The following is a 57,671-nucleotide window of genomic DNA, read 5'->3' as shown; positions in this document are numbered from 1 at the left end:
TCTATTTACTTGGGAAAGGGAAACAGAAATAGATACGCTTATGACGCCCCGCGACTCTATTTTATACTATAAGTCTTTTCTCAATACCGGAATGATGTCTATGGAGCCACAAACTGGAAATGTAAAAGCTTGGGTTGGGGGTATTAATTTACGTCATTTTAAATACGAGCACGTTAAACAAGCCAGAAGGCAAGTGGGTTCTACGTTTAAACCTTTTGTTTATGCTACAGCTATAGATCAATTACATTTATCGCCTTGTTATAAATTGCCCAATAGCATACATACTATTCCGGCAGGTAAACATGGTGTTACAAAAGATTGGTCACCAAAAAACAGCAACAATAAATATGGTGGCATGGTAACGCTAAAAGAAGCCTTGGCCAATTCCTTAAATACCATTAGCGCAAGACTTATAGATAAAACCGGACCAGAACCGGTTATAGATTTATTAGACAAATTGGGTATAGATACCAAAAATATAGATCCGGTGGCGGCAATAGCTTTGGGTTCTGTAGATATAAGCGTATTTGAAATGGTTTCGGCATACAGTACTTTTGCCAATAAAGGAGTTTATGTAAAACCCGTTATTGTTAATAGGATAGAAGATAAAAACGGTACTATTTTATACCAACACACCCCAGAAAGTAGAGATGTAATGAGCGAAGAGGCGGCTTATGTAACCATCAATCTTATGCAAGGAGTTACACAAGGTGGTTCTGGTATGCGTTTAAGAACAACTTGGTCTCCAGAATACTACAAAGATGTAGTAACCGGGCATCCGTATAAATTTCAAAATCCAATAGCCGGAAAAACAGGAACTACACAAAATCAAAGCGATGGTTGGTTTATGGGCATTGTACCAAATTTAACCACCGGCGTTTGGGTTGGGGGCGAAGAACGTTCTGTGCATTTTCCGGGAATTCGTTACGGACAAGGAGCTACAATGGCCTTGCCCATTTGGGGAACTTATATGAAAAAGCTCTACGCAGACGACAGTTTAAAAGTTTCTAAAGGAGAATTTGAAAAACCCGAAGATTTAAGCATTCCCATAGATTGCAATGATGTAGAAGAGGGCGAACAAGATCCATTAGAAGAAGAAAATAACAAAGCCTTAGAAGAATTAGATTTTTAAATCTAAAAATATTTTAGAAAATAACCTCTCGTTTTGGTAAGCAACTAGCTTACTGCGAGAGGTTTTTTAATTGCTGTACTCTTAAAAATTTTGTATTTTTCGGTAAAATTTAAAGAGATGATAAAAAAAACAGTCAATAACGTACAAGAAGCCTTAGATGGGGTAGAAGACGGCATGACTTTTATGTTGGGAGGCTTTGGGCTTTGCGGAATTCCGGAAAACAGCATCGCGGAACTGGTAAACCGTAATATTCAAGGCATAACCTGTATTTCTAACAATGCCGGAGTAGATGATTTTGGTCTGGGCTTATTGTTAAAGAAAAAGCAAATAAATAAAATGATTTCTTCTTATGTAGGAGAAAATGCCGAGTTTGAACGCCAAATGCTCTCCGAAGAATTAGAAGTAGAACTTACCCCACAAGGTACGCTGGCTGCAAAATGTCAAGCAGCACAACAAGGCTATCCGGCAATGTTTACCCCTGCAGGATATGGTACAGAAGTAGCGTTAAATAAAGAAACCAGAATGTTTGACGGTAAAATGTATGTTTTGGAAGAAGCCTATAAAGCAGATTTCGCCTTTATAAAAGCCTGGAAAGGCGACGAAGCCGGAAACCTTATTTTTAAAGGAACGGCCAGAAATTTTAATCCTAATATGTGTGGTGCGGCAAAAATTACTGTGGTAGAAGTAGAAGAATTAGTGCCGGCAGGAGAATTAGATCCAAACCAAATACATATTCCCGGCATTTTTGTACAGCGCATTTTTGAAGGTAAAAACTACGAGAAGCGCATAGAGCAAAGAACGGTGAGAGAAAAATAAGCTAGAAAAAGTAAGATAAATCGGGTTAGTCAATTGGTTTCAAAAAAGAAAGTTTGCAATTTATTTAACCAAACATCTTACGGCATTTCAGAGCAAAGTATTATTCAATACAATAAAAAACAAGATCAATAAATTATGTTAGATAAAAAAGGAATTGCACAACGTATAGCCAAAGAAGTAAAAGACGGCTATTATGTAAACCTCGGGATAGGCATTCCTACCCTTGTGGCCAACTTTGTGCGCGACGATATAGATGTAGAATTTCAAAGTGAAAACGGAATTCTGGGAATGGGACCTTTTCCGGTAGAAGGCCAAGAAGATGCAGACCTTATTAATGCAGGAAAACAAACCATTACCGCTTTGCCGGGTGCAAGTTTCTTTGACTCTGCTATGAGTTTCGGAATGATTCGTGGCCAACACGTAGATCTTACCATACTTGGCGCTATGGAAGTAGCTCAGAACGGCGATATTGCCAACTGGAAAATTCCCGGAAAAATGGTAAAAGGAATGGGCGGCGCAATGGATTTGGTTGCATCTGCAGAAAATATTATCGTAGCGATGATGCATACCAACAAAGCCGGAAAATCAAAATTATTAAAAAAATGTTCCTTGCCGCTAACCGGCGTAGGTTGCGTCACCACAGTTGTTACCAATTTAGCTGTTATAGAAGTAACAGACGAGGGTTTTAAACTTTTAGAACGCGCGCCGGGCGTAAGTGTAGAAGAAATAAAAGAAGCCACCGAAGGTAAATTAATCGTAGAAGGAGACATCCCTGAGATGCAACTGTAAATGATTTGGGCGTATCCCAATTTTTGAAAAAAAAATTGGGACCGCGCTATCCGTTATATCTTTTTTGCGCAAAAACAATTCCCTGTAAAGGCGCAAAAAAGGATACCACTACTATCGCTTACGCAAAAATTGGGCAGCATTATAAAAAGTAAGAAGTTAAAATTGTCAATTTGTTATGGTGCAACAAAGCCTAAATATTAGAGCCTATTCTCCTCAAGATAAACCAAAATTGCTTGTTTTACTACAACTTAATACTCCAAAATACTTTTCTAAAGAAGAAGAAAAAGATTTTACCTATTATTTAGATCAAGAGCGCGAAGCTTATTTTGTGGTAGAGATAAATAAAAAAATTGTTGGCTGCGGCGGGATAAATAAAGAGAATGATAAAAGTATTTTAAGTTGGGCTTTTTTTCATCCAGATTACCAGCGTCAGGGTTTGGGTTCGCAATTAGTTGAATATAGAATACAACATTTATTACAAGATAAGCAAATTTCTAAAATTTTTGTTCGTACCTCGCAACACACATTTAAGTTTTACGAGAAGAATGGCTTTAAAACATTTTTCGTAAAAAAAGATTATTGGGCAAAAGGCTTTGATTTATACGAAATGGAATATCGAAAAAGCTAAACAGTCACTCATACTTTTTTAAGTTGCTGGGCGACTGAATTAAAATAAGTGCAGCTTTCTTTAAACTGCCGGCCATTCTCATATTTTTATAAATATCTACCCATACATGAAATACCAACTTTACAGGATTGTAATGTTTGGGTTGTTCTAAAATTCCGTAAACGGCTTGTTCATCTTCAGGTTGAAAAGTACCAAACATCCTATCCCAAATAATAAAAGTAGAACCATAATTTTTATCTAAGTAATGCTCGTTTTTTCCGTGGTGAACTCTATGGTGAGAAGGAGTGGTAAAGATGAAGCTTATCCACTCAGGAAGCTTTCTAATATATTCGGTATGAATCCAGAACTGATATAAAACTGCAATTTGATGACAAATAAAAAAGATAACAGGATGAAAGCCCAAAAAGCTAATAGGCAAAAAGAAAACTACTTTAATTTGTTGGGTCCACGAAAGACGAAAAGAGGTAGATAAATTATATTTTTCAGAATTATGGTGGGTTACGTGCGTTGCCCAAAAAATACTGGTTTCGTGCCCAAAGCGATGCGCCCAATACCTAAAAAAATCCAACACAACAAAACAAAGAATGGAAGTTGCCCAATTTACAGGAATACTCCACGGCACAAGGTTATATAGCCATATTACCGAACCAAATAAGAGGGTTTTGATAAATAAATTTTGCACTACGGATACTAAACCAATAGTCAACGAGGCAAAAAAGTCTTTTTTCTCGTACAATTGTTTTTTTTGTTTCCAACTGAAATAACATTCGAGTAAGGCTAAACCAATTAAAACTGGTGCGGCGTAAAAAATCAAATCTGGCGCATTAGACATTACATGATCAAGTGTTATTTTTTCTTTCATAAACTATAATCCTTTTGGTATTGCATTAATTAATTCTTGTGTATATATTTTTTCTGGTGCTGCATAAACTCTATCGGCGTCGCCTTGCTCTACAATTACTCCATCTTTCATTACCAAAAGGTTGTCTGCCATATATTTTACGACCGCCAAATCGTGGGAGATAAATATATAAGTAAAGCCAAAATCTTTTTTTAACTCATTTAACAAGTTTAAAACTTGCGCTTGTACAGAAATATCTAAAGCAGAAACAGACTCGTCACAAACAATTAATTTTGGTTGCACGGCAATGGTTCTGGCAATACCAATACGCTGGCGTTGGCCACCACTAAATTCATGCGGATATCGATTAAAATGTTCGGGTTCTAAATCTACGCGCTCTAATAAAGCGATGGTTTTTTCTTTGCGTTCTTTATTGTTTTTGTATAATTTATGTACTTGCATAGGTTCCATTATGGCTTGCCCAACAGGAATACGCGGATTTAAAGAAGAAAACGGATCTTGAAATATCAACTGAATCTCTTTCCGTAAAGCGCGTAAATTTTTAGCGTCTAATTTGGTTATATCCTTGCCACGATAAAAAACTTGTCCGGCTGTGGCAGAATCTAATTGTAAAATTACATTGCATAAAGTAGATTTTCCGCAACCAGACTCGCCTACCAAACCCAAAGTTTCGCCTTCATAAATTTTAAAACTTACGTTATTTACCGCTTTTACAATGCGGTCTTTTCTAAACCAGCCACTTTTGGTAATAAATTGTTTTTCTAAATTATTTACTTCTAAAATTGGTGAATTTTCATACAAATGCTCGAGACGTTTTTTACGCTCTAGATCTGTTTCTGTAGTAAATTGAGTGCTTTTTTCAAGAAAATCTTTTACGGTGGGTAATTTCTTTAAGCGTTTATTGGTGGTAGGTTTGGAGGCTAATAAAGCTTTGGTATAGATTTCTTGCGGATTGGTAAATAATTCTTTTGCACTATTTTCTTCAATTATCTTGCCTTGGTACATTACTGCTACGCGGTCTGCTATTTCAGATACCAACGCCAAATCGTGTGAGATAAATAAAACACTCATCTTGGTTTCTTCTTGTAATTTTTTAAGCAAGATTAAAATTTCTTTTTGTACGGTAACATCCAAAGCGGTTGTGGGCTCGTCTGCAATAAGAATTTTTGGTTTGCAGGCAATTGCCATCGCAATCATTACCCGCTGTTTTTGTCCGCCACTTATTTGATGCGGATATGCATTAAAAATAGCTTCCGGCTGTGGTAAACGCACTTTTTCAAATAAAGCAAGGCATTCTTCTTTTGCTTTTTTGGTGCTTTTCATGCGGTGTTGCAATAAGATTTCTTGCACTTGTTTGCCGCAAGTCATAGATGGGTTAAGCGAACTCATGGGTTCTTGAAAAATCATGGAAATTTCGTTTCCTCTAATTTTCCGTAAAGCAGCATTGTTTTTTTTAAGTAAGTCCTGCCCGTTATAAACAACTTTTCCGTTATCTATAATTGCAGTCGTGGGTAGCAAACCCAAAACAGCCAAGCTGCTTAAAGATTTTCCGGAGCCAGACTCGCCCACGATGCCTAAAATTTCGTTGGGGAAAATTTTAAATGATACATTATGTAAAGCCGTAACAAGCTTTTGCTCTGTTGCAAAGCTTATTTGTAAATTTTCTACTTGTAGTAAGGCAGTTTTTTCTTTCATATAAAGTTCAAGATAGCATTTTTTAATTACTTGCTAAACGTTAAAGTTTTTAACAAATAGTGCATTTCATCGAAAATATTTTGTTTTTAACCGATATAATTTGTTATTTAGTAGTCGCTTAGGGAAGTACGTTAAAAAACAACCCGATTAACGGATAAAAAACACGTTTATTTTTAAGTTAAATTAATAAAAATAATTTTAAAGAAATTAACAGGTAAACCTTCCGTAAAGCTTATAAATACTGCAATGTCTTAGCCGTGTGTGGTATTTAATAAAAAGGTCATACTAACCTTAACAAACTAGCATTATGAAAAATCATTCCATTCTAATTAGTATTACTTGTGTCTTCTTTTTAATTCCTATAATTAACCAAGCGCAAAGCGGTCCGCAAGAACCAACTAAATTACAGGTATTCGAGCAAGAAGAATTTTGGATTAACGACGGAGAAGCCTTTTTAAAAGATTATTTAAATTTATCTTCTGCCAATAGTTTTGAGAAAATTGTAAAACAAACCGATCATTTAGGTTATATACACGAAAAATACCAGCAATATTATAATGGTATAAAAGTAGAATTTGGTAGTAGCGTTTTGCATTCTAAAAATGGCAGGTTAGCATCTATTTCTAACAATGTATTTCCTATTAATAATCTAAAAACAGATTTAGGTCTTTCTAAAGAAGATGCGTTAGAAAGCGCTATAAATTTTGTAAAAGCAGAAGAATATTTATGGGAAAACGAAAAAGAAGCACTAGCTGGCAATTACGTAAAACCAGAAGGAGAGCTCGTAGTTTTTCCTAAGATAGAAAACCTTTCTGAACGCGACCACATTGCTTATAAATTTGATATTTATGCCAGTAAGCCGCTTTACCGCGCAGATATTTATGTAGATGCCGTTACCGGCGAAGTGATTTTAGAAAATGTGCGTATTCATCATGCAAATGAAGCTATGGTGCACGGCAACAGTTTATACAACGGCGATGTTAACATAAAAGCAACCAACCACCACGGTGGTTACCAACTTTCGCAAATGTTTAACGGTAACGGAATTCAGACTTTTGATATGGAAAACTGTTCTAATTACAGCAATGCGGTTGAGGTAATAAGCAACTCACCTATTTTTGTAAACAATCCAATTGCTGTACAAGCGCATTGGGGAGCAGAACAAGCCTATAATTATTTTTACCAAGAACACAGCAGAGATTCTTATGATAATAAAGGCGGGATTATAAAATCTTATGTTAGCTACAAACATAATTTTGTAAATGCATTTTGGGATGGTAGTAGAATGACCTACGGCGATGGCGATGGTAAATCTTACGGGCCGTTAGTGGCTTTAGATATTGTAGCACACGAAATTTCGCACGGTATAACAGAGCATACAGCAGGATTGATATACAGCTATGAAGCCGGCGCTTTAAATGAGTCTTTTTCAGATATTTTTGGAGAAGCTATAGAGCAATTTGCTACCGGAAATAACAACTGGTTAATTGGCGATCAAATAAGTATTGGTGCCAACACCACTGCTTTGCGTTCTATGCGCGATCCTAATTTGTACGGTCAAGCAGATACTTATAAAGGTGCAAATTGGTATGCAAATACAACAGATAACGGCGGCGTGCATTATAACTCCGGTGTACAAAACTTTTGGTTTTACTTATTAACAGAAGGTGGCAATGGTACAAACGATTATGGCAATAGCTACGAAATAAACGGAATAGGAATAGATAAAGCTGCCAAAATTGCTTACAGAAACCTAAGCGTTTACCTTACAGCCAATGCTACTTACCACGATGCAAGAAGTGGCGCTATACAAGCAGCAAGAGACCTTTATGGAAAAAATAGCCCAGAAGAAATTGCAGTAACAAACGCTTGGAACGCGGTTGGAGTAGGCGAGGCTTATGTTAAACCAGCCGTAATGCAAAACACGCAATTACTATCGCAAGCAAATACTTCTAACTTGCTTGATTAATAAAAACCTTGTTGGTTATTAGAAATTAGTTTATTCCGTGTATTCTAGTTTTAAAATATTTACTCTTTTATCGTAAATATTTCTTTTGCGGTTAAAAGTTCTTCTTGTCGTAACCGTAAGATAACCTGAGCAATGGCAACAACATCTTTTTCGCAATAGGTAATGATGCGTTGGGTATCTTTTTCTTTATAAAAAACATCTTTTACTTGCGAGCCGACTATATCGTCTTTTGGCGAAGGAATGTTGAGAACCGCAGTTAATAACTTTAAGGAAGTATAATGTTTATAATCGCCAAACTTCCATAATTCTAAAGTGTCTAAATGCGCAACCTCCCAAGGTTTTTTACCAAATAAATCTAATTTTTTGGGTAAGGAAATACCGTTTATTAACATGCGCCTAGCTATAAAAGGAAAATCAAATTCTTTGCCGTTATGCGCGCACAAAAAATGCTTGTTTTGATAAAAATGGGTATCAACTAGATTTTTAAAATCGTTTAAAAGTGCAGTTTCTTTACCCGAAAAAGTTTTAAGTCTAAAGCTTCTAACATTATTCTGGTAACTAAAATATCCTACAGATATACAGACAATTTTACCAAATTCTGCCCAAATTCCTGCACGGTCGTAAAAAGTAGACACTTCTTGGTCTTCTTTGCGCATATACGCGGTTTTTTGTTCGTACAACGCTTGCATTTCTGGGCTGAGTTCGTTAAAATCCGCGTAAAGCGGAACGGTTTCTATATCTAAGAAAAGAATATTTTCTAAAGGAATTTTTTTGAGCATAAGATAAAGATTGGTTCTAGAAAAATACAACAATTATCTTAAAATTAAAATAGTATTAAAAAAGCTGGTTTATTTTTTAGAGCTGTCTTCTCGTGGTGTATCTTCTTTGGTTTCTTGTTTTTCTTCTTCAGAAATAATACCAATGCGTTTTGCGCGTTGTTCCCAGTTTTTGCGTGCTAAGTGTTGCATGTCTTCAATACTGTCACTTTCGTCCATAATTTCCAGGCCTAGAAGGGTTTCAATAATATCTTCCATGGTTATAATGCCAACCGTATTTCCAAACTCATCAGATACAACAGCCAAATGCGCTCTTTTTTCTACAAAAAACTCAAATAATTTGGGTATTGGTGTATGGCTGTAAGTGATGAGCACTTCGCGTCTTAAACTGGATAAAAGCGAGTCGCCTTTTTCTTGAATCATATTTTCTAAAACTTCATCTTTTAAAACAAAACCGGTAATATTATTTGGTTTTGTTTTATAAATAGGAATTCTGGAAAATTTAAGGTTTTGGTGATTGTCTACAAATTCTTTTATGCTTTCTTGTTCGTCTGCTATCATTGCCACAGAAAATGGCGTCATAACATCTTTTGCCAAAACAGATTTAAAGACCAACAGGTTTTTTATAAAAGTGGTTTCGTTTTCTTTAAAAACGCCTTCTTTTTCCGCTTCGTCTGTAATGGCCATAAATTCTTCTCTGCTCATTGTATTGGCGTGGGCAGAACTACCAATAACTCTAGTGGTTAAAAGCAACAACCACATAATACCGGTATATTTTAAAGGAAAGATAATAACGCGTAATGCTTTTGCGGTAAAATTTCCTAAATGCTTCCAATAACTGGCGCCAATAGTTTTCGGAATTATTTCGGAAAGAATTAAAATTAAAATCGTCATAATTGCCGATACAATTCCAACAAAATTAATTCCTAATATACTATAGTCATAGCCACTTTCTGCCGCCAATATTCCTGCTTGATTACCTACCAAAATGGCGCCTACGGTATGCGCAACGGTATTTAAGGTAAGTATAGCCGTAAGCGGGACGTCTATATCTTTTTTAAATTCTGTTAAAGTATTAGCGTATGCTTTGCCCTCGTTTTGTTTTATCTTTATAAAAGTGGGCGTAAAACTCAGTAAAGCAGCTTCTAGTATAGAACACAAAAAAGAGGCTAAAATTGATATTAACGCATAAACAATTAATAAGGTCATAAGCTTTTTGAAAATTTATGACAAAATATAAATTAATTAGCGATGCTTGAACTAATTTATCATAAATTTAAAGTTATCACTATCAATTCTAGCCAATTTTCTTATTCTTAACACAGCTTTTTCTCCCATTTTTGAGCCATAGCCAACTGCTTAACTCCTTCTAAACGATAATCGTCTTCTGTAGAGAAAAAGTCTAAAACGTTGGTTTGTTTTCCGTTGTTTAAAATCAATTCTACATTCTTGATGCCTTGCTCTTTTGTTCTTAACTCGCGCAGGTTTACTTGTGCATTTTCTAAAGAAAGCTGTTCCACTTCAAAGTTTTCCGGATTTAGGTAACCAAATAAAAGTTGTTTTTTACCGCGGTCTAAAGCCATAAAAAGCTTGGTGTTTATTTCTAATTCATCTAAGTTAAAATTTATAGCTTTTGCTTTTTCCTGAATACGGGTTTCCCAGGTAGATTTTCTTTTTTTACGCAAAATTATGGTGTAAAATATTGGGGTTATAAATAAAAGCAAGAAAATAAATCCCATTATTACTGCTGATGTTTCCATGGTTTTTATGCTCCTATAAGCGGAGTCTTTTTTTATAGTTTTACTGAAATTTTTAAAAGAATTTGGATATAGAAATCCACGCCTGTGGCTTTAAATAAACCACAGGTGTTTTTTAATAAAAAAATTCAGCTTATAAAAAAGTATGGAAAGGAAATAAGTTGATCTTTAAATTATACCTAAAATCAAAGGTTTTTCTCGCTAAGTTAAGCTGCGGCAAAGTGGTGGAAGCGTGTGTAACTTCCGTAAAGGAGAACTTTCCGGAACCTGTCTTAAAATCAGGTAAATTTTCGTCTTCTGCACCGGCAAAATACTCTTCCGATAAAAGTCCTGCAGCAAAAATACCTGCTTTGTTAAGACTTTCTTGCTTAGCGTGTTTTTTTAAACCTGTATAATTGTACGCTTGCACCGCACTCCAAGGAGCGTTGAGCAGGAATACAAGCACTAAGCCAATTAATTTGCCGGTATGTAAAAAAGACTTCATAGGTTTATGCAATTAACCAAATTTATGCCAAATTGTTCTATTGTAGAAGTTTGGCAGCATCTTTGGCAAAATAAGTTGCCATAAAATCTGCCCCCGCTCTTTTTATGGCAGTAATTTGTTCTAACATCACGGCATTTTCGTCCAACCAACCTTTTTCCCCGGCAGCTTTAATCATAGCATATTCGCCACTTACTTGGTAAACCGAAATGGGCGCATTTACCGCATTTTTTAAATCGCGCACAATGTCTAAATAACACAAACCGGGTTTAACCATAACAATATCTGCGCCTTCTTCAATATCCATCTGCGCTTCTCTAATAGCTTCTGAGCGGTTTGCCGGATCCATCTGATAGGTTTTTTTGTCTTTCGGGATATCTTTGGCATCTACCGGAGCAGAATCTAAAGCATCGCGAAACGGCCCATAAAACGCCGAAGCATACTTGGCGCTATAACTCATAATACCGGTGTTTTCAAAACCTTCTTGCTCTAAAGCTTGTCGCATTATAAGTATTCTGCCATCCATCATATCGCTTGGTGCAACAAAATTGGCGCCGGCTTGCGCGTGAGAAACTGCCATTTTGGCCAAAGCCTCTACAGAAGCGTCGTTTACAATTCTGCCATTTTCTACAATGCCGTCGTGCCCGTATTTTGAGTAAGGGTCTAAAGCCACATCTGTCATCACCAACATTTCCGGAACCGCGTTTTTTACTGTTTTTATAGCGCGTTGCATCAAGCCATCGGGATTAACAGCTTCTTTTCCTGCATTGTCTTTTAGGTTTTCTTCAACCTTTACAAACAATAAAACCGATCCTATACCAAGTTGCCAGATTTCTTTTACTTCTTTGCTAAGCAAGTCTAAACTATACCTAAAATAGCCGGGCATAGAAGCAATTTCCTCTTTTTTATTTTCTCCTTCTACCACAAAAAGTGGCGCCTGAAAATCTTTTGGGGTTACACTGGTTTCCTGCACCAAACTTCTAATGCTTTGCGTGCTTCGTAAACGTCTGTTTCTGTTTAATGGGAACATAATTTTTTTATTTTAATAGCTTATTAAAAGTAAAATTTAAAGTTACTCTACCCAATTTATGGGTTTTTTTAATACTTTAAGAAGTTTCGCTTCCGCGGAATTTTTTGGCGGCCGGTGGTCGTAATGAAATTGCACGTGGGGTGGTAAACTCATAAAGATACTTTCTATACGACCTTTTGTTTTTAACCCAAACAGAGTTCCTTTATCGTGAATTAAATTAAACTCTACATAGCGGCCACGTCTTATTTCTTGCCAGTCACGTTGTTCTTTGGTGTAATCTAAATTTTTACGCTTTTCTACAATTGGTGTATAGGCTTCTAAAAAGCTATCGCCAATTTGGGTTACAAAGGCATACCATTCTTCCATCGTTCTTTCTGGCGAAGCTTTTAAATGATCAAAAAATAAACCGCCTACTCCACGAGCTTCGTCCCGATGGGCGTTCCAAAAGTATTCGTCGCATTGTTTTTTGTATTGCGGGTATAAATCTTTGCCGTGCGCATCGCAAGCTCGTTTGCAAACTTGGTGAAAGTGCTTGGCATCTTCTTCAAACAAATAATAAGGCGTTAAATCTTGTCCGCCGCCAAACCATTGATCTATAACTTCGCCTTTCTGGTCATACATTTCAAAATAGCGCCAATTGGCATGAACTGTAGGAACCATAGGGTTTTTAGGGTGAATAACCAGACTTAATCCGCAGGCAAAAAATTGTACATCGCCAACATTAAAATATTTTTGCATAGCCGGATCCAAATCGCCGTGAACGGCAGAAACATTTACGCCGCCTTTTTCAAAAACGTCGCCGTTTTCTATAACGCGTGTTTTACCGCCTCCGCCGCCTTCTCTTTCCCAAGGATCTTCTTTAAAAGTTGCTTTTCCGTCAATACTCGCTAACTCTGTTGTAATCGTGTCTTGTAAATCTTTTATGTACTGGTAAAACTTATCTTTCATTTTCATAATCTTCAATATATACGAGTTGTAAAGAATCTTTAGTAATGTCTTTTACATTTTCTACTTTTTGTGCTTGCCGTATTAATTCCGTAAAGCATTTAATAATTTCCTCATCTGTCTCTAACATATAATGCTTTTTAAAAACTTTTCTACCAACAAAGTTGTTGTGCAAATCCATTGTTTTTGGCAGCGGTTTATTGGGCATTAATTTTTCGTGCAAATTGGTAATAGTTTCTGCCCAAGCTACCGATTTTTCTACAGAATTATTTTGCGCAAAACATTTTTTAGCGATTAAAAAATTCCATAAAGCATGTCTAAACGCATTGGTTACATTGTCTTTATGATGTGCTTTACCATACAAACGGTTAGCAATTTGTATGGTTTTGCGGGTTGCTTTATAAGTTGGGAAAAGGTATTGCGGTTTACCCAGAAAAATTTTGGTCAGCATAAAAAGTTGCCGTGCATTTAGCTTTCTTATTTTTCCGAGTAATGGCATTTACTCCGGTTGCCATTCTTTTACAGCATCTACAAAAGCTTGCGCATTTTCTACCGGAATATTGGGTAAAATACCGTGACCTAAATTGGCAATATATTTATCTTTCCCGAAGCCGTTAATCATTTCGTTAACCATTTTTTTAATTTCCCTTGGAGGGGAAAACAAACGCGACGGATCAAAATTACCTTGCAAGGTGATGTTGCCGCCACTTAATTTGCGCGCATTTTGAGGAGAACACGTCCAGTCTACCCCCAAAGCAGCAGCGCCAGATTTACCCATTGTGTCTAAAGCAAACCAACAACCTTTGCCAAAAGCAATAACAGGAATTTGGTCTTTGAGCGCATCTATAATTTGTTGAATATACTGCCAAGAAAATTCTTGATAATCTACGGGAGAAAGCATTCCGCCCCAGGAGTCAAAAACTTGTACGGCATCTACGCCGGCATTTACTTTTTCTTTAAGGTAGACAATTGTGGTATCTGTTATTTTTTGCAACAAAGCGTGTGCGGCTTCCGGCTCTTGAAAGCAGAATTGTTTTGCTTTGTCAAAATTTTTAGAACCTTGACCTTGTACGGCATAGCACATAATTGTCCACGGCGAACCGGCAAAACCAATTAATGGAACTTCATTATTTAAGGCTTTTTTGGTCATTTTAATAGCGTCCATCACATAACCCAATTCTTCTTTTACATCAGGAACTACTACATTTTCTACCGCTTTTGCACTTCTTATAGGATTTGGAAGCCAAGGGCCAACCCCGGGTTTCATTTCTACTTTAATTTGCATAGCTTGCGGTACTACCAAAATATCGCTAAACAAGATGGCGGCATCTGTACCAACTTGCTCTATGGGCATTACGGTAATTTCTGTGGCTAACTCCGGCGTACGACAACGGGTAAAGAAATCGTATTTCTCTTTTAGTTTCATAAAATCAGGTAGATACCTTCCTGCTTGTCGCATCATCCAAACCGGCGGACGTTCTACGGCTTCTCCTTTTAAAGCTCTTAAAAATAAATCGTTTTTTATCATTATATTTCCAATAATTTGCGTCTAATGTTATCTACAAAGATACGGAAAGTTAACAGGTTTCTAGCGGTTTCTATAAGATTTAATAGTCGTTTAGACTAATAGAAGCGATAAGATTTCAGTTTAAAAAACACGCTTATCCTGCAAGGTTTTTCCAACCTCGTAGGTATTTTGAAAACATTTGGTTTTTTGGAAAATTATATTTTTTTCAGCTCTGAATAATAAACCTACAGGGTTTAGAAACCCTGCAGGTTGAAGGGGGTAGATATATATTATTTTTACAGTTCTTTTTCTTTCCACCTTTCCGGAAAAAAATGTTTTACCACACTTACAATAACACTTTCTATAGTTGGTTTGCCGGCAATTATCAAGTTATCACTATATTTTTTTGCCGCCGAAGCAGTTGTTGTGCCTATACAAAAAAGAACAGTTTCCGGCTTGGGTGAATTTTCTTGGTAAAAACTCTCTACACCACTCGGACTAAAAAACAAGATGCCTTCAAAAACTTGCTTAAATTTCTTTGGGTTTAAGCTGGTTTTGTAAGCTTCTACTTCCGTAAAGGTAATTTTATTTTTATTTAAACCACTTGGAATAGTCTCTCTGCGTTTGCTGCTACAAGGAAACACAAAATGTTTATGGGCATATTTTTCTTTTATTTCTTGAACCAAATCTGCCGCATAATTGGTATAGGTTTCTACTTTTATATTATTTTTTTTTAAAAGTGAAGCGGTTTTTTCGCCAACTACAAAAGCGTTTTCTATTGTTGTTTTGTTGCGAATGGCTCTAAAGGTATTCTGACTGGTAATAATAGCATTCTCTATATTTTGAGGAAGATTTGGAGCCAGCTTGGGTTGTATTTTAATAGCCGAATAGCTTACCAAACCAACACCTGCTTGCAAGAGTAAAGATTCTTGCGACGGCTGTAGTTTTTTGGTGCTAAGAATGCTGGGGTGCGGCATACATCGAGAAATTAACTGTCTAGTTCTGCTTTGATGCTTGCCATTATTTTATTTCCGCCCTTTTTTAAGATTTCTTTGGCCAAATAACTGCCTGCAAAAGAAACTTCGTTGGGTTGTATAGTAGCTTTTTCTTCTAATTTTTTCTTTCCGTCTAAACTGAAAAGCGCTCCGTGAAACTCTATTTCGTAGCTGTTTTTATATTTTGCCAATGCTCCAATTGGCGCTGTACACCCGCCTTCTAACGTGCGCAGAAAATCACGTTCTATTTGTACACAGGTAGCAGTTTTTTTATCGTTTAGTTTGGCTACTGCTTTTTTTGCGTGCTCGTTATGCTCGTTAACAACAACTAACATAGCACCTTGAGCCGGAGCAGGAACCATCCAGTCTAGAGTAATATAAGACTCTGGTTTTATGTGAATTCTTTCTAAACCGGCAGCTGCAAATATTGCTCCGTGCCAGTTGTTGTCTTGCAGTTTTTGTAAACGCGTATTTACGTTACCGCGTAAGTTTACTACTTCGTGATACGGATATTCGTGCAGCCATTGGGCTTTTCTGCGTAAGCTTCCGGTAGCAATAATGCCATTTTTGGTTTCGAAATCTAAACCTTTATGCACCAGAATATCGGTGTGGTTTGCTCTTGGTAAAACAGCTCCTTGAACAATTCCTTTGGGCAATGCGGTTGGCACATCTTTCATAGAATGTACGGCAATATCTACCTTATCTTTTACCATTGCAACATCTAAGGTTTTGGTAAAAATGCCGGTAATGCCCATTTCGTAAAGGGGTTGGTCTAAATTTAAATCGCCGGTAGATTTTACCGGCTTTAATTCTGTTTTGTACCCTAAGGCTTCTAGTTTATCTTTAACATTATTTGCTTGCCATAAAGCTAGTTCGCTGTCGCGTGTGCCTATACGAATTGTTTTACTCATTTAATTGGAGATATCTTCTAATTGAAAAACCTTTTGAATAAGCGCCAAACTCTCATCTGTAGTGTCTGCGTCTTCGCGTAGGTGATTAGCAAACTGGTTCATTATTTTTTGAATAATGCGGTTGGTAACAATTTCTGCTTGATCGTTATTAAAATTGCTTATTTTTTTACGCTGAAAATCTATTTCAGCATCTTTCATAGTGCGTAATTTGCTTTTTAAGGCTTTGATGGTTGGTGCAAATTTTCTGGTCTCTAACCACGCATTAAAATCGCCTTTTACTTCTGCTATTATTTCTTCTGCTTGCGGAATGAAAGCTTTGCGTTTTTCTAAAGTTTTGTCGGTCATTTTAGACAAATGATCTAAGTGTATTAAATTTACATTATCCAATTCGGCTACTTCTGCAGATACATTTTTAGGAATGGAAAGGTCTAAAATTAATAAGTCTTTTTTAGGATAAAGCAACTCTTTAGAAATTGTTGGGTTTTTGGCTCCGGTTGCTACAATTAAAATATCTGTATTTCTAATTTCTGCTTGCAACTCAGCGTAATCTTTTACCACCAAATCAAACTTACCAGCAACTTTTTCTGCCTTGTCTTTTGTTCTATTTATAAGTGTAATTCTTTTATTCTGGGTGTGTTTTACCAAATTTTCGCAAGTGTTACGCCCTATTTTTCCCGTACCAAATAACAAGATACGTTTGTCAGAAATATTATCTATCTCGTTTAAAATATAATGTACAGATGCAAACGAAACCGATGTAACCCCAGAAGATATTTCTGTCTCGTTTTTAATGCGTTTACTAGCTTGTATAACCGCGTTAATTAAGCGTTCTAAAAATGGATTGGTGGCTTTTAAGTTTTTTGATAAAGTAAAAGCATATTTTAACTGACTTATAATTTCGAAATCACCTAAAATCTGACTGTCCAAACCTGTTCCTACTTTAAAAACATGGTTAATGGCTTGTTGATTTTTAAAAACATAAGCCACTTTTTCAAATTCTTCTACCGTGCCGCGTGTGTGCTGACAAAGTAATTTTATAAGCTGAAAAGGGTGTTGGGCAAACCCGTAAATTTCTGTACGGTTGCAAGTAGAAGTAACTAAAATACCTTCTATGCCATCTGCCTTAGCTTCTACTATTAACGCCTTTTTTTGTTCTTCATCTAAACTAAAATGGCCTCTTGTTTCGGCATCTGCTTTATGGTAGTTTAAACCAATTGCATAAAAAGAAGGATGTTTGGATATATTGTAACTCTTCATAGAAGCGGTTATCGTCATAAATATTCTGCACAAAAGTAATAGCTATATTTTTATAAAAGTAACGACAAAAGTTCTTTTATTGTCGTTGTAAGTTATTTTGGCTTTAATAAACCGATTTTTCGGGTATTTACCTTACTTTTGTAAGCTTAACAGGTCTTTTGCTGTTCGTACTTTAGAACCGTTCTAAATAAAAGATCAAGATTTTTAGCTATGATAAATCAAAAAAATAACGCCCGAAGTTCTTTTCAAGTTATTGAGATTGAAGAAGGTTTTAAATTTTTTACCTACCAAAATGAAACAGCAGAAGTGCAAAAGAATGTGCGCGATGTACACCGCAATTTCATTCAGTTTCAGTTTTGTGTAAAAGGAAAAGTTAAACTTAATTTTAACCAGGGTCGTTACGGCTTAGATTTAGGAGAAGAAAAAGCATTACTTTTATACAATCCAACGCAAAAGCTGCCTTTTGATGTAGAAATAGCGCCAAAATCTTGGTTGGTAACGGCATTAATTTCCATAGAAAAATTTCACTCTTTATTTTCGGAAGAAGCTAATTATATAGATTTCCTTACGGAAGATAATCGCGGAAAAAAATACTATCAGGAGTTAGATATTAGTCCGTCGTTAGCAGTTGTGCTAAGTCAGATTTTAAATTTTAACCTGCATCCTTCCGTAAAGAAAATTTACTTAAAAGGGAAATTATATGAACTAGTAGCACTTTATTTTAACAGACCGGAAGAAGTAGATACAGAACAATGTCCGTTTTTGGAAGACGAAAATAACGTAAAACGCATTAGGCAAGCAAAAGAAATTATTATTAACCGAATGGCAGAACCGCCAACTTTAACAGAGCTTGCAAAAGAAATTGGCTTGAGTTTAAAAAAGTTAAAAGAAGGTTTTAAAGAAATTTATGGCGATACGGTTTTTGGATTTTTACTGGATTATAAACTAGACTATGCCAGAAAATTGCTGGAGACCGGTGATTATAATGTAAACGAAGTAGGCTTAAAAGTAGGTTACAGTACGGCGAGTCATTTTATTGCTGCTTTTAGAAAGAAATTTGGGACTACGCCAAAGAAATATGTTATGTCTCTTTCTACTTCAAATAATTGAGAATGATAATAAAAGCTAACGCTATAAATAAAGATTTTTATAAGGCTTATTAAAATTTTGTAAAACGTTATTTTCAATTTGAGCCAAGCTTTAATTAACTATAAAAAAATGTAAAAGTTGGGTTTAAAATATAATTTCGGTAAACAGATGTTAAATTTAGTTATTCATTACAACCTTCATTTTTTGGAAGATTAAATTTGCTCATTATTTATAGCAATCGTATAGAATAGTTGTATTTTTGAAAAAAAAGTTTGTATGAGTAAAGGTGTGCTTCTTGTAAATTTGGGTTCGCCAGATAGTACTAATCCTAAAGATGTAAAAAAGTACTTAGATCAATTTTTAATGGATGAGCGTGTGATAGATGTTCCTTATTTATTGCGAGCATTTATCGTTAAAGGAATTGTCTTGAACACCAGACCTAAAAAATCTGCTGCAGCTTACGAAAAAATTTGGTGGGACGAGGGCTCGCCTTTAATTGTGCTGTCTGAGCGTTTGCAAGAAAAAATAGACTCTCATACCGGGGTGCCTATTGCTTTAGCTATGCGTTATGGTAAACCATCTATGAAATCTGGCTTGCAAGAATTGGCAGATAAAGGCGTAGACGATGTTTTGCTGTTACCGCTTTACCCACAATTTGCAATGGCAACTACAGAAACCATTTTGGTTTTGGCAGAACAACTGCAAAAAGAGTTTTTTCCGCAAATAAAACTAACTACCGTTCCGCCGTTTTACAATCATCCCGATTATCTTACTGTTTTGGCGCGAAGTATTGCAGAAACAATAGACGATTTAGATTTTGAACACCTTTTGTTTAGCTACCACGGCGTGCCGGAAAGACACATTAAAAAAAGCGATATTACCAACTCGCATTGTAAAATAGACGGCAGTTGTTGCCAAACGCCATCTCCAGCGCATCAATTTTGTTATCGTCACCAATGTTTTGAAACCACGCGCTTGGTAGCAGAAATGTTAGAATTGCCTGAAGAAAAATACAGTGTTTCCTTTCAGTCGCGTTTAGGATTTGACCCGTGGTTAAAACCTTATACAGACAGAACCATAGAAAAATTTGGCCTTAACGGAATGAAAAAAATGGCAATAGTTACACCAGCTTTCGTTTCGGATTGTTTAGAGACTTTGGAAGAAATTGCGATGGAAGGAAAAGAGATTTTTGAAGAAGTTGGAGGCGAAGAATTTACTGTAATTCCGTGTCTTAACGACCGCGAAGATTGGGTAAAAACCTTGAGCAGATGGATAGACGAATGGGCAAACAAGCTGGAAACCAAAAAAGAAAATGCCTAAGGTAAATGCCGAAGATTTAGGAAATCGGCCTATTGCAAATTTACTGGTAAAACAATCTGTACCCGCGGCAATTGGCATTTTAGTCATGTCGCTCAACATTCTGGTAGATACCATTTTTGTAGGTAACTGGATTGGCCCCACGGCCATTGCAGCTATAAACGTGGTTTTGCCGGTTTCGTTTTTTATTGCGGCTTTGGGACTGGCAATTGGTATTGGCGGTTCTTCTATTATTTCGCGCGCTTTGGGTGCTAATAATCACGAAAAAGCGCTAAAAACTTTTGGCAATCAAATTACGCTTACGCTTTTATTGTGTTGCGTTTTGGTAGCCGTGGGCTTAAGTTTTACCAATAGTATTATTCCTGCGTTTGGCGGACAAGGAGAAATCTTTGCACCGGCAAAAATCTATTACCGCATTGTACTTTATGGTGTGCCTATTTTGGCACTTACCATGATGGGCAACAGCGTTATACGTGCAGAAGGTAAACCAAAATTTTCTATGGTTGCCATGCTTATACCATCTGTAGGAAATCTTTTGGCAGATTGTGTGCTAATCAATCTTTTAGATATGGGAATGGCCGGCGCCGCTTGGGCAACAACCGGCTCTTATGTAGTTAGTTTTCTTTATATTTTTTGGTTTTTTACCTCTAAACATTCCGAGTTAAAGATTAATTTGAAACATTTTGGGTTTGATTTGCCTATTTTAAAAGAGATTGGCGCTTTAGGTTTTGTAACCCTGGCAAGACAAGCAATAGTGAGCGTAACTTACTTGTTAATGAACAATATTTTATTTGATTTGGGCGGAGCAAACTCGGTAACGGTTTATGCCATAATTGCCCGGATGCTAATGTTTGCGCTTTTTCCTATTTTAGGAATTACCCAAGGTTTTTTACCCATAGCAGGATTTAATTACGGCGCAAATAATGCGCAACGGGTGCGTAAGAGTATTAATTTGGCTATAGGAAGTGCCAGCGTTTTAGCATTATTAGTTTTTGGCATTATAATGATTTTTGCCGAAAATATAGCCGCAATTTTTACAACAGACGCACAAATCTTGGCAGAAACACCATCTTCTATGCGTTGGGTTTTTGCAGCTTTACCCGTTATTGCTTTACAGTTAATTGGCTCTGCTTATTTTCAAGCTATAGGCAAAGCTATTCCGGCTTTGCTGCTTACTTTAACGCGGCAAGGTTTCTTTTTTATTCCGCTAATTTTGATTTTACCCAACTATTTTGGCGAATTGGGTGTATGGATTTCTTTTCCGTTGGCAGATATAATTTCTACCATTGTTACCGGGTTTTTCTTAAATCGCGAAATACGACTACACCTTAAACCAGAACCAGTCTAGCATAAAGTAGTTTATACCTATCTTACAAATTCCTGTTAACGAGTATATTCCGTAAAGTAAATTTTTTGTTGGTTATTATGTATGTCTACCTTTTTTTCTTATAAAATTCCCATTTCTTTCTAAAGTTTAGGCGTATTTTTAGCTTATGAAAATTTTAATAATTGAAGACGAAAAAGATTTACAAAATACCTTGGCGGAACATTTCCGTAAAGAAAAATTTGTAATAGAAGTTGCCGATACCTACGAGCAAGCCCACGAAAAAATTGGGGTTTACGATTACGATTGCATTTTGTTAGATATTATGTTGCCGGGTGGCAGCGGTTTAGAACTTTTAAAATACCTTAAAAGTTTGGGAAAATCAGATAATGTAATTGTTATATCGGCAAAAAATTCTTTAGAAGATAAACTGGAAGGTTTGTCTTTGGGCGCAGACGATTATTTGACCAAGCCATTTCATATTGCAGAACTCAACGCCCGGGTTAAAGCGGTTTTACGCCGCAATACTTTTGATGGAAAAAATACCATTAACCTAAATAATACAAGCTTAAATATAGACGACAGAATTTTGTTGGTAAACGAAAAAGAAATACACCTTAACCGAAAGGAGTTTGATATTTTGAGTTATTTTATGGCCAATCAAAAACGTTTAGTGACAAAAAGTACGCTGGCAGAACACGTTTGGGGCGACCATATTGACCAAGCAGACAATTTTGATTTTATTTATTATCAAATAAAAAATTTGCGGAAAAAATTATCTAAAGCCAAGGCTCAAATTTCTATAGAAGCCCACTATGGGGTTGGTTATAAACTCTTACCAGAATGAAACTACACAACCAGTCTCTTATCTACTTAACCTTTGCCTTTTTTGTAATTATTGGGGTATGGTCTTTTGTATTTTATATAGATTTAAAAGACGAGATTAGAGATAGTATAGACGATGGTTTAGATAATAACAGATTGCTATTGTTGCAGCAAATAGAGAAAGACAGCAGCCTGTTGCAACAAGAAGATTTTGGCGGCAATAATTTTTCCGTAAAGCAAATTTCGCGTAAAAACGCGTTGGCGCAGAAAGATGTGTTAAAAGACACGATGATGTACCGTCTTAATGAAGACGATTTAGAACCGGTGCGTATTTTGCATACTAGTTTTGGTCATCAAGGAAAGTACTATCACCTTAAAATTATTTCTTCGTTGGTAGAAGAAGACGATTTGATAGAAGATGCTTTTTATAATATTTTGTTGCTTTTTATTGTATTGGTGCTAAGTACCTTTATTATCAACAATTTTGTCTTAAAACGTTTATGGAATCCGTTTTACGATTTATTAGGGCAAATAAGTAGGTACAAATTAGATAAAGATGCCCACGCTATAAAAAGTAAAACCAATACCAAAGAGTTTTTGGCTTTACAAAAAGCGGCCAATAAACTCTTGTTACATTCTAAAGAAACCTACCGGGCGCAAAAAGAATTTACAGAAAATGCTGCCCACGAGCTGCAAACCCCTTTGGCAATTATGGCCAATAAATTAGAACTTTTGCTAGAGTCTGAAAATCTAAACGCCGCACAAAGCAAACAGATAGCAGAAATTTTGCAAACTTTAAATAGGCTTAATCATTTAAATAAGGCTTTATTGCTTTTGGCCAAAATAGAAAATAAGCAATATAACCAAGAAGAAGCTATAACTATTAACAAAGTAATAGATAAGGTTTTAAACGATTTTGAAGATTTTATAAGCTATAAAAACTTGGCGGTAAAACGTGACTATGAGCAAGATATTACTTGGCATTTAGACAAACATTTGGCCTATGTATTGTGTAGTAATTTAATTAAGAATGCCTTGTTTCATAGCTCAGAAAATGCAGAAATTTGCATACAAAGCAAGCAAGACAAACTTTCTATTTGCAACACTGGCAGCGCCAAAGCTTTAGATGCATCTGTAATTTTTAATCGTTTTACCAAAGGAGCCAATCAACCAAAAAGTACCGGAATTGGTCTGGCAGTGGCAAAAGCCATTTGCGATTATTATACGTTGCAATTAACCTATACATATCTACCCGAAAAAAATTGGCATTGTTTTGAAATTTCTCGAGCACAAGTGTAAGTAGCTTTGATTTGCGATTTATAGATTTTTCAACTTTTTTTTCCGCGAAAGCGAAAATTCCCAATTCTTTCCTGATTCTGCCCGTAGCTTTGGAGTGTAATTTAAAAAACAAAAGTTATGAAACGATTAGGAATAAGCTTTTTATTAGTATTTTTTGTAGGAACACTTTACGGAACAGCGCAAGATTTAAATCCCAAAGAAGTGCCATCTGTAGTAGTAAACACCTTTAAAAAAGAATTTCCAAAAGCAAGTGACGTAGAATGGGAATTAACCACCAACGACGTGTATGAAGTAGAATTTGAAATAGGCTATTTTACAGAGTACGAAGCTTGGTTTGATGCCAACGGAAAAATGATAAAGTATACCGAAGAGCTTTCTAAAAGCGACTTACCAAAAATTGTAAAAGAGTATGTAAAAACAAACCACGCATCTTACCATATAGACGATGCCGAAAAAATTGTAGAAGGCAATACCACCCATTTTAAGATAGAAATTGAAGACGGCCCAAACGAGCAACATTTACTTTTTGACGAAAAAGGAAAAATTAAAAAATAACAATCACCTTAAACCCTAAACACTATGAAAACCAAAATTTTTGTATTAAGCCTACTGTTTATAGCCTTTACGGCTTGCAGTGACGACGACCAAAACGCGACAGAAAATTCTGTAGAGCTTAGCCAAGAGCAAATTCCCGGGGCTATTACTACCTATGTAGAGACCAATTTTGCCACGCATAGCATAGAGCAAGTTTTTAAAGAAAGCAACGCCAATCAAATAGAATATGCGGTGTTTTTAAGCCAAAATGTGCAATTAGAGTTTAACGAAGCTTTAGAAATCACGCAAATAGACGCGCAATCTGCTTTGCCAAATGCTGTAATTCCGCAAAGTATTTTAGATTATGTGGCGGCAAATTATCCTAACCAAGTAATTACAGATTGGGAGTTAGAGGCAACGCATCAAGAAGTAGAATTAGATAATGGCTTGGAGTTAGAGTTTGATTTAGACGGTAATTTTCTTGGCATAGATCAAGACCAAGATGATATGGAAGACGAGAATGAAGAAGTTTTGGCAGACGCCGAAATACCTTCAGAAATTTTAGATTTTATCAACACGCATTTTGCTTCTTCTACAATAATTAAAGCCGTAAAAGAAACCGAAGACAATCAAATTACTTATGAGATTTACCTTTCGGGGAATGTACAATTGGAATTTAACCAAGCTTTAGAAATTACGCAGATAGACGCGCTTACCGCTTTACCAAATTCTGTACTTCCACAAAGCATTTTAGATTATGTGGCTGCAAACTATCCTGATCAAGCTATTATTGGCTGGGAGTTAGAAGCTAATTACCAAGAAATAGAATTGGCCAACGGTTTAGAATTAGAATTCGATTTAAACGGTAATTTTATAGGTGTAGATGAAGATGAAGACGAGAGCGAAGACGAGAATGAAGAAGTTTTAGAAGAAAACGAAATACCTTCTGAAATTTTAGATTTTATCAACACGCATTTTGCTTCTTCTACATTAATTAAAGCCATAAAAGAAACCGAAGACAATCAAATAACATACGAGATTTACCTTTCGGGGAATGTACAATTGGAGTTTAACCAGGCTTTGGAAGTTGTAGAAATAGATTCGCTTACCGCTTTACCAAATTCTGTACTTCCACAAAATATTGTAGACTATGTAGCGGCAAATTATCCCAATCAAACTATTGTTGGTTGGGAGTTAGAAGCCAATCAGCAAAAAGTAGAGCTAAGCAACGAAACCGATTTAATTTTTGATTTAAACGCTAACTTTATAGGCGTAGATTAATATCATAATCGCTTTACAGAAAAAAGGCTGCAAAAATTGCAGCCTTTTTTTATATACTTGTCAAAAATCTATCTGTAAATAATAAGCTAATTTTTCTTTTTCTGCCGCCGAAGCCGGATAAGGAGCAAGATTATAAATTTTTATTTCTTTATTTCCGTAAGAAAAACTATGCATTTTATTATTGCCAGCCAGCTTAATTTCTTTTTTCTCTTGTAGAAGACCATCTTTTTTTAGGTGGAGCAAAATTTTGGCTTCGCCCGGCCAGACGCAATCTACATTGGTAGGGCAACGCGAATCTTGTATTACTTTTTCAAATTTTATAGAATACTGGTTTTGCAAAAAAACACTTTCACCCAGAGGTAATTTTGCTACAATTACAGGAGTTTGGTTTTGCGCCAACGCTAAATGCCCAAAGGCAAAGATTGTAAATAAGAGAATAATTCTTTTCATAAACGAAAGGTACTAAAAATTATAGAATTAAGTTTTTTGTATTTTTAAAGCAAAAAAACTTCTTTTACTTTACGGAAAAAGTTTAGCTATACTAAATAAAAAATAGAAATATTGAACCCTATTCCTGAATCGTGTTATGGAGAAATTTCCGCAAAAAAACGATTATAAAAAAGCTGTGCGCTGGTCGTCTACATTAGTTGGTTTAGAAGATGTAGAATCTACCAATCACGAAAAATTAAAACAAGTTTTAGGCAATTACCTCAACCGTTTAATTACGGAAGATTTCAATAAATTAATCGCTATTTTGTACAGAATAGATGTTTCGGAAGAAAAAGCTAGAAGGGCACTTTCCGTAAAGAAAAAAAACGAAAGCCCGGGAGAAATTTTGGCTAATTTGGTTATAGAACGTCAACTTCAAAAAATAAAAACCCGCCGTAAATACAGTTAAATTGTTTCCGTAAAGGCGTTTTTCAATAGTTTATCCTCTAAACAAAAAGAAGCGTTTTTTTAAATCCTCTATAGCGGTTTCTTTATTGGTAGTAATATATTTTAAAGCTTCGTCTGTAAATTCCTTTCCTTTTTCCGTAAGGGAAACCAACTTATTATCATCAATTTGTATCAAATTGTTTTTTGTAGCCAAGTCTAAGACGGTTTTTGCTTGTACTTTTTGCCAGTTTATATGTTCTTGTAAATGATTTACGTGACGTTCTTTAGGTTCTTGATGGTTTTGTAAGTGTAATAAAAACACCAACAAAGAAACTTCTTTACGCTGCTGTTTTTCTTTAAAGTAAACAGAAAATATACCTTGTTTTGGTGCAAATAAATAAACCAATAAAAACAATACTCCCAAAACAGATGTCATAGAACCTGCAATAGAAGCGTCTAGGTAATTGGCCAGCCAATACCCGGCAATAGCAGAAAACATTCCAAAGAAGCAGCTTAAAACCAACATTTTTTTTAGGTTGTTGGTAAGCAAATAGGCTGTTGCCGGCGGCGCAATTATAAGTGCAACCACCAAAACTGCTCCAACAGCATCAAAAGCGCCAACTACGGTTATAGAAGAAACCGTCATCAAGCCATAATGCAATACTATTGGCGAAAATCCTAAGGTTGCCGCCAAACCTTTATCAAAAGTGCTTAGTTTTAATTCTTTAAAAAACAACAGCAACAAGCTTAAACTTATTATTAAAATAGTGCCGATTACCCAAACAGATTTTGGTCCTAAATCGGTCTCGCCAAACATAAGTCGGTCAAATGGAGCAAAAGCCAATTCTCCCAACAAAACCGCGTCTATATCTAAATGTACATCATTGGCATTTTTGGCAATTAAAATAACGCCAATACTAAACAACGCTGGGAAAACAAGTCCAATAGCTGTGTCTTCTTTTACCAAGCCTGTTTTTTGTATAAATTCTACAAAAATAACGGTAAGTACGCCGGTTACTGCCGCCAATAAAATAAGTAAAGGCGAGTTGAGGTCTTGGGTAATAAAAAAACCAAGTACCAAACCCGGTAAAATAGAATGGCTAATGGCATCACTTATCATGGCCATTTTGCGTAATACTAAAAAGACGCCCGGTATAGCGCAAGCCACAGCCACCAAAGCTGCAATTAATTGTATTTCTAGTTGAGCATTACTCATGTTTTTTCCCCATTTTGTCGTTTATAAGGGCGGCTTCTTTATAGCCTTTTGGCGTTAGTGACCATTGATTTCCTTGTATTTCTATGAGTTGTTCTTCTTCTAATTTGTTTAAAGACTTCCGCGTAAAGCCGTGAAAATTATTTAAGATTTTAATAGCGTGCGGATGCGATATATTTTTATGATTTTGGGCAATGCGGTACATAAAAGTTAGCGTTTTTTTTAAGTTCAGTTCTTTACGATTTCGGTAAAACCGAATTTCTCTAAACAACAACCCTCTTTTTGGCGAAAAAATAAAAGATATCAACACTACCACGGCTGCTACCAAAACAATAACCGGACCGGTAGAAAGATTGTTTTGACTGGCGCTAATTGCCGTACCAAATACTCCGGAAAACGCTCCGAAAATAGAAGCCAAGAAAATCATTGTGCTTAAACTGTTCGTCCATTGTCTTGCCGCAGCTGCCGGCGCCAATAACATAGCGCTCATTAAAACCACGCCAACCGTTTGTAGGCCTAAAACAATAGCCAAAACGATAAAACTGGTAATAAGAATATCTAAAAAACGAGTGTTAAAACCTAAGGTTTTGGTGTAATCTGCATCAAATAACAAGAGTTTTAGTTCTTTCCAGAATAAAAGCAACACCAGCAAACTTACCCCGGTAATTGCTGCCATTACCCAAACATCTGAAGCCACTAAAGTTGCTGCTTGACCAAATAAATATTTATCTAAACCTGCTTGGTTGGCATTTGGCATTTTTTGAATAAACGTGAGCAATAACATCCCGAAGCCGAAAAACAAAGATAAAATAAGACCTAGAGCTGTATCGGTTTTTAGGCGGGTGCGTTTTATAATACTTTTAATCCAAAAAGTACCCACCAAACCGCTTATTAAAGCTCCAATGAGCAAAAAGTTAGGGTCTTTTGTACCGGTAAATAAAAAAGCGAGTGCAATTCCCGGCAAGGAAGCGTGCGAAATGGCATCGCCCAGCAGACTTTGTTTCCGTAAAACTGCAAAGCTGCCCAACATGCCACAGATGGCTCCCAAAACGGCAGTTCCCAAACTAATTACACCCAAGGTATAATCAGTAAATAGCAGTCGGAAATATTCTGTAATAGACATAGTTATTTTTTTAAAACAGCTTAATTGGAAAAATTTCTTTACGGAAAAAATCCGCTATTTTTTATTGGTTTACTGCCACTTTATAATTAATTCCGTAGGTTTTGGTTAAATTATCGTCGTTAAAAATATCTTTTACCGGGCCGGAGGCAATTCCTTTTACGTTAAGGAAAGTTACCCAGTCAAAATACTCTGGAACGGTTTGCAAATCGTGGTGTACAACAATTAGTGTTTTTCCTGCGCTTTTTAATTCTTTAAGAATATTAATAATAGCTTTTTCTGTGGTGGCATCTACGCCTTGAAAAGGTTCGTCCATCAAATAAATAGCTGCATTTTGCACCAAAGCTCTGGCCAAGAAAATACGTTGCTGTTGCCCACCGCTCAACTGACTTATTTGTCGGTCTTGAAAAGAAAGCATTCCTACTTTTTCTAAAGCTTCTAAAGCGGCTTTTTTTTCTTTTTGTCCCGGTCTTTTAATCCAGCCTAAACTGCCATACGTTCCCATCATTACAACATCTAATGCCGTGGTAGGGAAATCCCAATCTACGCTACCTTTTTGTGGCACGTAAGCTACTTTGTCTACTTGTTTTTTGTAAGGTTTTCCAAAAACTTTTACGCTGCCCGCAATGGGTTTTATAATTCCTAGAATGGCTTTTATTAAGGTAGATTTTCCGGCCCCGTTGGGACCAACAATTGCCATAAGTACGCCTTCGGGTATTTTTAAATCTATATCCCACAAAACCGGCTTGTAGTCGTAAGCTACGGTAAGGTCGTCTACTTGTATGGCATAGTTTTGTTTGTTCATATTTTCTTTATTTACGTCTTTTTCCGTAAAGAAAAAACGCTATTATTTTAAGGCGTTTACAATTGTATTTATGTTATAGCTAAACATACCAATATAAGTACCTTCTTTAGTGCCCGGGTTGCCAAGAGCATCAGAATATAGCGTGCCGCCAATGGCAACATCAAAACCTCTGGCTTTTACGGCTTGTTGCAAAGCTTCGATGGTTCTTTTAGGAACGCTGCTTTCTATAAAAATGGCTTTTACTTCTCTGTCTATAATTAATTGAGTCAGGTTTTGCACATCTTGTACGCCTGCCTCTGTCGCGGTAGAGAGGCCTTGCAAACCAACTACTTCAAACCCGTATTCTTTGCCAAAATAATTAAAGGCATCGTGCGCGGTTACCAAAATGCGTTTTTCCTGCGGAAGCGTAGAAATAGTTTGGCGTATTTCATTTTCTAGTTTGTCTAACTTTTGCAAATATTCCTTTTTGTTTTTTTCGAAAAGTGCGGTATTTTCAGGGTTTAATTTGCTTAGTTCTTTGGTTAAATAAGTGGTGATTTCTTTCCAATATTGAATGTTAAACCAAATATGCGGATCGTAGTTTCCGCCAAAATACTCAGAACCTATCAAGGTTTTTTTATCTAAAGCTTCTGCGAGGGCTACAGTATTGGTTGTACGATTCATTTTTTCAAAAACATCTACCAGTTTTCCTTCCAAATGAAGACCGTTATAAAAAACCACGTCTGCACGGGTAAGTTTGCTTACGTCTCCTTCGCTGGCTTTGTACAAATGCGGATCTACGCCAGTGCCCATCAAACCTTCTACTTGCACGGCATCTCCTCCAATATTTTTTACCAAATCTGTAATCATAGTGGTAGTTGTCACAATGTTTAGCTTGCCATTATTTTCTTTTTTAGGATTTTGACAACTCATTAAAATGCTAATGCTAAAAAGAAGTATCAAGGTTTTTTTCATAGGTGTTTTTTATACTTTTTTATTTTGGTTTTTAGTCTTCTACGTAAATATTATCGGTAGCGGTTTTAGATAGTAATATTTCCTTTTGGTTTACCAGTACATTCATACTTTCGTCAAAACTCTCTATTTGTAAAACTTTTAATTTGGTATTTAAACCAATATTGTGCTTGGCTAAAAACTGTAAAAAAGATGATGAGTTATCGTTAAAGCCTTTGCAAATTGCTTTTTCTCCCTCGTTAATTTGCGATAATCGTTTTTTTGGTGCCTTTGGCATGTTACCGTTGGCATCTGGTATTGGGTCGCCGTGCGGATCATAATCCGGTCGGGCTAAAAATTTGTCCAATTCTTCTACCAATTTAGGAGATTTTATATGCTCTAACTGTTCTGCCACTTCGTGCACTTCGTCCCAGTTAAAATTAAGGCGTTCTACCAGAAAAGATTCCCATAAACGGTGTTTACGTATAATTGCCAAAGCTTGTTTTTCGCCTTTTGCAGTAAGGTGTACACCGTAATATTTTTGATAATCTACTAAGTTTTTTTCGGCTAAGCGCTTAAGCATTTCTGTTACAGATGCTGCTTTGGTTACCAATAATTCAGACAAGCTGCTGGTAGATACGCCTTTCTTTACTTCCTGTTGTAAGTGAAAAATAGCTTTTAAATAATTTTCTTCAGATTGGGTAAACATAAATTTTAATTATTCAGCAAAGGTACATTTTATTTTATTAAAATAAGTTTTAGCATACCCTAAATTAAAATTCAATAATATAAAAAAATAGAGATATGCTTTTGTGTACTGAAACTTATTTTTAGCTTTGCCTAAAAATTTTTTATAAAATGTTTAAATTATGAAAAAACTGCTTTATCTAATTCTTGCTATGCCTTTATTAAATTTTGCGCAAGAAAACACACTTATAGAAGGAACAGTAACCAACAACCAGCACGTTGTACCATTTGCCAATGTAAGCGCAGTTGGCACAAATTATGGCACAGCAGCAGATATTGATGGCAAGTATCAATTAGAACTTCCGGCGGGAGAATACACTATAAAAGTGCAGGCGATAGGTTTTAAAACCAAAACCAAAGAAATAAACACCGCTAACTATGAAAAAAATTCTTTAAATATAGCTTTAGACGAAGATTTAATGGGATTAGATGAGGTTGTGGTAAGCGCTACCCGTAATCAAATTAGCAGAAAAGAAGCTCCGGTTATCGTAAATGTCTTAAATTCCAAATTATTAAAAGCTACCCAATCTATATCGTTGGCAGATGGTTTAAATTACCAACCCGGGGTTAGAGTAGAAACTAATTGTCAAAATTGTGGTTTTACCCAAGTGCGGCTAAACGGTTTAGACGGTCAATACACCCAAGTATTAGTAAACAGCAAACCAATTTTTAGTGCTTTAAACGGTGTTTACGGCTTAGAGCAAATTCCGGTAAGTATTATAGATCGGGTAGAAGTTGTGCGTAGCGGCGGTTCGGCACTTTTTGGTTCTAATGCTATTGCCGGTACGGTAAATGTTATTACCAAAGAACCAATTAATAACACTTGGGAAGTTAACACCAACTTTGCCGCCATAAAAGGTAAAACCGCAGATCGTAGCGTAAATGTAAACGGTTCTATTGTTAGCGAAGATTTGATGAGCGGAATTACCGTATACGGAATGTTTAGGGACAGAAACACCTACGATGCCAACGACGATGGTTTTAGCGAAATCACCAAACTTACCAACAATTCTATGGGCGCAAAAGCCTTTATTAAACCAAACGATAACAGTAAAATTGGCGTAGATTTTACCGCTATTCGCGAATACAGACGTGGAGGAGACAATATAGATTTGGCACCGCAATTTACAGATGTTACCGAAGAATTGGACCATAACACAATTTTTACCGGTCTAGATTATGAATGGTATAACGATGCCAAGACCAATTCTTTTACTACTTATATTTCTGCACAACATACAGATAGAGACAGTTATTACGGTGGTTTGGGTGGCGGCCGCACCGCAACAGACTCTATTATTGCCAATAATGCTTTTGGTACTACAACAGATTTAGCCGTGGTGGCCGGAGCAAAATTCAGTCATAATTTTAAAAATAAAGACGTAATTACAGCTGGAGCCGAATACCAACTCAACGATACAGAAGATGTAATGCCGGGCTACGACCGTCTTATAGATCAAAAAGTAAATAGTTACGGATTTTATGCGCAATACGAATGGAAACCCTTAGATGTTTTTACCGCTTTGGTCGGTGCGCGTTTAGATCGTATAAATGTTGATGGTTTTTATACCATTCAAGATATTGCTAGAACTTCTGATGTAGATCAAACCGAAATAAGTCCGCGTATTACCCTTTTATACGATATTACCAAAAATTTGCAATTTAGAGGAGGTTATGCCCGTGGCTTTCGGGCGCCACAAGCCTTTAATGAAGATTTACACGTTTCTTCTGTTGGCGGAGAGCAGCGTTTTGTTATTCTGTCAGACAATCTGGAAAGCGAATATTCTAATGCCTATACTGCTTCTTTAAACTTTACCAAAGACTTTAATAAAACCCAAACCAACTTTTTGTTAGAAGGTTTTTACACCACCTTAGAAAATCCGTTTACGATTGTGAGCACGGGCACTTCTTTGCCAATAGGTTCGGTTTTAGAAGAAACCAGAAATGGTGCTGGCGCTTATGTGGCCGGCGCTAATTTTGAGTTTACGATTTCTCCCAATTCAAGATTGTATTTCCAGGCCGGCGGTACCATACAAAAATCGGTTTATAAAGAAGACCAGGTTTTGTTTGAAGCAGAAGCAAGCAATGCAACAGAACAGGATGTAGTTGTAGACAAATTTGTCCGATCGCCCAACGCTTATGGTTTTTTAAATGCCAATTGGCAATTTATAGATGCGGTTCGTTTAGATTTAACCGGAACCTATACCGGCGCTATGATTGCGCCGCACGTTATTAGCGATAGTGGCTTTATGGAATTGAAAGACACACCAGACTTTTTTGATCTTACCGCAAAACTTACCTACCATTTTGATTTGCAAGAAGATTTTCACGTAGAGCTTAGCGGAGGCGTTCAAAATATTTTTGACAGTTACCAAGATGATTTTGATCGTGGTGCAACACGAGACAGCGATTATATCTATGGTCCTAATTTGCCAAGAACCTTCTTTGTTGGTTTACGATTTGGCGATTTTTAAAAGCACTAAGTAATGAAAAAATCAATATTATTTTTTTTATTTATTTCACTTACGTGGATTTCAACCGCGCTTGCCCAAAAGAGAGACGGCATCGATTGGAAAAATTGGGAAGAATTGGAAATAGCCTTAGCAGAAAATCCAAAACCGGTATTCCTGTTTTTTGAAGCCGAATGGTGCGCGTATTGTAAAAAAATAGAACGAGTGGTTTTTACAAAACCGGAAGTAATTAAAGAAATAAACAACAATTATTACGCTTTAAAAATGGATGTAGAAACGAAAGACAGTATTTATTTTGACGGCATGATCTTTATCAACAAACAAGCAAAAACGCAGCGCAGAGGCGTGCATGAACTCCCGCTTTTGTTGGCGTCTAGAAAAAATCAGCCTTTTTCTTTACCTGCCAGTTTATTTTTAGATAAAAATTTTAGAGTACAAAAACGCGTATTTGAATATTACAATTCCAAAGAATTAATGGAGTTGCTGTAAAGAGATTTAAGAAAGACTTAAATCTTTATATTTTATTAGGTTGAATTATTTTTTAGGTTTACCTAAATGTTTGAAGAATAATTTGAGTTGTTTAATTTTAAACTTTGGTTGCCATTAGCCTTTGCCGTAAAAAAGCAAGGGCTAATTTTTTTAAGCAAATTTTAGTCTGATTAAAATTTCAGTAAAAAAACATTTCTACATTCCGCGTTCCTTTTGAATTTGCTCGTAGGCTTCTTGTACTTTATTAAATTTTTCGCGAGCGCCTTTTTGATAAGCTTCATCCATATGGGTTAATTTGTCGGGATGGTATTTTTTAACCATTGTACGGTAAGCTTTTTTCACTTCATCATCGGTGGCAGATTTTTCTATCTCCAGAATTTTGTAGGCGGTATCGGCAGATTTAAAGAACATGGCTTTAATACTATCAAAATCACGCTGATTTAAATGCAGGTAACTAGCAATGTTTTGCAATTGTCGCAACTCTTCTTTGTCTACATTCCCATCTGCTTCGGCTATACCAAAAAGAAAATGTAAGATTTGTAAGCGTACTTCGTAGGCAGTTCGCATCCGTAAATAGGCACAAATGCGTTTTGCGTCTATTTCACGATGTTTTATGACCTCGTTAAAGGTTTTAAAGGTAGCATTGGCGCGTTCTTTACCATAAGCCCTCACAAAATAACTACGCACATAATCTAATTCTGTTTGACTTATATTACCATCAGATTTAATTACTATAGAGCATAGCGATAGTAGATTAAGCTCAAAATCTCCGGGAGAAACGCGGGTTTTTTTCTGAAAAGTACTGGTGTTGGCAGAATAGGTAAACCCAGAATTTTTTATTAAAACTTCTAAAGCACTACCTATTAAAAAGCCAATGATAGCGCCGGGAAATCGCATATAAAAAAAACCGAGTACGGCAGCAATCCATTTAATCATAATAATTATTTGAAAACGCAAATATAAAACCTTAAACCTGCTTTTTATAGTTTTGACGCTATTATGTTTGTGGTTAAACTTAAATAAAATAGATGCTTTTAGGTTTTTACAACGTAAAATTTTCTAAAGTTTTCTTTTCTTGCGTAAAAAAAGCCTTCCGTAAAGCTTCTTGATTAAGCTTTTATTTACGTAATGAAAGCTGCAACATATTTGGTATCTTTGCACTACAAAAATTATTTACAAATACACTAAAAAACAATAAATATGTATCCACCAGATTTAATCAAACCAATGCGGGAAGAATTAACGGGCATTGGCTTTAAAGAAACACACACCGCAGATGAGGTAGATATGGCTATTAATAAAGCCGGTACTACTTTGGTAGTGGTAAACTCTGTTTGTGGTTGTGCAGCGGCAAATGCAAGACCGGGAGCACGTATGTCTTTAGATAACACTAAAAAACCGGACCAGTTAGTAACTGTTTTTGCCGGGGTAGACAAAGAAGCAACAGATAAGGCGCGCGCGCATATGGTACCTTTTCCGCCAAGTTCTCCGGCAATGGCTTTATTTAAAGACGGCGAGTTGGTGCATATGCTAGAACGCCACCATATAGAAGGCAGACCGGCAGAAATGATTGCAGAAAACTTGAAAGATGCTTATAATGAGTATTGTTAAAAACTAATTGCATTAGACATGTTAAACTGTTTCAAAAACACAGGAGATAACCGTTTTCCAATTTTTTAAAAATTATTCGGTGTCTGGCATAAAACTGTTTTTTGAAACAGTTTTATTATGCGTGCATATTTGTTTTTCCGCTTATAGCGAATAGAATTCGACTTTTAAACTTATTTTTGGCGTTTTTAACATTATGAAAAAGGCTTTAGCATATCTTCTTTCGGTTCTGTTTTATTTCTTTTTTGGACTAACTTTACTTGTTTTTCATGCTTTGCAATGGCTTACTTTTAACTTGTTTGGTTACCAAGCCCATAAAAAAATTGTAGATTATTTGAACCTTACTATTTTACGTTGCCTTAACGTTTTAGGCACACGTATAGAATTTGAAAATGAGCATAACCTGCCAAAAAACGTACCGCATATAATTGTGGCCAATCATCAAAGTCCTTACGACATTCCGCCAATTACGTGGTATTTACGAAAAATTCATCCAAAATTTATCAGTAAAAAAGAATTAGGTAAAGGCATACCTAGCGTGTCCTACAATTTGCGACATGGCGGCTCTATTTTGATAGATAGAAAAAATCCGCGTCAAGCTTTACCCGAAATAAAAAAGTTTGCACAGTATTTGAACAAAACAAATAGAAGTGCGGTTATTTTTCCGGAAGGAACTAGAAGTAGGGACGGCATGCCAAAACGCTTTTCGCCCAACGGACTTAAAATGCTTTTTAAATTTTGTCCCGATGCAGTAATTATACCGGTAAGCATAAATAACTCATGGAAATTGGTAAAACATGGTTCATTTCCTTTAAATATTGGTATTAAGGTGAAATTTAGAGTGCAAAAACCTATTTTTGTTAAAGACTATGACATCGAAACTTTGATTTTGAAAGTGGAGCAAAAAATTATAAAAGATATTATACACGAATAAAGATACGATTATGGCTGAAAAAAATGTACGATTAGAAGTGATGGAGCAACTGGAACCAAAAGTGCAAGGTTTTATAGACCAGTATTTGATTCCTGTAGATAAGATATGGCAGCCAACAGATTTTTTACCAGATTCGCAAGCCAACGATTTTTACGATCAGGTGACCGAAATACGCGAACTTGCCAAAGAATTACCCTACGATTTTTGGGTGGTTTTGGTAGGAGATACTGTAACAGAAGAGGCTTTACCAACCTACGAATCTTGGTTGATGGATGTAGAAGGCATAAACCAACAAGACGGCGGTACCGCTTGGTCTAAATGGGTTAGATACTGGACCGGCGAAGAAAACCGTCACGGCGATGTGCTTAACAAATACCTTTATTTATCCGGACGTGTAAATATGCGCGAAGTAGAAAGAACAACGCAATATCTTATAAACGATGGTTTTGATATTGGTACAGACCGCGACCCGTACAAAAACTTTGTTTACACCAGTTTTCAAGAATTGGCAACGTATGTTTCGCACAATCGTGTGGCAAAATTAGCACGCCAATACGGCAACAAATCTTTGGCAAAAATGTGTAAGATTATTAGCGGGGACGAGATGCGCCACTACAATGCCTATAGCACTTTTGTAAACGAAATCTTCCAGATAGATCCAAGCAATATGATGATTGCTTTTAAAGATATGATGAAGCATAAAATTGTTATGCCCGCCATGTTTTTACGCGAAACCGGACAAGAAAAAGCTTCTTCTTTTGATGAGTTTAGTAATGCCGCACAGAGAATTGGCGTTTATACCGGACACGATTATGTAGATATTATGCGCCGTCTGATTAAACGATGGAATATTGGCGAAATCTCCGGCTTGACAGACGAAGCACAAAAAGCCAGGGACTTTGTAATGAAATTACCGGACCGTATGGACCGCATTAACCAGCGCATAAAAATATCTGATGAGGTTACCCATTTTAATTGGGTAAACCCGGCAATGACCAAATAAACTTTATGGAAGCAGAATCTGCGGTTGTTATAGCAACCAAAAATTATGTAAAAAAAGAATTGCTTAACGCAGAAGGTGGCCACGATTGGTTTCATATAGAACGTGTGTATGAAAACGCAATGACTATTGCCAAAAACGAAGCGGCAAATTTGGAAGTTGTTTCTCTAGCAGCTTTGTTACACGATATTGCAGATTATAAATTTAACAATGGCAACGAAGAAATTGGTCCCCAAAAAGCGGAAGAATTCCTTACTTCTATCAAGGTACAAGATGTCGTTGTAGAAAAAGTAATTGCTATTGTAAAAAACATTGGCTTTAAAGGCGGTAACCAACAACCGGATTTTGAAAGCACAGAACTTGCCATTGTGCAAGATGCAGATTATTTAGATGCGATGGGTGCTATTGGTATTGCCAGGGCGTTTAATTACGGCGGCTTTAAAAACCGAAAATTATACGATCCTGCTATTGCGCCAGATTTAGAAATGAGCAAAGAAACCTATAAAAAATCTACGGCGCCAACCATAAACCATTTTTACGAAAAACTCTTATTGCTCAAAGACAAAATGCAAACCAAAACTGGCAAAAAGTTGGCCGAAAAGCGTCACCGTTTTATGGAAAATTATTTAGACCAATTTTTTAAAGAATGGGAAGGTAAGGCTTAGAATAATTCGTATTGTTTGTTTTTTAAACGTAAGAAGTGTGTTTTATCTAATGGTTTACGTTCACTATTTGGTAAGTATTTTTGTTTTGCAATTTTAAATTGCTGTGCAACTTGTTTGGAAAATTCTCCCTCACCCTTCATACGCGTTTTAAACCTGCTATCGTTTAACTTGCCGCCGTGGCAAGCCGCAATTTGGTTAAGCACTTTATCTGCTCTATCTGGCAAGGTTTTTCTAATCCAATCTTCAAAAATTTCTGCAATAGCTCCATTTAAACGAACAATTGTATACCCAACACTTTCTGCGCCGCGATTAGCTACTTCTTTTACTAAACCTAAAATCTCGTGATTGTTTATTCCGGGTATAATTGGTGCCATCATAACGTTTACCGGAATATTATTGGCGGCTAAGGTTTCTACGGTTTGCAAACGCTTTTTTATACTGGCGGTTCTGGGTTCTAGCAACCTTCTTGTATTTTCGGAAAGGGAGGTTATGGAAATATTTACCCGTATAAGATTGTCTTTTGCCAGTTCTCTTAAAATGTCTAGATCACGCAACACTAAAGAATTCTTGGTAATAATTGCAGTAGGATGACGATACCGAAGCATTAGCTGTAAACATTCTCGCGTAATTTTTAACTTTTTTTCAATGGGTTGGTAACAATCTGTGTTACCTGAAAATACAATGGTGTTTACTAACCAATTTTTAGAATTTATTTTCTTTTCGAGCAATTGCGGGGCGTTCTTTTTTACCAAAATTTTCTTTTCAAAATCTAAGCCTGCAGAATACCCCCAAAACTCGTGCGTGTTTCTGGCGTAGCAATAAATACAACCGTGCTCGCAACCTTGGTACGGATTTACAGAATATTCCATACCAACATCCGGGCTTTTTATTTTGTTTACAATTGTTTTAGGAAAAATTGTTTGGAATTTGGTTTGCTTACTTTCCGGTTCTTCGCCTTCTTTGTGGCAATGTTCTAAAAACTCGTTGTCTGGTGTGTGGTTGAGTTCAAAAAAACTATTTCCCGTATTTTTCTGCGCACCTCTTCCTTTAATTTTTTGCATAAAAAAACTTTGACTTATTGCTAAGCCAAAGTTAGTTATAAATAGGATTTATTCCAAATTAATGGATTATTACCTAATTTAAAGAAATTTCTACCATCTTTTTCTTTCGGCCTTTAGAGCCTTCAAAAATTAATTTATCGCCGGTTTTATTAGAAATACCGTGCATTACTTTATAAGTTACTTTAGATTCTGAATTATCTATGATTTTTTTATAATCAAAATTGCCATCCATATCTATTTCTACCAAATACATATTCATTTTCTTAGCGCGTTTATCTTTAAATCTTATACGATCGTCGCGCATTTTTTTAACCTTGTCTGCAGCGTTTAAAAAGATTAATGTTTTATTATTAAATGGCATTGCCGTAAACGATAAATACGGCGATTTGGTGCCGGCTTCTTGTTTTTTATTAATGTTTCTAGCCCAAATCATTTCCCCGGAAGGGTTCATCCGGCAACTAAAAATATCATCAAAATGATAGGTTGTTTGGGTAGTAGAAGCTCCCATTCCGCCATAAACCGTGCTGGTAATTACGTAATATTCTTCTGCACTAAAAATAACATCACCAACATCGTTTATGTAAATACCACGATAGGTAAACTCTGCTTTTTCTTTGCCTTTTCTCTTTTTGCGTTTTCCTCGCTTTTCGCCATATTTATCAATTAAAAACTGTTCTGTAAAACGATTAAATTTTTGTTTCTCTACGGCTAAATTCTCTGGGTTTAAACGGTAGTAAACCGTGCCAACTTTTGCTCTATTATCGTGCTTGTCTGAATAAAAACCTACGCAAACCAGTTGGTCTTTTTTATGAACAAGTTTCATAGAAACCACAAAATTTTCGGCAGTATCGAAGTTGGCTTCTTGCATACCATCTTTATTTAATTTGTATAATTTAAAGTGATAATTCGCTTCGCCGTCTTTCTTTTTCCGCTTGGAATCGTTTTCATAGGCTTTTCCCAAAAAGTATACCGTGCCGTCTTTGTCGTTTACCACAATATCGTTGTATGAGAACAAACGGTCGCGTAAGTCGCTTTTAAATTCGTGCTCAAAAACTTTTTCTAAGTTATCGTTATATACCAAAACACGGTTGGTTTGGTTATCATCGTCTTTTAAATCGAAATTGAAAACGAAGAATTTTTTATTATCTGAAAGCCATACTTCTCCCGTAGGGTCGTGGTCTATTTTACCTTGGTTGGTTATAGGAATGGCACCAATAGCAAAATAGAAAGGTTTTTTAACTTCTTTTCTGCTTAGACTAAAAAGCTCTTTTTCTGTAAACTTCATAGTGCTTAAGGGCGCACTTAAAACACTATAAACATTTGTGTTGCTTTTACGGTCTCGTTCATAAGAAATTAAATGCAGCTTTTGGTCTTTGATAAAAATGTTTTTTATACTGCTGTCATCTATTTCATATTCTGCGTCGTTTACTAGATTTAAGTCAGAATCGTAATATTCTATCAAATAACCTTTAGGGGATTTTGTTATTAAACCGGCATAATACATACGTACTATTACCGTACCGCCATTATCGTCGTTAGCGGTAAAAACTAATTCAGAATGTTTTTTCTTGTCTTTAAAAGTTTTGCTTTTTTCTATAGAATAGTTAGTATAGATTTGGGCTTGTAGGCTATAGCTAAAAAAAAGCATAAGGAAGCTAAGACCTAAAAAGGTTTTTTTCATAATAAGTTGGTTAAATTGGTTTGCCGGCAATTTAACACATTTTAACAAAACAAAAAACCGAATATGTATTTTATATTCGGTTTTTTGTTGTTGATCGTAGAATATTTTACTTATTTGGGAATTCTGGCTTCTTTTTGTTTAAAAAAGCTTGTGTACCTTCCTTAAAATCTTCGGTACCAAAACTCTTCCCGAAATTCTCTATTTCTTTTTCAAAACCATTCACGCCATCTTTATAATTGGCGTTTATAGCTTCTATTGCTTGCGCAACGGCTACCATCGAATTTTTGGTGATTTTGTTGGCTAAATTTTCCGTAAAGTCTTTTAATTCTTCTTGGGTGGTTACATGGTTTACTAAACCATATTGTAGCGCTTGCTTAGCGTCTATCATTTTTGCGGTGAAAATCATTTCCATAGCGCGACCTTTTCCTACCAACTGTGGTAAACGTTGCGTACCGCCATAGCCGGGTATTACGCCAAGAGAAGTTTCTGGCAAGCCCATTTTTGCGTTATCAGATGCTACTCTTAAGTGTGCTGCCATAGCCAATTCTAGTCCGCCGCCAAGGGCAAAACCATTTATGGCGGCAATTACGGGTTTATGGAAATTGGCAATTTTATCAAAAACTTCTTCGTGGCCTTTTGCAGAAAGGTCTTTACCTTCTGAAACGCTGTAATTAGCAAATTCTGAAATATCTGCTCCGGCAACAAAGGCTTTTTCTCCGCTTCCGGTTAAGATAATTATTTTGGTAGCTTCGTCTGTTTTAAAATCTTCAAAAGCTTGGTGTATTTCTGCCAGGGTTTCGCGGTTTAAGGCATTTAACTTTTTTGGTCTGTCTATGATTAAATAAGAAATGCCGTTTTGGTTGCTAATGCTAATGTTGTTATAGTTCATTTTCTTTTATTTTTTAGGAAATTTAACGATAAAAGTTGTGCCCACATTTTCTTGAGAAGTAAAATCTATGCTTCCGTCGTAAGCTTCTATAATGGTTTTAATTATCCCCAAACCTAGGCCCATTCCGCTAGATTTAGTCGTAAATTTAGGTTCAAAGATACGCGATTTGTTTTTTTCTGATATTCCCATCCCATTATCTAATATAAAGATACAAACTTGGTTTTGGTCTTCTGCCACCTTTACGGTAACTTTTGGGTTTTCTTGACTTTTGGTGGCCTGAATGGCATTTTTTACCAAGTTGGTTACCACGCGTATAAGTTGGGTACGATCAAATTTGGCAAAAACCTCTTCTTTTTCTGTACGGAATTCTACATAGCTTTCGTTAAAAATATCTACCGCCAATTTTACGATTTTAGGCACGTTTAGCGTTTCGTTTTGTTGGGCGGGCATTTTGGCAAAATTAGAAAAAGCCGATGCTATAGAGCTCATCGTGTCTATTTGCTGAATTAAAGAAGTGCTAAATTCTTTTAATTTTTCTTCAATTTCCGGATCGTTTTTATCAAAACGCCTTTCAAAACTTTGTACGCTAAGTCGCATTGGCGTTAAGGGATTTTTAATCTCGTGTGCGACCTGTTTTGCCATTTCGCGCCAAGCGTGCTCCCGCTCATTGGTAGCTAATTTTACCGCGCTTTCTTCCAGCTCGTCTATCATAGAGTTATAGGCTTCTACCAAGAATTTTATTTCTTGTGAAGCGTCTTGAATAACTATTTTTTTGTTTTTGCGGTCTAATCTTGTGCTGTGTATTTTTTGACTAACGGTTTTTAAAGATTTGGTTATGTATTTAGATAAAAAGTAAGCCAACAAAATAGCCGCGATAAGTGTAACCAAATAAACTTGTGCCAAGATGACTAAAAAATTGCGCAGTTGCCTGTCTATAAAACCGTCGTCTTCAATATGTGGTAAATTGAGAATAGCAAGCGGTTTAAAATACTTATCGGTTATATAAGTGTACGAAGAAATATAATCGTTTTCGTTGTCTAAATGGTATTTTATAAAGCGTTTATTAGAGGCATTTTCTAATCCTTTTAAAGCATAAGTCGGCATTTTGGTAGAAGCGGTGTCTCTAAAAAAGTTGGCTTTAGAAGATTTTAATAATTTTCCGTCAAGGTCATAAATATTAATTTCTGTGTCGTGAATATTTTTTAATTCGTAAATTTTCTCTTTAAAAATAAGCGGAATATGCTCTGTATCTACCGGGTAAGTAGTGGTTTTTATTTCGTAATTAATACTGGCTCGTATAGAAGCTTCTTTACGTTTTAATTTGTCTTTTTGGTACACACGCGCTTCTTCGCGATATTGATAAATGGTAACGCCGGCTATTAAAACAGAAGCCCCGATTACCAAAAATATCATACTCAAAAATATGCGGGTGCGCAAAGAGCGTTTGAGAAAATTCATACGTTGTTTTTAAATTTTGGAAGCCGTAGGCGCTATAAGGTTTTTTATTTTTTTTGCCGAATGCGCTTGTACAACTTGATACCCAACATCAATAATAACGCCAAGACAAAAATACCAACAACGCCAAAAATCCAATTAAAGGCATTTTTTAAAATTACTAAAAATACCACCGAAAACAGAATTAGTGTTGCGCCTTCGTTAAAAATACGCATTTGGTTAGAGCTCCATTTAAATATACCTTGCTGTTGCTGCTTAAAAATTTGATGTGTTTTGCCGTGGTAGATAAATAGTAGTAATACAAAAACCAACTTTACATGCATCCAAGCATCAGATAACCAAGCCGGATTTAAAATTAAAAGCCAAATGGCAAAAATAGTTGCCAGCACAGCAGACGGCCAAGTTATTATATACCACAAACGCCGTGTCATTATTTTTAATTGCTTGCTTAAAATGTCTTTGTCGGGTTGGGGTTTTTCTTGGGCTTCTATATGATAAATAAACAAGCGCGGAATGTAAAACAGACCTGCAAACCAAGTGATCACAAAAATTAAATGGAGAGATTTTATATAAAGGTATTCCATTTAAATACTTTTTTTTGAAGTTGAAGTTAAGAAAGCTAAACTACTCGTTTTTTTATTTTTTTGGAAGTTATTAGTCGTATGTTTTTTGGTAATAAACACAAACATTTTTAATTTCTTTACGGAAGGAGTAACGGTTTCTTTATAATAGTATAAAGTTTATCTTTTTACGCCTAGACTTTCCGTAAAGAATAGCATCATTTAAAAAATATTGTCAGGTATAAACTTGTGCTGTTAGCTTTTAGAAAGCTTGAAAAAAATTAGGGTTTTGAAATTCCCCGGTAAGGGTAATAAGTTTTAATCGCAACCACAGCCGGAAACCCCGCAAGATTTTGTGGTGGCGGCTTTCTTTTTACTTTTCCAAAAGAATTTTTTAAGCAGAAAACCTACTGCCAATAAAAAGGTTATTAAAACTAAAATTTCCTGTATCATTTTTAATTTATTTTAAAAGTTGAAAAGCCACTAATGCTGCAACATAGGCTATAATTGTCATACCAATAAATTGTAAAGTTGGCCATTTCCAAGAATTGGTTTCTTGTTTTACAATTGCCAATGTACTCATGCATTGCATTGCTAGCGCATAAAACAGCAACAAACTAATGCCACTGGCAAAGGTAAATAGCGGACCGCCTAAAATTGGGTTTTTTTCTGCTGCCATCCTGCTTTTTATGGTTTGCTCATTCTCGCTACCAACGCTGTAAATGGTGGCTAAAGTTCCTACAAAAACTTCGCGTGCTGCAAAAGAACTAATTATCGCAATGCCTATTTTCCAATCGTATCCTAACGGAGCGACCGCCGGCTCTATGGCGTGACCCATATACCCAATATACGAATTTTCTAATTTAAGCGAGGCCACTTTGGTGTTAAACTCGTCTTTAGAAAGGTTTTCGCCATCGTACTGCTCGCTAACAATTTCTTCGGCATTATCAAATGTTTCTGTTGGGCCGTAACTTGCCAAAACCCAAAGAATAATAGAAATAGCTAAGATTATTTTACCGGCACCAACTACAAAAGATTTTGTTTTTTCTACTACATTTAAAGCTATATTCTTAAAAAGCGGCAGCTTGTAATCTGGCATTTCTATAACAAAATAACTTTTACTTTTAATTTTTAATATTTTATTAAGCACCCAAGCCGAAAATACAGACATACCAAATCCAAAAAGATATAAGAGCATAAGCGTTATACCTTGTAGGTTAAAAATGCCCAAAACATGCTCGTCTGGAATTACCAAAGCAATAATAATAAGATAGACCGGTAAACGAGCAGAACACGTAGTAAATGGTACTACCAAAATGGTAATAAGCCGTTCTTTCCAATCTTCTATATTTCTGGTTGCCATAACTGCGGGGATGGCACAAGCCGTTCCCGAAACTAAAGGCACCACGCTTTTTCCGCTTAAGCCAAAGCGTTTCATAACTTTGTCCATCAAAAAGACAACACGACTCATATAACCGCTTTCTTCCAATAAAGAAATAAACAAGAACAAGAAAGCAATTTGCGGAATAAATATAACCACACCACCAATACCGGGAATAATACCTTCGGAAATTAAACTGGTAAACATACCGGCCGGGAAAGTGGCTTCAACCCACTCGCTCAATAAGACAAAACTGGCGTCTATAAAGTCCATTGGGTAACTGGACCAATCATAAATTGCTTGAAAAATTAGCAACATTATGCTAAAAAAGATCACATAACCCCAAATTTTATGTGTTAAAACACGGTCTAAACGTGCGCGAAGGTCTGTTGCTGCATTAACATCTCTGGTAAACGTTTCTTTTAAAACATTGTTTATAAATTGATACCGAAAAATAGTTTCTTTTTGTTGAAGCCTTTTTAATTCGGGTTTAGGTTTTGGGTTAAAATCTTCTTTTTGTCTTATTATTTGTCGGTCTAAATTACCAAAATTCACATCTTGGGTAATTACCAACCAAAGCTTGTATAAAGACTGATTGGGATAAGCTTTGTGCAGTCGTTCAAAATACTCAGGATCTATAGAAGAAGCGTTTAAACAAGGTTCTGTAGAAATACTTCCATATTGTGTTATAAGTTCTTTAAGCTCTGCTATTCCGGTTTTTTTACGTGCGCTTACCAATACAATTTTGGTGTTAAGCATTTGCTCCATATGTTCTACATCTAAGCTAATGCCTTTTCGTTTCATACGATCGGCCATATTGATGCAGAGAATAGTTGGTATGCCCAAATCTTTAATTTGGGTAAATAAGAGCAAATTACGTTTAAGATTTTCTACATCGCTAACCACTATTGCTACATCCGGATAATCTTTATCGTTCTTGTTAAGCAATAGTTCTATCACCAAATTCTCATCTAAGGAAGAAACATTAAGGCTGTAAGTGCCTGGTAAATCTATGATATGCGCTTTAAGCCCACGAGGCAATTTGCAAATACCTTCTTTTTTCTCTACTGTAATACCAGGATAATTACCAACTTGTTGATTTAAGCCGGTAAGTTGATTAAAAACAGAGGTTTTTCCGGTATTGGGATTCCCAATTAAAGCGACATTAATTTGTTTGGGCATAGCTAATAAATATCTTCTATTTCAATTTGCAGTGCAGTTTCTTTACGGATGGCTAAATGGCTACCGTTATTAATATTTAGATATAACGGGTCACGAAAAGGCGCCACCAAAACGAGTTCTACCTCATTGCCTGGCAAACAACCCATCTCTAATAACTTTAAAGGAATTTCTTCTGTAGAAAATTTTTTGATAATTGCGTGCTCGCCATTTTTCAAATCTGCAATTGTACGTTTCAAAGCTTATTTAGATTAAATTTAAACTACACAAAAGTAACTGAAAAAAGTGGGATAGGAAAACCTAAGTAATAAAAAGCCTATTGTTTGGCTTCGATTTTTTTTAATTTTTGAATGTCTGTTAATAATTCTTCAATAGCTTCAGGATCCGTGCCATCGTAAAAACCGCGTATTTGTTTGTCTTTGTCTACCAACACAAAGTTCTCTGTATGAATCATATCATACTTGCCGCCGTCACCTTGTGTTTTACTTACTAGATAAGACTTTCTAGCCAGGTCGTAAATTTGTTTTTTATCTCCGGTAACCAAATTCCATTTGTCGTCTATAACTCCTTTTTTCTCTGCATAGCGTTTTAGTTGCGCTACCGTATCTATTTCCGGGGTAACCGTATGAGAAAGTAGTAAAATCTCGTTATCATTTTTTAATTTTTCCTGAATTTTTGCCATATGGTCTGTCATAATGGGGCAAATAGTTTGGCAGGTGGTAAAGAAAAAATCCGCTACATAAATTTTATCGTCATAATCTTTTTCAGTAATCGTGTCGCCATTTTGATTTATGAGTTTAAAATCTGCAATTTTATGGTATTTACGTACATATTGTACGGTAGAGTCTACCAATTCTGCATTTACCATATCTGGTTGGTAAACGGGTAAAGAAGGTGCTGGTTTTAACAACGAGTAAATAGCTGTAACAATAATTATAGATAGAACCAATAAAACTATTGCGACGTACTTGAATTTAGCAAAAAAGCTTAGCATTTTAGACCAAAATTTGCTGCAAAATTACGACCTTTTATTTGAAGCCAATCAAAATAAAGATGCTTTAACGTTTACGTTTGGCGTAAAATGTTCATTATACAGAGACAATAGAAAATTTCTTTATTTCAAAAAAAATACAGTAAACTTTACGGAAAACACTATAAAATTATAAAGAAAAAATCCCGCTAAAAGCGGGATTTTGTGGAGAATATCGGATTCGAACCGATGACCTTTTGGCTGCCAGCCAAACGCTCTAGCCAACTGAGCTAATCCCCCTAAAATTCGAGAACGCTAAAATACATATATTTTCTAATCTGAAAAATTTATCTGTATTTTTTAACGCCTGCAATACGGTTTAAAACCTTTTGTGAAAATCTTTATCTTTTATGTTACTATAGCTTCTTTATACTAATCTTTTAATCTACCTGCACTACTATTTTGCCTTGTGTACCACCTTTTTCTAAACTGTCATGGGCTTGACGAATTTCTTCCATTTTAAAAGTTTTAGAGACTTCTATTTGCAGGTTTTTGCTGTCTAGCATACCTACAATATCTCTAAGATCTAATTGAGTTGGTTTTACTACAAAACGAATACCTAAACAACCGGCTTGATTTGCTTTTTCTACTACTTCTTGATTGGCAGAAGAAGGTATAGAGATTATTATGCCGCCCTTTTTTAGAGTTTTTAAGGAGCGATCTATATAAGTGCCACCAACCAAATCAAAAACTAAATCAATGTCTTTTAGTGTTTCTTCAAACTTTTGCTCTTTATAATTAATGTAGTTGTCTGCACCTAAATGCCGCACTAATTCTTCTTTTTCTCCAGAAGCGGTTACGCTAACGTGGGCACCAAGATTTTTGGCAAATTGAATACCTAAATGGCCAACGCCGCCACCGCCGGCGTGTATTAAAACTTTTTGTCCTGGTTGTAATTGTCCGGCGTGTTTTAAAGCTTGATAGGCGGTAAGTCCTGCCAAAGGTAATCCAGCAGCTTCCTCGAAACTGGTATGCTCTGTGAATTTCGCTAAATCTTGCGGACTAGCAACGGTGTATTGTGCGTAGGTTTTACCAAAGTCTGGAAAGTTTAACATACCACAAACGCGATCTCCGACTTCAAAGTTTTTTACTTCGTTACCAACTTCTTCTACAATTCCGCTAACGTCCCAACCTAAAATACTTGGTTTGTCTGTTAAAAGTTTTTCGCTAAATTTATTGCCATTACGGGTTTTTACTTCTATTGGGTTAATGCCAAAAGCTTTTACTTTTATCAAAATTTGTCGTGCGTTTATTTCCGGCTTTGCTACTTCTTCTATATTAAGTTGATCAGAGCCTCCGGTATTTTTTAGAATTACTGCTTTCACCATCTTTATTTTAAGAATTCAAGGGTTTTATGTGTTACTATTTCAAGATCTTGAGAGAGTACTTTTTCTGGCCAAGGATGTTTGGTATTAAAAACATGGTTGCTGTTTTCTAATAAAAAGAGCTCACTATGCGGATGCCATTCTTCTAGTTGATGTGCTTCCTCTACCATTACAGAAAAATCATTTTTGGCGTGTACAATTAATTGCGGAATGTTGAGTTTTTTTACAGCTCTTTTTATACTTAAAGCTTCTTTATTTTTCTGAAAATCTTCGTAAAATTGATAGTAATGTGGCATTTTCTGCTTGGTACGCCCATTTTCTATATAATAAACCCCTTCGTTTTTCCAGGTCTCTAATTTTTCCCCAGAAGGGAAACGCGACTCAAAATTGCACACTCCTGCCCAAGTAACCACTTTTTTTACGAGGTTGTTATTGGCAGCTTTTAACAAAACAATACCGCCACCGCGACTATGCCCAATTAGGCTTAACTTGGTGACATCTGCGTCTGATGAAAATTCTTTTGTAGTAGTAATCCAATTAATAATAGTGTCTAAATCGTCTAATTGTTTGGTGTAATTATCGTTGCCAAAAGCTTCTAAATCTGGAAAATCTATTGGGTTTTGTGCGGTACCACCGTTATGCGAAAAATTAAATTTTATAAAAAAGAAATTGTTACGTGCAAACTCTTCGGCTACCAAATTCCAAGCCCCCCAATCTTTAAAACCTTTGTAGCCGTGGCAAAAAATGGCAATGGGTTTTGGTTTTCTATCCGGGTTATAAAAAACGTCTGTAACTATTGGACGTTGGTGTTTTCCTGGTATTTTAAAATTTTTCTCTCTAAACATAATCAAACTTCTTTTTCTATAAACGGAATTTGCGGATTCGCAATTTCAGTTATTAATTCTTTTACTGCATTTTCATATAAAGTTAAGGTTTCTGCATTAATAATAGTAATATTGTTGTTCTTAAAATGGAAAAACCCTTCCTTCATTTTCCGTAAAGAAATAATACCGGCTTCAAACTTGTTATCTGGTAGTTTATCTTGTATTAAAAAGGCATAAGTTAGTACCTGAAAAGCTTTACTATTATCGTAATCTGTAATTAAATTTTCCCAATTGGTAACTTTTAGGTTTTTTGCAGTTACCATTCCGGTTTTATAATCTACTACCCTAAGCATGCCATTTAAACGATCTACGCGGTCTACTTTTCCTTTTAAATTTACCGGAAAATTTAGCTTTTCTATAGGAAGATTTTTTTTGTGAGTTTCTTCAATAATTAAAATTTCTATATCGTTATTATTTTCTAAATCATGCAGTTGATTGCTAAGAAAATTTTTAACGTAACGATTGGCAACTTCGTAAATAAGTAAGTTTTTACCGCTGTTTATCGGCGCTTGTTTATAGTTGGCAGCAAATTCTGTTTGTACACGCTCTTTATAAGTTTGCAACATTTGTTTTAGGTGTGCAACAGTGAGTTTTTTATTTTCAAAAGGTTTGAATAATTTTTCCAAACTATCGTGAACAATGCTGCCTAAAGTATTATAAGCTACAGTTTCTTCTACTTCCGGACTGTCTTTTATTTCTAAAATATATTGTTTATAAAAATCTAAAGGATTACGGATGTAGGCGGTTAAAGCCGAAGGAGAAAAACCGGATTTGGTAATAGATTTTATTTTTTCGAGAACTTCCGGCGTTTTTTCTATTTCTTTTAATAATTGTTTTATGGCGGGCACTTGCGGACTAACACTTATGTTTTTTACCTCTCGTTCTATTTCTAACTGGGTTATAAATCTACTTTTCTCACCGCCGTTTGTACTGTTATGATCTGAATTATATAATAAAAACACATTTTTGGCACGTTGCAACAAATGGTAAAAATGATAGGTGTAAACTGCGTCTTTCTCTTTATAAGTAGGAAGTTTATACGCTTTTTTTAAATCGTACGGTATAAAAGAATTGGTGCTTTTTCCGGCTGGTAAAATACCTTCGTTAACCGAGCTGATGATGACATTTTCAAAATCTAAAACGCGGCTTTCTAGCATTCCCATAAGTTGTAAGCCACTAAAGGGAGAGCCGCTAAAGTCTAGGTTTTCGCTAGTAAGTAAATCATTATAAACGCGATGTAAAGCATTAATGTTTGTTAAGCTATTCTTGTCTTGAAGTAGGTTAATTAATTTACTGAATAGTTTGTGGAAATGGAAAAGATACTCTGTTTCTAACCTAAAGTTTTCTACATCATCTACCCGAAGGGCGAGAGATATTTCTTTTAAAGCACGCAGAAAAATAATAGGGTTTTTATCGTATTTTGAGAAACATAGTTTTAGTAAATGACTGGTTTTGTCTTCGGTTAATTCTAGAAGCTCTTCTAAGCTAATAAAAACCAAATTCTCTTGCATTATACGTGCGCGGGTTTGCCAACCGGTGTCGCCAATTTTCTGCATAAAAAACGGATGGTTTATAACTTCTAAAACGTGTTTGTAATAAATTTTCTTTTGCTGTTCACGTTGTATGTTAAAAAGCACTTCAAAAAAAGAAGCTAAAGGCGTATCTTTTAAAGGCAAGCCCATAGTAATATTTACCTTTTCTACGTTTTTAGGTAACGAATTTAAGATAGGCAATAGCAAAGCTTCGTCATTTAAAACAACAGCTGTCTTTGTTAGCTCCTCTAAAGAAAACTTAGAAAGGATATCACCAATTTTTTTTGCTTGTCCTATATTCTGAGAAACGGCATAAGTTTTTATATTTTTAGGTTGCGAGTAGTTATTAGAGAGTTGCTTTAAACTTTGCTTTTCTTGTGCGTAGTAAGGCCAATTCTTTTTATAGTCTCTTATAAAAAGGCCAGCTTGATGATTTTGATTTTCAAAAAAACTTTTATCTATGTCCCAAAAAACATCACCCTTTTTTGCTGCTAAAACATTTTGAATTATTTCTTGCTCGGCTTTGTTTAGAGCATTAAAGCCCAAAAAGATATAGTTTTTATCTGTAGTGTTTAAAAATTTAGAAATTGTTTCTGCCGCTTTACGATATTGCAAACCTTGATAAGCGGTACCAGCTTTGAGTATTTGTTGGGTAAAGTGCTTATAATAAATTGGTAATTGACGCCAGAAACGCAAATAGTTTTTTATTAAATCTGTTTGGTTATCTTGGGTAGACCAGTGGTTTATTTCCTGTATATCTGAGAGGTAAGAAAAGAAATTGTCTACTTCTATAAGATGCCGGTCTATCTCGTTAAAATCGTGTATTAAAGTTTGCGCCCAACCATAAAAAGTTTCAAAATCTTCGGTTTCTTTAGGCGGGGTTAATTTTGTGTATACTTCATAAAAACTAAAAATACTTTGTGTGTTGTCTAACTCAGAAAGTTGCGTCACTTCATTTAAAAACTCTTCTATACTCCATACCTCTGGACTAAAGATAGTACCCGAAACTTTTTGCTTTAAATGATCTTTTAAAGCATTTCCTGCTCTTTTACTAGGTAAGATAAAACTAGTTTGTGCAAGGTCTATTTTTTGCTCTGTAATCAAGTAGTCGAGTACTTCTTCTAAAAATGCTTTCATAACACCTAAAATAAAAAAAACGCCCCGAATTAACGGGACGTTTTCTGAAAAATAGCTTTATCTATTTTTTATTATTTGTCGTCTCTGTTTTTCTCTAAAGAAACTTCAACACGACGGTTTTGTTGTCTACCAGCTGCTGTTTTGTTTGTAGCAATAGGTCTTTCTTCACCATAACCTTCAGAAGTTACTCTGTTAGCATCGATGTTTTGTTCTTTTACTAAGTAATCTCTAACAGAAGCAGCTCTTTCTTTAGAAAGCTTCATATTGTAAGAATCTCTACCTTGACTATCTGTATGACCTTCAATATGGAATACAGTGTTAGGATATTCATTCATTATTTCTGCGATAGATTCTAATGCATCATAAGAATCTTTTCTTATGCTAGACTTGTTAAGGTCGAATAAGATAGTTTTAGAATACTCGTTTAATTCGTTAATAACTTCAACAGTTACTTCAGGACATCCGTTGTTAGCGGCAGTACCGGCAACATCAGGACATTGATCGTCTTTGTCTAAAACACCGTCACCATCACGATCTTCGTAAGGACAACCGTTGTTTTCTTTTGGTCCAGCTTCGTTAGGACAGTCATCCTTTTCGTCTGCGATACCATCGCCGTCAGAATCTGGGCAACCGTTTAACATTTTATCTCCAGCAACAGTTGGACAGTCATCTTTATGATCTGGAATACCATCACCATCAGAATCTGGACATCCGTTAAATTCAGCTAAACCTGGTTCGTTAGGACATTCGTCATCTTTATCTGGAATCCCATCACCATCAGAATCCGGGCAACCGTTAAATTCAGCTAGACCTGGAGTATCTGGGCACTCATCTTCGTCATCATAAATACCATCGCCATCTGTATCAGTTCCGCCAAAGGCTACTTTAAAGCCGGCAGAATGTTGCCAATGCTTATAACCATAATCTTCGAAAGCATGTTTATACTTCATCTCTGCATTAAAAGCGATGTTGTCTGTTAACCAAAAGTTGATACCTAGGTTACCATTTAAGGTACCAGCACCAATCTCGTCAACCCAAGTATAACCACCACCTACACCTAAATAAGGGTCAAACCAACCTTCTTCGTTGATTAGATCCTTAAAGCTGTAATTTACGCCACCATCTACGGCATAATAAGTTAAATCGTTTGCGGAAGCATCACCAAACTTATCAATTCGGTTTACACTACCTGCAACTTCTGCAGAAAAACCAGTTGCAATATATTTACCAATTGTAAGTTTAGAAACAGAAGGTAAAATATTCCAGTGGTCGTCTAGGTTAAAAGGTTCGTCTAAGAAATCTCCTCTAGGGAAATCTTCCCCTACAGGGTAAAGGTCTACGGCATTAACTCCAATACCGATAACCCAAGGATTGTTCTCGTCTTGCGCTTGCATAAATGTAAAGCTCAACATGAACAATGAAGCTAGTAATAATCTGCTAAGATGTTTCATATTCAAAAAGTTTAATTTTAAGTGTTAACTTAAGCAAAAGTAATCGGTTGTAAAGAATTAACAAAGTTTAATATAATAAAATTTTCTTAACACCCCTGCTATTGCTTTAGATTTGCGTTTAAATAATGTCTAATTGTTTCCCTACTTTAGTAAATGCCGCAATGGCTTTATCTAAGTGTTCTCTGGTGTGTGCGGCAGATAGTTGCACGCGAATTCTAGCTTTACCTTTAGGAACTACGGGGAAGAAAAAACCAATAACATATATTCCCTCTTCTAAAAGCATATCTGCCATTTGCTGTGAGAGCTTGGCATCGTGTAGCATTACGGGAACAATTGCAGAGTCTCCGTCTATAATTTCAAAGCCAGCATCTTTTATTTTCTTTTTAAAATATTTAGTATTTTCGTGCAATTTGTCTCTTAGTTCGTTAGTTTCAGAAAGCATTTCGAAAACTTTGATAGAAGCGCCCACTATAGCGGGAGCTAAAGAGTTGGAAAATAAATAAGGTCTAGAGCGTTGGCGCAGTAAATCTATGATTTCCTGCTTTCCTGTAGTGTAACCACCCATTGCGCCTCCTAAAGCTTTACCTAAAGTACCGGTTATAATATCTATACGGTCTAAAACATTTTTTTCTTCTAAGGTGCCAATACCATTATCGCCAATAAATCCGGTGGCGTGACACTCATCTATCATTACCAATGCGTCGTATTGTTCTGCCAAATCGCAAATTTCATCTAACGGAGCCAAAAGACCATCCATAGAGAAAACGCCATCTGTTACTATAATTTTAAAACGGGCGCCATTTTTATTTGCTTCTTTTAATTGCTCTTCCAAATCTTCCATATCGCCATTTTGATAACGATAACGGGCAGCTTTACATAAACGTACGCCGTCTATAATAGAAGCGTGGTTTAAAGAGTCTGAAATAATAGCATCTTCTTTTGTAAGAAGTGGCTCAAAAATACCACCATTGGCGTCAAAAGCGGCTGCGTACAAAATAGTGTCGTCTGTTTTATAAAAGTCTGCTATTTTGCCTTCTAGTTCTTTATGGATGTCTTGCGTGCCGCAAATAAAACGAACACTACTCATGCCGAAACCACGTTCGTCTAAAGTTTTTTTGGCTGCTTCTACTACATCTGGGTGGGACGATAGACCTAAATAGTTATTAGCACAAAAATTAATTACTTCTTGCCCTGAACTAATTTGAATTACAGCATCTTGGGGTGATGTGATAATGCGCTCTTCTTTATAAAGGCCTTCTTCTTTAATAGACTTTAATTCTTCTTGTAGGTGTTTTTTAATCTTACTACTATACATATCTCTTTATTTACGTGTGTTGCTTTACAAATTTACACATTCTTTACGGTTACATCCTCATTTATGTAAACCAATAGTTTTTTCTCTACAATATAACCCATTTCTTCTATTGCTTTTGCATATTGATTTACTTGTTTGGTATGTGTACCGGAATAACTGCCGGTTTTATAGTCTATAATGGTAGCTAATTTTGCTTTAATACACAAACGGTCTAGACGTTTAAACTTTTTTTGATTTAAAATTTCTTTTTCCGTAAAGACTTGATAATCTTTTTTAAAATACTGTTTTAGTTGTGGATGCAAACTTACTTTTTGAAGCAAATCTAAATACTGCTCGGCTTCTGTTTTTAGAAGAAGTCCGGTTTGTATAGCATTTTTTACTGCTTTTTCTACATCTTCTTGGTAAGATACAGTTTTTAATAATTCATGAATTAAATTACCTTCTGCAATAGCTTTCTCTGCATGACTTTCCCATAAAGCCCCAGATTTGGTTACTATTTCCAAATTATGTGCTGAGGGAGAACTAGAGTTTAATAAATTATCTTCCGAAAGAGTTTGAATCTTTTGCTTTTGTAGATTTGCCCCAGGTATTTTGCCAAATTCATAATTGCTTTTATCTTCTTGCCAAGCATTCTGTTTTTTTAAGAAATTTATAAAGATACCCGAGAACTTTTCTGTTTTTTCTATTTTGTTTTTGCTTAAATCTAAGGTAGATAAAACATACAATTGCTGTTTGGCGCGGGTTAAAGTTACATATAGTAAATTAAGATTATCCAATTCGGTTTGTTCTAGTACTTCTTGATAAGCTTCTGATACGACAGGTTTGTAGTGCTGCAATTTTTGAGAAGCTCTTATTTGTGCTGTAGGAATACTAAAATTTTGCGGTAAATCTATCCATATTTTCTCTTTACTAGTGTCGTTTATTTTTTCATCTGCATATGGGTAAATTACTATAGGAAACTCTAAACCTTTAGATTTATGAATGGTTAATATTTGTACAGCATCAATAGTTTCGGGAGCGCTAATGCTTAAGCTGTCTTTCTTATTTCCCCAAAAATTTACAAATCCTTGTATACCGTCTTTGTGTTTTTGCGTATACGTGTAAATGGTGTCTAAGAAAAATTGTAAATAAGCGTTGCTCGTGTTGGCTAAACCAAAACTGCGCAAACTATACTCTACTGCATCATAAAGTGGTAAATTATAAAAATTTTCTATCGCAAAGTTAATTCCTATAGATTCAAGGCTTTTGAAAAAATCTGGTAAAGGCAGGTTTAGTTTATTGTTTTGAAATTGAAAATGGTTTAACCCTTTATCTGTTTGTTGCGAAAATAAAAAGTCTAAAACTTCAAAGCGAAGATTTTTATCGTCTGGTTGTAAACTTAGCTGCAACAATGTGTCTATAAATCGTACTTCGGGCGCATTATTTAACAACAAAGTTTCAGAAGATATTATTGGAACGTCTTTTTGGCTAAGGTAATTGGCTATGGCAATGCCTTCTTTTTTGTTTCGCACCAAAATGCAGATATCTTTTTTTGCAAAGTTTTTTTCTTCTAAGTCTTGTATAATTTGATAAACTTCCTGCGGAAAAACTTCGTTTTTTTCTTCGACATTATTGGCCTCTAAAAAACGTAGATTTACATAACCTTGTTCTGCTTGGTTGGTTTTACCTATTTCTTGGGTAGCATTTTTAAAAAGCTCTTGGTATTCTTGCTTGCTTAAAAATTGTGCTGCGTGGGTAAAAAAAGCATTGTTAAATTCTATTATTTGCGGCGCACTCCTAAAATTGTATTGTAGAGAGATTTTTTCTTGTAGTACAGAAAAATTTTTATCGGTTTGGTTGCTTAGTCGTAAAAATTGTTCTGCTCTCCCGCCGCGCCACCGGTAAATAGATTGTTTTACATCTCCTACCAACATTAAGCTTCCTTCCAACATTTCTAATTGGTGTCCAACTAACGGAATCAAATTTTGCCATTGCAAAATAGAAGTATCTTGAAACTCGTCTATAAAAAAATGTTTGTACCGTTCGCCCAGACGTTCATAAATAAACGGTGTGGGTTGGCCTTGTATGTTTTTGCTGATTGTTTGGTTAAATTCTGAAATAAGAACTGCGTTGTATTCTTTTTTCAAAACTTCTAATTCTTCTTGAATTGCCGCTAAAAGTGATAACGAGCTTGTGTCTTTGGCAATATCTCGTAAAAAACTGTTTTCTATTACCAAGCTTTCGGTTTTTTCAAAAAGTGAAACTATTTCTGCTTGTATGGCATCCATAGTTGCTTTTATTACTTCTTTTTCTGCGCCTTTGTAATGTGGGTGGGTAGCAATATTTTCTTGCCATTTTGGTTTGTTTTTGCTAAGAGCGGGCAATTCTTTTGCCAAAATTTTAGAAAAATAGTTAGGAATTGAGCTTCTGTTAAAATTGCTGTTTTCTAAACCTTTTTGATTCAACAGAGCAAAAAAACCTTCAGCCAAATGACTTAAAGCTTTTTCGTTTTCTGCCAATTTTGTATTTAGCTCTTTCTTAAAATTTTCAAAGTCTGTTAAGCTTTTACCGCTCAATTTTAATAAGGCTGGTAAATTGTTTTCGTTAATAAGTAGCTTAGAAATACTAAATAAATCTTTGCTTACATCCCAACTTTTGTCGTCGTCTGTTTTTTCTATAACAAAATTAATTAGCGCCCGGGTTATTATCTTGTTTTTTCCAGCTTTTGCAATTAT

Annotated in this window: 54 protein-coding genes and 1 tRNA gene (2 of these 55 cut by a window edge); 19 read left to right on the top strand and 36 right to left on the bottom strand. The window is 35.7% G+C overall.

What is annotated here, in order from left to right; all coding sequences use genetic code 11:
- The 4 genes from FKR84_RS01250 to FKR84_RS01235 all read left to right on the top strand — a co-directional run.
- Positions 1–1,132: the 3' portion of a penicillin-binding protein 1A gene (locus tag FKR84_RS01250; protein ID WP_141420365.1), read on the top strand. 1,196 nt of this gene lie to the left of the window's left edge; 1,132 of the gene's 2,328 nt are visible here — the last part of the coding sequence; its start codon lies beyond the left edge, outside the window; it ends in the stop codon at positions 1,130–1,132.
- A gap of 117 nt (positions 1,133–1,249) precedes the next feature.
- Positions 1,250–1,948 carry a CoA transferase subunit A gene (locus FKR84_RS01245; RefSeq protein ID WP_141420364.1) on the top strand — a complete coding sequence of 233 codons (699 nt, stop codon included), beginning with the start codon at positions 1,250–1,252 and terminating at the stop codon, positions 1,946–1,948.
- A gap of 135 nt (positions 1,949–2,083) precedes the next feature.
- On the top strand, positions 2,084–2,737 hold the full coding sequence (locus tag FKR84_RS01240) for a CoA transferase subunit B (protein ID WP_141420363.1): 654 nt from the start codon (positions 2,084–2,086) through the stop codon (positions 2,735–2,737).
- A gap of 175 nt (positions 2,738–2,912) precedes the next feature.
- Complete coding sequence (locus tag FKR84_RS01235) at positions 2,913–3,365, top strand: GNAT family N-acetyltransferase (protein ID WP_141420362.1); 453 nt, start codon at positions 2,913–2,915, stop codon at positions 3,363–3,365.
- A gap of 4 nt (positions 3,366–3,369) precedes the next feature.
- Here FKR84_RS01235 and FKR84_RS01230 read toward each other — a convergent pair whose 3' ends face one another.
- Positions 3,370–4,227, bottom strand: a complete 858-nt coding sequence (locus tag FKR84_RS01230; protein ID WP_141420361.1) for a sterol desaturase family protein — start codon at positions 4,225–4,227, stop codon at positions 3,370–3,372.
- Between the two features lie 3 nt (positions 4,228–4,230).
- Positions 4,231–5,922 (bottom strand): ABC transporter ATP-binding protein, encoded by a 1,692-nt coding sequence (locus tag FKR84_RS01225; RefSeq protein WP_141420360.1) that lies wholly within the window; start codon positions 5,920–5,922, stop codon positions 4,231–4,233.
- Positions 5,923–6,229: 307 nt separating this feature from the next.
- Between FKR84_RS01225 and FKR84_RS01220 the strand changes: the two genes are divergently transcribed.
- The gene (locus tag FKR84_RS01220; RefSeq protein ID WP_141420359.1) at positions 6,230–7,891 is read left to right on the top strand and encodes a M4 family metallopeptidase; all 1,662 of its coding nucleotides are present in this window, start codon (positions 6,230–6,232) and stop codon (positions 7,889–7,891) included.
- 59 nt (positions 7,892–7,950) lie between these two features.
- On the opposite strand, the gene FKR84_RS01215 is transcribed toward FKR84_RS01220, so the two are convergent.
- The 11 genes from FKR84_RS01215 to hemA form a co-directional block, all read right to left on the bottom strand.
- Complete coding sequence (locus tag FKR84_RS01215) at positions 7,951–8,670, bottom strand: 3'-5' exonuclease (protein ID WP_141420358.1); 720 nt, start codon at positions 8,668–8,670, stop codon at positions 7,951–7,953.
- Positions 8,671–8,739: 69 nt separating this feature from the next.
- Positions 8,740–9,876 (bottom strand): CNNM domain-containing protein, encoded by a 1,137-nt coding sequence (locus FKR84_RS01210; protein WP_141420357.1) that lies wholly within the window; start codon positions 9,874–9,876, stop codon positions 8,740–8,742.
- Positions 9,877–9,983: 107 nt separating this feature from the next.
- Entirely contained in the window at positions 9,984–10,427 is a 444-nt protein-coding gene (locus tag FKR84_RS01205) for a hypothetical protein (protein WP_141420356.1), read from the bottom strand.
- Between the two features lie 130 nt (positions 10,428–10,557).
- Positions 10,558–10,908 carry a hypothetical protein gene (locus tag FKR84_RS01200; protein WP_141420355.1) on the bottom strand — a complete coding sequence of 117 codons (351 nt, stop codon included), beginning with the start codon at positions 10,906–10,908 and terminating at the stop codon, positions 10,558–10,560.
- A gap of 37 nt (positions 10,909–10,945) precedes the next feature.
- Positions 10,946–11,935 carry a porphobilinogen synthase gene (gene hemB / locus FKR84_RS01195; protein ID WP_141420354.1) on the bottom strand — a complete coding sequence of 330 codons (990 nt, stop codon included), beginning with the start codon at positions 11,933–11,935 and terminating at the stop codon, positions 10,946–10,948.
- A 42-nt stretch (positions 11,936–11,977) separates the two neighbouring features.
- Positions 11,978–12,883 (bottom strand): oxygen-dependent coproporphyrinogen oxidase, encoded by a 906-nt coding sequence (gene hemF / locus FKR84_RS01190; RefSeq protein ID WP_141420353.1) that lies wholly within the window; start codon positions 12,881–12,883, stop codon positions 11,978–11,980.
- Positions 12,873–13,331 carry a DUF6973 domain-containing protein gene (locus FKR84_RS01185; RefSeq protein WP_141420352.1) on the bottom strand — a complete coding sequence of 153 codons (459 nt, stop codon included), beginning with the start codon at positions 13,329–13,331 and terminating at the stop codon, positions 12,873–12,875. The genes hemF and FKR84_RS01185 overlap by 11 nt, the downstream gene beginning before the upstream one ends.
- A 48-nt stretch (positions 13,332–13,379) precedes the next feature.
- Positions 13,380–14,408 (bottom strand): uroporphyrinogen decarboxylase, encoded by a 1,029-nt coding sequence (gene hemE / locus FKR84_RS01180; RefSeq protein WP_141420351.1) that lies wholly within the window; start codon positions 14,406–14,408, stop codon positions 13,380–13,382.
- 275 nt (positions 14,409–14,683) lie between these two features.
- Positions 14,684–15,364, bottom strand: a complete 681-nt coding sequence (locus FKR84_RS01175) for a uroporphyrinogen-III synthase (protein WP_141420350.1) — start codon at positions 15,362–15,364, stop codon at positions 14,684–14,686.
- 11 nt (positions 15,365–15,375) lie between these two features.
- Entirely contained in the window at positions 15,376–16,293 is a 918-nt protein-coding gene (gene hemC / locus FKR84_RS01170) for a hydroxymethylbilane synthase (RefSeq protein ID WP_141420349.1), read from the bottom strand.
- A complete protein-coding gene (gene hemA / locus FKR84_RS01165) occupies positions 16,294–17,550 on the bottom strand; it encodes a glutamyl-tRNA reductase (RefSeq protein WP_141420348.1) in 1,257 nt (418 codons plus the stop codon).
- A gap of 210 nt (positions 17,551–17,760) precedes the next feature.
- Between hemA and FKR84_RS01160 the strand changes: the two genes are divergently transcribed.
- From FKR84_RS01160 to FKR84_RS01130, 7 genes are all read left to right on the top strand, one after another.
- The gene (locus tag FKR84_RS01160) at positions 17,761–18,660 is read left to right on the top strand and encodes an AraC family transcriptional regulator (RefSeq protein ID WP_141420347.1); all 900 of its coding nucleotides are present in this window, start codon (positions 17,761–17,763) and stop codon (positions 18,658–18,660) included.
- Positions 18,661–18,915: 255 nt separating this feature from the next.
- Positions 18,916–19,959 (top strand): ferrochelatase, encoded by a 1,044-nt coding sequence (hemH, locus tag FKR84_RS01155; protein WP_141420346.1) that lies wholly within the window; start codon positions 18,916–18,918, stop codon positions 19,957–19,959.
- Positions 19,952–21,304, top strand: a complete 1,353-nt coding sequence (locus FKR84_RS01150) for an MATE family efflux transporter (RefSeq protein WP_141420345.1) — start codon at positions 19,952–19,954, stop codon at positions 21,302–21,304. The genes hemH and FKR84_RS01150 overlap by 8 nt, the downstream gene beginning before the upstream one ends.
- A 145-nt stretch (positions 21,305–21,449) precedes the next feature.
- On the top strand, positions 21,450–22,127 hold the full coding sequence (locus tag FKR84_RS01145; RefSeq protein ID WP_141420344.1) for a response regulator transcription factor: 678 nt from the start codon (positions 21,450–21,452) through the stop codon (positions 22,125–22,127).
- Positions 22,124–23,404, top strand: coding sequence for a sensor histidine kinase (locus FKR84_RS01140; RefSeq protein ID WP_141420343.1), 1,281 nt, complete (start codon positions 22,124–22,126; stop codon positions 23,402–23,404). Before FKR84_RS01145 ends, FKR84_RS01140 begins: the two co-directional genes overlap by 4 nt.
- 117 nt (positions 23,405–23,521) lie before the next feature.
- Positions 23,522–23,959 carry a PepSY-like domain-containing protein gene (locus tag FKR84_RS01135; RefSeq protein ID WP_141420342.1) on the top strand — a complete coding sequence of 146 codons (438 nt, stop codon included), beginning with the start codon at positions 23,522–23,524 and terminating at the stop codon, positions 23,957–23,959.
- 24 nt (positions 23,960–23,983) lie between these two features.
- Entirely contained in the window at positions 23,984–25,219 is a 1,236-nt protein-coding gene (locus tag FKR84_RS01130; RefSeq protein ID WP_141420341.1) for a PepSY-like domain-containing protein, read from the top strand.
- A 60-nt stretch (positions 25,220–25,279) separates the two neighbouring features.
- Here the strand turns inward: FKR84_RS01130 and FKR84_RS01125 are convergent, their stop codons facing one another.
- Positions 25,280–25,669 carry a hypothetical protein gene (locus tag FKR84_RS01125; RefSeq protein WP_141420340.1) on the bottom strand — a complete coding sequence of 130 codons (390 nt, stop codon included), beginning with the start codon at positions 25,667–25,669 and terminating at the stop codon, positions 25,280–25,282.
- 136 nt (positions 25,670–25,805) lie between these two features.
- Here FKR84_RS01125 and FKR84_RS01120 point away from each other — a divergent pair, with 136 nt between their 5' ends.
- Positions 25,806–26,117 carry a hypothetical protein gene (locus FKR84_RS01120; RefSeq protein WP_141420339.1) on the top strand — a complete coding sequence of 104 codons (312 nt, stop codon included), beginning with the start codon at positions 25,806–25,808 and terminating at the stop codon, positions 26,115–26,117.
- 30 nt (positions 26,118–26,147) lie between these two features.
- Here FKR84_RS01120 and FKR84_RS01115 read toward each other — a convergent pair whose 3' ends face one another.
- From FKR84_RS01115 to FKR84_RS01095, 5 genes are all read right to left on the bottom strand, one after another.
- Positions 26,148–27,311 carry a metal ABC transporter permease gene (locus tag FKR84_RS01115; protein ID WP_141420338.1) on the bottom strand — a complete coding sequence of 388 codons (1,164 nt, stop codon included), beginning with the start codon at positions 27,309–27,311 and terminating at the stop codon, positions 26,148–26,150.
- Positions 27,304–28,431 carry a metal ABC transporter permease gene (locus tag FKR84_RS01110; protein WP_141420337.1) on the bottom strand — a complete coding sequence of 376 codons (1,128 nt, stop codon included), beginning with the start codon at positions 28,429–28,431 and terminating at the stop codon, positions 27,304–27,306. Before FKR84_RS01110 ends, FKR84_RS01115 begins: the two co-directional genes overlap by 8 nt.
- 61 nt (positions 28,432–28,492) lie before the next feature.
- The gene (locus FKR84_RS01105) at positions 28,493–29,233 is read right to left on the bottom strand and encodes a metal ABC transporter ATP-binding protein (protein ID WP_141420336.1); all 741 of its coding nucleotides are present in this window, start codon (positions 29,231–29,233) and stop codon (positions 28,493–28,495) included.
- 42 nt (positions 29,234–29,275) lie between these two features.
- Positions 29,276–30,187 (bottom strand): metal ABC transporter solute-binding protein, Zn/Mn family, encoded by a 912-nt coding sequence (locus tag FKR84_RS01100; RefSeq protein WP_141420335.1) that lies wholly within the window; start codon positions 30,185–30,187, stop codon positions 29,276–29,278.
- Positions 30,188–30,218: 31 nt separating this feature from the next.
- A complete protein-coding gene (locus FKR84_RS01095; RefSeq protein ID WP_141420334.1) occupies positions 30,219–30,872 on the bottom strand; it encodes a metal-dependent transcriptional regulator in 654 nt (217 codons plus the stop codon).
- A 160-nt stretch (positions 30,873–31,032) separates the two neighbouring features.
- Between FKR84_RS01095 and FKR84_RS01090 the strand changes: the two genes are divergently transcribed.
- Positions 31,033–33,384 (top strand): TonB-dependent receptor, encoded by a 2,352-nt coding sequence (locus tag FKR84_RS01090; RefSeq protein ID WP_141420333.1) that lies wholly within the window; start codon positions 31,033–31,035, stop codon positions 33,382–33,384.
- A 12-nt stretch (positions 33,385–33,396) separates the two neighbouring features.
- The gene (locus tag FKR84_RS01085; protein WP_141420332.1) at positions 33,397–33,870 is read left to right on the top strand and encodes a thioredoxin family protein; all 474 of its coding nucleotides are present in this window, start codon (positions 33,397–33,399) and stop codon (positions 33,868–33,870) included.
- Between the two features lie 195 nt (positions 33,871–34,065).
- Here the strand turns inward: FKR84_RS01085 and FKR84_RS01080 are convergent, their stop codons facing one another.
- Complete coding sequence (locus tag FKR84_RS01080; RefSeq protein ID WP_141420331.1) at positions 34,066–34,806, bottom strand: TerB family tellurite resistance protein; 741 nt, start codon at positions 34,804–34,806, stop codon at positions 34,066–34,068.
- Positions 34,807–35,070: 264 nt separating this feature from the next.
- Between FKR84_RS01080 and FKR84_RS01075 the strand changes: the two genes are divergently transcribed.
- The 4 genes from FKR84_RS01075 (at position 35,071) to FKR84_RS01060 (ending at position 38,077) form a co-directional block, all read left to right on the top strand.
- The gene (locus FKR84_RS01075) at positions 35,071–35,481 is read left to right on the top strand and encodes a BrxA/BrxB family bacilliredoxin (RefSeq protein WP_141420330.1); all 411 of its coding nucleotides are present in this window, start codon (positions 35,071–35,073) and stop codon (positions 35,479–35,481) included.
- A 193-nt stretch (positions 35,482–35,674) separates the two neighbouring features.
- Positions 35,675–36,412 (top strand): lysophospholipid acyltransferase family protein, encoded by a 738-nt coding sequence (locus FKR84_RS01070; RefSeq protein ID WP_141420329.1) that lies wholly within the window; start codon positions 35,675–35,677, stop codon positions 36,410–36,412.
- A 10-nt stretch (positions 36,413–36,422) separates the two neighbouring features.
- The gene (locus tag FKR84_RS01065) at positions 36,423–37,415 is read left to right on the top strand and encodes an acyl-ACP desaturase (protein ID WP_141420328.1); all 993 of its coding nucleotides are present in this window, start codon (positions 36,423–36,425) and stop codon (positions 37,413–37,415) included.
- A 5-nt stretch (positions 37,416–37,420) separates the two neighbouring features.
- Positions 37,421–38,077, top strand: coding sequence for an HD domain-containing protein (locus FKR84_RS01060; protein ID WP_141420327.1), 657 nt, complete (start codon positions 37,421–37,423; stop codon positions 38,075–38,077).
- Here FKR84_RS01060 and FKR84_RS01055 read toward each other — a convergent pair.
- The 16 genes from FKR84_RS01055 to FKR84_RS00980 all read right to left on the bottom strand — a co-directional run.
- Complete coding sequence (locus FKR84_RS01055; RefSeq protein WP_141420326.1) at positions 38,074–39,138, bottom strand: PA0069 family radical SAM protein; 1,065 nt, start codon at positions 39,136–39,138, stop codon at positions 38,074–38,076. The two genes, FKR84_RS01060 and FKR84_RS01055, sit on opposite strands and share 4 nt — an antisense overlap.
- Positions 39,139–39,211: 73 nt before the next feature.
- Positions 39,212–40,819 (bottom strand): hypothetical protein, encoded by a 1,608-nt coding sequence (locus tag FKR84_RS01050; RefSeq protein ID WP_141420325.1) that lies wholly within the window; start codon positions 40,817–40,819, stop codon positions 39,212–39,214.
- A gap of 106 nt (positions 40,820–40,925) precedes the next feature.
- Positions 40,926–41,708 (bottom strand): enoyl-CoA hydratase/isomerase family protein, encoded by a 783-nt coding sequence (locus FKR84_RS01045; RefSeq protein WP_141420324.1) that lies wholly within the window; start codon positions 41,706–41,708, stop codon positions 40,926–40,928.
- 6 nt (positions 41,709–41,714) lie between these two features.
- A complete protein-coding gene (locus tag FKR84_RS01040) occupies positions 41,715–43,166 on the bottom strand; it encodes a sensor histidine kinase (RefSeq protein ID WP_141420323.1) in 1,452 nt (483 codons plus the stop codon).
- 44 nt (positions 43,167–43,210) lie between these two features.
- A complete protein-coding gene (locus FKR84_RS01035) occupies positions 43,211–43,747 on the bottom strand; it encodes a CopD family protein (protein WP_141420322.1) in 537 nt (178 codons plus the stop codon).
- Between the two features lie 294 nt (positions 43,748–44,041).
- Entirely contained in the window at positions 44,042–44,176 is a 135-nt protein-coding gene (locus tag FKR84_RS01030) for a FeoB-associated Cys-rich membrane protein (protein ID WP_141420321.1), read from the bottom strand.
- A 7-nt stretch (positions 44,177–44,183) separates the two neighbouring features.
- Positions 44,184–46,286 (bottom strand): ferrous iron transport protein B, encoded by a 2,103-nt coding sequence (gene feoB, locus FKR84_RS01025; protein WP_141420320.1) that lies wholly within the window; start codon positions 46,284–46,286, stop codon positions 44,184–44,186.
- 2 nt (positions 46,287–46,288) lie between these two features.
- A complete protein-coding gene (locus FKR84_RS01020; RefSeq protein WP_141420319.1) occupies positions 46,289–46,522 on the bottom strand; it encodes a FeoA family protein in 234 nt (77 codons plus the stop codon).
- A 77-nt stretch (positions 46,523–46,599) separates the two neighbouring features.
- Positions 46,600–47,277, bottom strand: a complete 678-nt coding sequence (locus FKR84_RS01015) for an SCO family protein (protein ID WP_141420318.1) — start codon at positions 47,275–47,277, stop codon at positions 46,600–46,602.
- A 202-nt stretch (positions 47,278–47,479) separates the two neighbouring features.
- A tRNA-Ala gene (locus FKR84_RS01010) sits at positions 47,480–47,553 on the bottom strand.
- A 140-nt stretch (positions 47,554–47,693) separates the two neighbouring features.
- On the bottom strand, positions 47,694–48,641 hold the full coding sequence (locus FKR84_RS01005) for an NADP-dependent oxidoreductase (RefSeq protein WP_141420317.1): 948 nt from the start codon (positions 48,639–48,641) through the stop codon (positions 47,694–47,696).
- Positions 48,642–48,643: 2 nt separating this feature from the next.
- Complete coding sequence (locus tag FKR84_RS01000) at positions 48,644–49,483, bottom strand: alpha/beta hydrolase family protein (RefSeq protein WP_141420316.1); 840 nt, start codon at positions 49,481–49,483, stop codon at positions 48,644–48,646.
- A gap of 2 nt (positions 49,484–49,485) precedes the next feature.
- Positions 49,486–52,191 (bottom strand): PD-(D/E)XK nuclease family protein, encoded by a 2,706-nt coding sequence (locus tag FKR84_RS00995; protein WP_141420315.1) that lies wholly within the window; start codon positions 52,189–52,191, stop codon positions 49,486–49,488.
- A gap of 71 nt (positions 52,192–52,262) precedes the next feature.
- The gene (locus FKR84_RS00990; RefSeq protein WP_141420314.1) at positions 52,263–53,642 is read right to left on the bottom strand and encodes an OmpA family protein; all 1,380 of its coding nucleotides are present in this window, start codon (positions 53,640–53,642) and stop codon (positions 52,263–52,265) included.
- Between the two features lie 118 nt (positions 53,643–53,760).
- Positions 53,761–54,957, bottom strand: coding sequence for a glycine C-acetyltransferase (gene kbl, locus FKR84_RS00985; protein ID WP_141420313.1), 1,197 nt, complete (start codon positions 54,955–54,957; stop codon positions 53,761–53,763).
- Between the two features lie 32 nt (positions 54,958–54,989).
- Positions 54,990–57,671, bottom strand: the 3' portion of a protein-coding gene (locus tag FKR84_RS00980) for a UvrD-helicase domain-containing protein (RefSeq protein WP_141420312.1). It continues 459 nt past the right edge of the window; 2,682 of the gene's 3,141 nt are visible here — the last part of the coding sequence; its start codon lies off the right edge, out of view — the gene reads right to left on this strand; its stop codon occupies positions 54,990–54,992.

The organism is Haloflavibacter putidus (assembly GCF_006546625.1).
GTDB classification, from domain to species: domain Bacteria; phylum Bacteroidota; class Bacteroidia; order Flavobacteriales; family Flavobacteriaceae; genus Mesonia; species Mesonia putida.
Note: the sequence above shows the minus strand (reverse complement) of the source record. Positions and strands in the feature narration are given on the sequence as shown.

Coding starts and splice junctions, on each gene's coding strand:
- FKR84_RS01015 (WP_141420318.1), bottom strand. CDS start 47,277: ATGCTAAGCTTTTTTGCTAAATTCAAGTACGTCGCAATAGTTTTATTG.
- FKR84_RS01185 (WP_141420352.1), bottom strand. CDS start 13,331: ATGCTGACCAAAATTTTTCTGGGTAAACCGCAATACCTTTTCCCAACT.
- FKR84_RS01030 (WP_141420321.1), bottom strand. CDS start 44,176: ATGATACAGGAAATTTTAGTTTTAATAACCTTTTTATTGGCAGTAGGT.
- FKR84_RS01040 (WP_141420323.1), bottom strand. CDS start 43,166: ATGAATTTTCTCAAACGCTCTTTGCGCACCCGCATATTTTTGAGTATG.
- FKR84_RS00995 (WP_141420315.1), bottom strand. CDS start 52,191: ATGAAAGCATTTTTAGAAGAAGTACTCGACTACTTGATTACAGAGCAA.
- FKR84_RS01000 (WP_141420316.1), bottom strand. CDS start 49,483: ATGTTTAGAGAGAAAAATTTTAAAATACCAGGAAAACACCAACGTCCA.
- FKR84_RS01240 (WP_141420363.1), top strand. CDS start 2,084: ATGTTAGATAAAAAAGGAATTGCACAACGTATAGCCAAAGAAGTAAAA.
- FKR84_RS01205 (WP_141420356.1), bottom strand. CDS start 10,427: ATGGAAACATCAGCAGTAATAATGGGATTTATTTTCTTGCTTTTATTT.
- FKR84_RS01210 (WP_141420357.1), bottom strand. CDS start 9,876: ATGACCTTATTAATTGTTTATGCGTTAATATCAATTTTAGCCTCTTTT.
- hemB (WP_141420354.1), bottom strand. CDS start 11,935: ATGTTCCCATTAAACAGAAACAGACGTTTACGAAGCACGCAAAGCATT.
- FKR84_RS01085 (WP_141420332.1), top strand. CDS start 33,397: ATGAAAAAATCAATATTATTTTTTTTATTTATTTCACTTACGTGGATT.
- FKR84_RS01065 (WP_141420328.1), top strand. CDS start 36,423: ATGGCTGAAAAAAATGTACGATTAGAAGTGATGGAGCAACTGGAACCA.
- FKR84_RS01070 (WP_141420329.1), top strand. CDS start 35,675: ATGAAAAAGGCTTTAGCATATCTTCTTTCGGTTCTGTTTTATTTCTTT.
- FKR84_RS01105 (WP_141420336.1), bottom strand. CDS start 29,233: ATGAACAAACAAAACTATGCCATACAAGTAGACGACCTTACCGTAGCT.
- FKR84_RS01130 (WP_141420341.1), top strand. CDS start 23,984: ATGAAAACCAAAATTTTTGTATTAAGCCTACTGTTTATAGCCTTTACG.
- FKR84_RS01045 (WP_141420324.1), bottom strand. CDS start 41,708: ATGAACTATAACAACATTAGCATTAGCAACCAAAACGGCATTTCTTAT.
- FKR84_RS01110 (WP_141420337.1), bottom strand. CDS start 28,431: ATGTCTATTACAGAATATTTCCGACTGCTATTTACTGATTATACCTTG.
- FKR84_RS01100 (WP_141420335.1), bottom strand. CDS start 30,187: ATGAAAAAAACCTTGATACTTCTTTTTAGCATTAGCATTTTAATGAGT.
- FKR84_RS01135 (WP_141420342.1), top strand. CDS start 23,522: ATGAAACGATTAGGAATAAGCTTTTTATTAGTATTTTTTGTAGGAACA.
- feoB (WP_141420320.1), bottom strand. CDS start 46,286: ATGCCCAAACAAATTAATGTCGCTTTAATTGGGAATCCCAATACCGGA.
- FKR84_RS01245 (WP_141420364.1), top strand. CDS start 1,250: ATGATAAAAAAAACAGTCAATAACGTACAAGAAGCCTTAGATGGGGTA.
- FKR84_RS01125 (WP_141420340.1), bottom strand. CDS start 25,669: ATGAAAAGAATTATTCTCTTATTTACAATCTTTGCCTTTGGGCATTTA.
- hemE (WP_141420351.1), bottom strand. CDS start 14,408: ATGATAAAAAACGATTTATTTTTAAGAGCTTTAAAAGGAGAAGCCGTA.
- kbl (WP_141420313.1), bottom strand. CDS start 54,957: ATGTATAGTAGTAAGATTAAAAAACACCTACAAGAAGAATTAAAGTCT.
- FKR84_RS01175 (WP_141420350.1), bottom strand. CDS start 15,364: ATGCCGCACCCCAGCATTCTTAGCACCAAAAAACTACAGCCGTCGCAA.
- hemC (WP_141420349.1), bottom strand. CDS start 16,293: ATGAGTAAAACAATTCGTATAGGCACACGCGACAGCGAACTAGCTTTA.
- FKR84_RS01080 (WP_141420331.1), bottom strand. CDS start 34,806: ATGATTAAATGGATTGCTGCCGTACTCGGTTTTTTTTATATGCGATTT.
- FKR84_RS01095 (WP_141420334.1), bottom strand. CDS start 30,872: ATGTTTACCCAATCTGAAGAAAATTATTTAAAAGCTATTTTTCACTTA.
- FKR84_RS01225 (WP_141420360.1), bottom strand. CDS start 5,922: ATGAAAGAAAAAACTGCCTTACTACAAGTAGAAAATTTACAAATAAGC.
- FKR84_RS01120 (WP_141420339.1), top strand. CDS start 25,806: ATGGAGAAATTTCCGCAAAAAAACGATTATAAAAAAGCTGTGCGCTGG.
- FKR84_RS01230 (WP_141420361.1), bottom strand. CDS start 4,227: ATGAAAGAAAAAATAACACTTGATCATGTAATGTCTAATGCGCCAGAT.
- FKR84_RS01115 (WP_141420338.1), bottom strand. CDS start 27,311: ATGAGTAATGCTCAACTAGAAATACAATTAATTGCAGCTTTGGTGGCT.
- FKR84_RS01200 (WP_141420355.1), bottom strand. CDS start 10,908: ATGAAGTCTTTTTTACATACCGGCAAATTAATTGGCTTAGTGCTTGTA.
- hemA (WP_141420348.1), bottom strand. CDS start 17,550: ATGAAGAGTTACAATATATCCAAACATCCTTCTTTTTATGCAATTGGT.
- FKR84_RS01220 (WP_141420359.1), top strand. CDS start 6,230: ATGAAAAATCATTCCATTCTAATTAGTATTACTTGTGTCTTCTTTTTA.
- FKR84_RS01050 (WP_141420325.1), bottom strand. CDS start 40,819: ATGAAAAAAACCTTTTTAGGTCTTAGCTTCCTTATGCTTTTTTTTAGC.
- FKR84_RS00990 (WP_141420314.1), bottom strand. CDS start 53,642: ATGAAACATCTTAGCAGATTATTACTAGCTTCATTGTTCATGTTGAGC.
- FKR84_RS01160 (WP_141420347.1), top strand. CDS start 17,761: ATGATAAATCAAAAAAATAACGCCCGAAGTTCTTTTCAAGTTATTGAG.
- FKR84_RS01150 (WP_141420345.1), top strand. CDS start 19,952: ATGCCTAAGGTAAATGCCGAAGATTTAGGAAATCGGCCTATTGCAAAT.
- FKR84_RS01215 (WP_141420358.1), bottom strand. CDS start 8,670: ATGCTCAAAAAAATTCCTTTAGAAAATATTCTTTTCTTAGATATAGAA.
- hemF (WP_141420353.1), bottom strand. CDS start 12,883: ATGAAAGATAAGTTTTACCAGTACATAAAAGATTTACAAGACACGATT.
- hemH (WP_141420346.1), top strand. CDS start 18,916: ATGAGTAAAGGTGTGCTTCTTGTAAATTTGGGTTCGCCAGATAGTACT.
- FKR84_RS01035 (WP_141420322.1), bottom strand. CDS start 43,747: ATGGAATACCTTTATATAAAATCTCTCCATTTAATTTTTGTGATCACT.
- FKR84_RS01075 (WP_141420330.1), top strand. CDS start 35,071: ATGTATCCACCAGATTTAATCAAACCAATGCGGGAAGAATTAACGGGC.
- FKR84_RS01005 (WP_141420317.1), bottom strand. CDS start 48,641: ATGGTGAAAGCAGTAATTCTAAAAAATACCGGAGGCTCTGATCAACTT.
- FKR84_RS01235 (WP_141420362.1), top strand. CDS start 2,913: ATGGTGCAACAAAGCCTAAATATTAGAGCCTATTCTCCTCAAGATAAA.
- FKR84_RS01060 (WP_141420327.1), top strand. CDS start 37,421: ATGGAAGCAGAATCTGCGGTTGTTATAGCAACCAAAAATTATGTAAAA.
- FKR84_RS01145 (WP_141420344.1), top strand. CDS start 21,450: ATGAAAATTTTAATAATTGAAGACGAAAAAGATTTACAAAATACCTTG.
- FKR84_RS01055 (WP_141420326.1), bottom strand. CDS start 39,138: ATGCAAAAAATTAAAGGAAGAGGTGCGCAGAAAAATACGGGAAATAGT.
- FKR84_RS01140 (WP_141420343.1), top strand. CDS start 22,124: ATGAAACTACACAACCAGTCTCTTATCTACTTAACCTTTGCCTTTTTT.
- FKR84_RS01090 (WP_141420333.1), top strand. CDS start 31,033: ATGAAAAAACTGCTTTATCTAATTCTTGCTATGCCTTTATTAAATTTT.